This is a genomic window from Streptomyces sp. NPDC002730 (assembly GCF_042888805.1).
GTDB lineage: Bacteria > Actinomycetota > Actinomycetes > Streptomycetales > Streptomycetaceae > Streptomyces.
This window is the reverse complement of the sequence record NZ_JBIAQG010000019.1, coordinates 55,101-108,219: the sequence shown is the minus strand read 5'-3', so window position 1 is coordinate 108,219 and position 53,119 is coordinate 55,101. Positions and strand designations below refer to the sequence as shown.

General features: G+C 70.2%; 48 protein-coding genes (1 of these 48 running past the window's edge). 23 read left to right on the top strand and 25 right to left on the bottom strand.

Annotated features, from left to right (window positions below):
• Positions 1–158: 158 nt before the first annotated feature.
• Genes ACFYXH_RS37745 through ACFYXH_RS37730 form a run of 4 tightly spaced genes read left to right on the top strand, consistent with a single transcriptional unit; the run spans position 159 to position 3,645 of the window.
• Positions 159–1,142, top strand: a complete 984-nt coding sequence (locus tag ACFYXH_RS37745) for a Bug family tripartite tricarboxylate transporter substrate binding protein (RefSeq protein ID WP_389573087.1) — start codon at positions 159–161, stop codon at positions 1,140–1,142.
• The gene (locus tag ACFYXH_RS37740; RefSeq protein WP_389573085.1) at positions 1,139–1,684 is read left to right on the top strand and encodes a tripartite tricarboxylate transporter TctB family protein; all 546 of its coding nucleotides are present in this window, start codon (positions 1,139–1,141) and stop codon (positions 1,682–1,684) included. The genes ACFYXH_RS37745 and ACFYXH_RS37740 overlap by 4 nt, the downstream gene beginning before the upstream one ends.
• 3 nt (positions 1,685–1,687) lie before the next feature.
• Positions 1,688–3,187 carry a tripartite tricarboxylate transporter permease gene (locus tag ACFYXH_RS37735; RefSeq protein ID WP_389573082.1) on the top strand — a complete coding sequence of 500 codons (1,500 nt, stop codon included), beginning with the start codon at positions 1,688–1,690 and terminating at the stop codon, positions 3,185–3,187.
• Positions 3,184–3,645 carry a GNAT family N-acetyltransferase gene (locus ACFYXH_RS37730; RefSeq protein WP_389573080.1) on the top strand — a complete coding sequence of 154 codons (462 nt, stop codon included), beginning with the start codon at positions 3,184–3,186 and terminating at the stop codon, positions 3,643–3,645. The genes ACFYXH_RS37735 and ACFYXH_RS37730 overlap by 4 nt, the downstream gene beginning before the upstream one ends.
• 19 nt (positions 3,646–3,664) lie before the next feature.
• On the opposite strand, the gene ACFYXH_RS37725 is transcribed toward ACFYXH_RS37730, so the two are convergent.
• Positions 3,665–4,159 carry a DUF402 domain-containing protein gene (locus ACFYXH_RS37725; protein ID WP_389573078.1) on the bottom strand — a complete coding sequence of 165 codons (495 nt, stop codon included), beginning with the start codon at positions 4,157–4,159 and terminating at the stop codon, positions 3,665–3,667.
• A complete protein-coding gene (locus tag ACFYXH_RS37720; protein WP_389573075.1) occupies positions 4,140–5,060 on the bottom strand; it encodes a GNAT family N-acetyltransferase in 921 nt (306 codons plus the stop codon). The genes ACFYXH_RS37725 and ACFYXH_RS37720 overlap by 20 nt, the downstream gene beginning before the upstream one ends.
• 70 nt (positions 5,061–5,130) lie before the next feature.
• On the opposite strand from ACFYXH_RS37720, the gene ACFYXH_RS37715 reads away from it, so the two are divergent.
• Positions 5,131–5,505: a GntR family transcriptional regulator gene (locus tag ACFYXH_RS37715; protein ID WP_389573073.1), complete on the top strand. Its 375-nt coding sequence runs from the start codon at positions 5,131–5,133 to the stop codon at positions 5,503–5,505.
• Between the two features lie 443 nt (positions 5,506–5,948).
• On the opposite strand, the gene ACFYXH_RS37710 is transcribed toward ACFYXH_RS37715, so the two are convergent.
• From ACFYXH_RS37710 to ACFYXH_RS37690, 5 genes are all read right to left on the bottom strand, one after another.
• Positions 5,949–7,043, bottom strand: coding sequence for a DUF5925 domain-containing protein (locus ACFYXH_RS37710; RefSeq protein WP_362689689.1), 1,095 nt, complete (start codon positions 7,041–7,043; stop codon positions 5,949–5,951).
• 93 nt (positions 7,044–7,136) lie between these two features.
• Complete coding sequence (locus tag ACFYXH_RS37705) at positions 7,137–7,934, bottom strand: polysaccharide deacetylase family protein (protein ID WP_389573094.1); 798 nt, start codon at positions 7,932–7,934, stop codon at positions 7,137–7,139.
• A 20-nt stretch (positions 7,935–7,954) separates the two neighbouring features.
• Positions 7,955–8,962 (bottom strand): glycosyltransferase family 2 protein, encoded by a 1,008-nt coding sequence (locus ACFYXH_RS37700; protein WP_389573071.1) that lies wholly within the window; start codon positions 8,960–8,962, stop codon positions 7,955–7,957.
• Positions 8,959–9,870 carry a glycosyltransferase family 2 protein gene (locus tag ACFYXH_RS37695; protein WP_389573068.1) on the bottom strand — a complete coding sequence of 304 codons (912 nt, stop codon included), beginning with the start codon at positions 9,868–9,870 and terminating at the stop codon, positions 8,959–8,961. Before ACFYXH_RS37695 ends, ACFYXH_RS37700 begins: the two co-directional genes overlap by 4 nt.
• Before the next feature lie 359 nt (positions 9,871–10,229).
• A complete protein-coding gene (locus tag ACFYXH_RS37690) occupies positions 10,230–10,673 on the bottom strand; it encodes a hypothetical protein (RefSeq protein WP_389573066.1) in 444 nt (147 codons plus the stop codon).
• A gap of 164 nt (positions 10,674–10,837) precedes the next feature.
• On the opposite strand from ACFYXH_RS37690, the gene ACFYXH_RS37685 reads away from it, so the two are divergent.
• Positions 10,838–11,647 (top strand): SGNH/GDSL hydrolase family protein, encoded by an 810-nt coding sequence (locus ACFYXH_RS37685; RefSeq protein ID WP_389573063.1) that lies wholly within the window; start codon positions 10,838–10,840, stop codon positions 11,645–11,647.
• 9 nt (positions 11,648–11,656) lie between these two features.
• On the opposite strand, the gene ACFYXH_RS37680 is transcribed toward ACFYXH_RS37685, so the two are convergent.
• From ACFYXH_RS37680 to ACFYXH_RS37665, 4 genes are read right to left on the bottom strand one after another with little or no spacing between them, the layout of a single operon-like run.
• Positions 11,657–13,345: a serine/threonine-protein kinase gene (locus ACFYXH_RS37680; protein ID WP_389573060.1), complete on the bottom strand. Its 1,689-nt coding sequence runs from the start codon at positions 13,343–13,345 to the stop codon at positions 11,657–11,659.
• A gap of 42 nt (positions 13,346–13,387) precedes the next feature.
• Positions 13,388–14,950 carry a nickel transporter gene (locus ACFYXH_RS37675; protein ID WP_389573057.1) on the bottom strand — a complete coding sequence of 521 codons (1,563 nt, stop codon included), beginning with the start codon at positions 14,948–14,950 and terminating at the stop codon, positions 13,388–13,390.
• Positions 14,947–16,677: a hypothetical protein gene (locus tag ACFYXH_RS37670; protein WP_389573054.1), complete on the bottom strand. Its 1,731-nt coding sequence runs from the start codon at positions 16,675–16,677 to the stop codon at positions 14,947–14,949. Before ACFYXH_RS37670 ends, ACFYXH_RS37675 begins: the two co-directional genes overlap by 4 nt.
• Before the next feature lie 57 nt (positions 16,678–16,734).
• Positions 16,735–18,264 carry a DUF4331 domain-containing protein gene (locus ACFYXH_RS37665; protein WP_389573051.1) on the bottom strand — a complete coding sequence of 510 codons (1,530 nt, stop codon included), beginning with the start codon at positions 18,262–18,264 and terminating at the stop codon, positions 16,735–16,737.
• Positions 18,265–18,523: 259 nt separating this feature from the next.
• Between ACFYXH_RS37665 and ACFYXH_RS37660 the strand changes: the two genes are divergently transcribed.
• The gene (locus ACFYXH_RS37660) at positions 18,524–18,787 is read left to right on the top strand and encodes a hypothetical protein (protein WP_389573047.1); all 264 of its coding nucleotides are present in this window, start codon (positions 18,524–18,526) and stop codon (positions 18,785–18,787) included.
• A gap of 37 nt (positions 18,788–18,824) precedes the next feature.
• On the opposite strand, the gene ACFYXH_RS37655 is transcribed toward ACFYXH_RS37660, so the two are convergent.
• From ACFYXH_RS37655 to ACFYXH_RS37645, 3 genes are read right to left on the bottom strand one after another with little or no spacing between them, the layout of a single operon-like run.
• Entirely contained in the window at positions 18,825–20,021 is a 1,197-nt protein-coding gene (locus ACFYXH_RS37655; protein WP_389573044.1) for a CaiB/BaiF CoA transferase family protein, read from the bottom strand.
• 49 nt (positions 20,022–20,070) lie between these two features.
• Positions 20,071–20,853, bottom strand: coding sequence for an ABC transporter permease (locus ACFYXH_RS37650; RefSeq protein WP_389573041.1), 783 nt, complete (start codon positions 20,851–20,853; stop codon positions 20,071–20,073).
• A complete protein-coding gene (locus ACFYXH_RS37645) occupies positions 20,850–21,788 on the bottom strand; it encodes an ATP-binding cassette domain-containing protein (protein WP_389573037.1) in 939 nt (312 codons plus the stop codon). The genes ACFYXH_RS37650 and ACFYXH_RS37645 overlap by 4 nt, the downstream gene beginning before the upstream one ends.
• 63 nt (positions 21,789–21,851) lie before the next feature.
• Between ACFYXH_RS37645 and ACFYXH_RS37640 the strand changes: the two genes are divergently transcribed.
• Entirely contained in the window at positions 21,852–22,577 is a 726-nt protein-coding gene (locus ACFYXH_RS37640) for a TetR/AcrR family transcriptional regulator (protein WP_389573034.1), read from the top strand.
• Here the strand turns inward: ACFYXH_RS37640 and ACFYXH_RS37635 are convergent.
• The 3 genes from ACFYXH_RS37635 to hmgA form a co-directional block, all read right to left on the bottom strand.
• Positions 22,559–23,728: a type ISP restriction/modification enzyme gene (locus ACFYXH_RS37635; RefSeq protein WP_389573030.1), complete on the bottom strand. Its 1,170-nt coding sequence runs from the start codon at positions 23,726–23,728 to the stop codon at positions 22,559–22,561. The genes ACFYXH_RS37640 and ACFYXH_RS37635 overlap by 19 nt on opposite strands.
• Before the next feature lie 291 nt (positions 23,729–24,019).
• On the bottom strand, positions 24,020–24,772 hold the full coding sequence (locus ACFYXH_RS37630) for a GntR family transcriptional regulator (RefSeq protein WP_389573027.1): 753 nt from the start codon (positions 24,770–24,772) through the stop codon (positions 24,020–24,022).
• A gap of 12 nt (positions 24,773–24,784) precedes the next feature.
• Complete coding sequence (gene hmgA / locus ACFYXH_RS37625; RefSeq protein ID WP_389573024.1) at positions 24,785–26,137, bottom strand: homogentisate 1,2-dioxygenase; 1,353 nt, start codon at positions 26,135–26,137, stop codon at positions 24,785–24,787.
• Positions 26,138–26,221: 84 nt separating this feature from the next.
• Here hmgA and ACFYXH_RS37620 point away from each other — a divergent pair, with 84 nt between their 5' ends.
• The 8 genes from ACFYXH_RS37620 to ACFYXH_RS37585 all read left to right on the top strand — a co-directional run bounded on the left by ACFYXH_RS37620 (position 26,222) and on the right by ACFYXH_RS37585 (position 37,693).
• Complete coding sequence (locus ACFYXH_RS37620; RefSeq protein ID WP_362689838.1) at positions 26,222–26,848, top strand: TetR/AcrR family transcriptional regulator; 627 nt, start codon at positions 26,222–26,224, stop codon at positions 26,846–26,848.
• 191 nt (positions 26,849–27,039) lie between these two features.
• Positions 27,040–29,301 carry a molybdopterin oxidoreductase family protein gene (locus tag ACFYXH_RS37615; protein ID WP_389573021.1) on the top strand — a complete coding sequence of 754 codons (2,262 nt, stop codon included), beginning with the start codon at positions 27,040–27,042 and terminating at the stop codon, positions 29,299–29,301.
• 120 nt (positions 29,302–29,421) lie between these two features.
• Positions 29,422–30,879: a CitMHS family transporter gene (locus ACFYXH_RS37610; RefSeq protein WP_389573019.1), complete on the top strand. Its 1,458-nt coding sequence runs from the start codon at positions 29,422–29,424 to the stop codon at positions 30,877–30,879.
• On the top strand, positions 30,879–32,180 hold the full coding sequence (locus ACFYXH_RS37605) for an MFS transporter (protein ID WP_389573017.1): 1,302 nt from the start codon (positions 30,879–30,881) through the stop codon (positions 32,178–32,180). Before ACFYXH_RS37610 ends, ACFYXH_RS37605 begins: the two co-directional genes overlap by 1 nt.
• 53 nt (positions 32,181–32,233) lie before the next feature.
• On the top strand, positions 32,234–33,589 hold the full coding sequence (locus tag ACFYXH_RS37600) for an ABC transporter ATP-binding protein (protein ID WP_389573013.1): 1,356 nt from the start codon (positions 32,234–32,236) through the stop codon (positions 33,587–33,589).
• Between the two features lie 100 nt (positions 33,590–33,689).
• On the top strand, positions 33,690–35,084 hold the full coding sequence (locus tag ACFYXH_RS37595; RefSeq protein ID WP_362689747.1) for an aldehyde dehydrogenase family protein: 1,395 nt from the start codon (positions 33,690–33,692) through the stop codon (positions 35,082–35,084).
• Between the two features lie 19 nt (positions 35,085–35,103).
• Positions 35,104–36,183 carry a Zn-dependent alcohol dehydrogenase gene (locus ACFYXH_RS37590; protein ID WP_389573010.1) on the top strand — a complete coding sequence of 360 codons (1,080 nt, stop codon included), beginning with the start codon at positions 35,104–35,106 and terminating at the stop codon, positions 36,181–36,183.
• A 184-nt stretch (positions 36,184–36,367) separates the two neighbouring features.
• The gene (locus ACFYXH_RS37585) at positions 36,368–37,693 is read left to right on the top strand and encodes an MFS transporter (RefSeq protein WP_389573008.1); all 1,326 of its coding nucleotides are present in this window, start codon (positions 36,368–36,370) and stop codon (positions 37,691–37,693) included.
• On the opposite strand, the gene ACFYXH_RS37580 is transcribed toward ACFYXH_RS37585, so the two are convergent.
• From ACFYXH_RS37580 to ACFYXH_RS37570, 3 genes are all read right to left on the bottom strand, one after another.
• Complete coding sequence (locus tag ACFYXH_RS37580; RefSeq protein ID WP_389573005.1) at positions 37,656–38,630, bottom strand: DMT family transporter; 975 nt, start codon at positions 38,628–38,630, stop codon at positions 37,656–37,658. The genes ACFYXH_RS37585 and ACFYXH_RS37580 overlap by 38 nt on opposite strands.
• A gap of 32 nt (positions 38,631–38,662) precedes the next feature.
• The gene (locus ACFYXH_RS37575) at positions 38,663–39,358 is read right to left on the bottom strand and encodes an ArsR/SmtB family transcription factor (protein ID WP_389573003.1); all 696 of its coding nucleotides are present in this window, start codon (positions 39,356–39,358) and stop codon (positions 38,663–38,665) included.
• Positions 39,359–39,454: 96 nt separating this feature from the next.
• On the bottom strand, positions 39,455–40,099 hold the full coding sequence (locus tag ACFYXH_RS37570; protein ID WP_362689762.1) for a TetR/AcrR family transcriptional regulator: 645 nt from the start codon (positions 40,097–40,099) through the stop codon (positions 39,455–39,457).
• Between the two features lie 65 nt (positions 40,100–40,164).
• On the opposite strand from ACFYXH_RS37570, the gene ACFYXH_RS37565 reads away from it, so the two are divergent.
• From ACFYXH_RS37565 to ACFYXH_RS37555, 3 genes are all read left to right on the top strand, one after another.
• Entirely contained in the window at positions 40,165–41,316 is a 1,152-nt protein-coding gene (locus ACFYXH_RS37565; protein WP_389573000.1) for an acyl-CoA dehydrogenase family protein, read from the top strand.
• A gap of 113 nt (positions 41,317–41,429) precedes the next feature.
• The gene (locus ACFYXH_RS37560) at positions 41,430–41,717 is read left to right on the top strand and encodes a YiaA/YiaB family inner membrane protein (protein ID WP_327322503.1); all 288 of its coding nucleotides are present in this window, start codon (positions 41,430–41,432) and stop codon (positions 41,715–41,717) included.
• Positions 41,718–41,787: 70 nt separating this feature from the next.
• Positions 41,788–42,411 carry a TetR/AcrR family transcriptional regulator gene (locus tag ACFYXH_RS37555; protein WP_389572997.1) on the top strand — a complete coding sequence of 208 codons (624 nt, stop codon included), beginning with the start codon at positions 41,788–41,790 and terminating at the stop codon, positions 42,409–42,411.
• A gap of 44 nt (positions 42,412–42,455) precedes the next feature.
• Here the strand turns inward: ACFYXH_RS37555 and ACFYXH_RS37550 are convergent, their stop codons facing one another.
• Positions 42,456–42,917 carry a MaoC family dehydratase gene (locus ACFYXH_RS37550; RefSeq protein ID WP_385306943.1) on the bottom strand — a complete coding sequence of 154 codons (462 nt, stop codon included), beginning with the start codon at positions 42,915–42,917 and terminating at the stop codon, positions 42,456–42,458.
• A 122-nt stretch (positions 42,918–43,039) separates the two neighbouring features.
• Here ACFYXH_RS37550 and soxR point away from each other — a divergent pair, with 122 nt between their 5' ends.
• Positions 43,040–43,519 carry a redox-sensitive transcriptional activator SoxR gene (soxR, locus tag ACFYXH_RS37545; RefSeq protein WP_327322500.1) on the top strand — a complete coding sequence of 160 codons (480 nt, stop codon included), beginning with the start codon at positions 43,040–43,042 and terminating at the stop codon, positions 43,517–43,519.
• Between the two features lie 120 nt (positions 43,520–43,639).
• Here soxR and ACFYXH_RS37540 read toward each other — a convergent pair whose 3' ends face one another.
• Entirely contained in the window at positions 43,640–44,746 is a 1,107-nt protein-coding gene (locus tag ACFYXH_RS37540; RefSeq protein ID WP_389572994.1) for an RNA ligase (ATP), read from the bottom strand.
• A gap of 388 nt (positions 44,747–45,134) precedes the next feature.
• Entirely contained in the window at positions 45,135–45,746 is a 612-nt protein-coding gene (locus ACFYXH_RS37535; RefSeq protein WP_389572992.1) for a hypothetical protein, read from the bottom strand.
• Positions 45,747–45,952: 206 nt separating this feature from the next.
• Between ACFYXH_RS37535 and ACFYXH_RS37530 the strand changes: the two genes are divergently transcribed.
• A complete protein-coding gene (locus ACFYXH_RS37530) occupies positions 45,953–48,769 on the top strand; it encodes a penicillin acylase family protein (protein WP_389572990.1) in 2,817 nt (938 codons plus the stop codon).
• A 129-nt stretch (positions 48,770–48,898) separates the two neighbouring features.
• Here the strand turns inward: ACFYXH_RS37530 and ACFYXH_RS37525 are convergent, their stop codons facing one another.
• Entirely contained in the window at positions 48,899–50,194 is a 1,296-nt protein-coding gene (locus ACFYXH_RS37525; RefSeq protein ID WP_389573091.1) for a serine-threonine protein kinase, read from the bottom strand.
• Between the two features lie 154 nt (positions 50,195–50,348).
• Positions 50,349–51,632 carry an exo-beta-N-acetylmuramidase NamZ domain-containing protein gene (locus ACFYXH_RS37520; protein WP_389572989.1) on the bottom strand — a complete coding sequence of 428 codons (1,284 nt, stop codon included), beginning with the start codon at positions 51,630–51,632 and terminating at the stop codon, positions 50,349–50,351.
• Positions 51,633–51,832: 200 nt separating this feature from the next.
• Here ACFYXH_RS37520 and ACFYXH_RS37515 point away from each other — a divergent pair, with 200 nt between their 5' ends.
• Both ACFYXH_RS37515 and ACFYXH_RS37510 read left to right on the top strand, forming a co-directional pair.
• The gene (locus ACFYXH_RS37515; RefSeq protein ID WP_389572987.1) at positions 51,833–52,597 is read left to right on the top strand and encodes an SDR family oxidoreductase; all 765 of its coding nucleotides are present in this window, start codon (positions 51,833–51,835) and stop codon (positions 52,595–52,597) included.
• Positions 52,594–53,119: the beginning of an AMP-binding protein gene (locus tag ACFYXH_RS37510; RefSeq protein WP_389572985.1), read on the top strand. Its footprint extends 1,127 nt past the window's final position; the window shows 526 of its 1,653 coding nt (coding positions 1–526); its start codon is at positions 52,594–52,596; its stop codon lies off the right edge, out of view. The genes ACFYXH_RS37515 and ACFYXH_RS37510 overlap by 4 nt, the downstream gene beginning before the upstream one ends.

Sequence of the window (53,119 nt, the reverse complement as noted above, 5' to 3'; positions counted from 1 at the left end):
GCACCCCGCTATGACGTGGGCAAGACCGTCAAACGCCCCGAGACCCTCAAGGCCATCGGCAGACCCGGTAGGTCCTGGTAGATAAAGAACAAGCTTAACGCGCAGGCAACATGTGGGCCACGTCACACCTCTCCCCATCTCCCGGAAAGGCGGCACACGTGCGATTGCGCACTCCCCTCGCCCTGCTCGGGGCGGCGTTGCTGGTGCTCGTGGGGCCGCCGCTGCTCACCGCAGGCAGCGGCTCCGACACCGGTACGCAGATCCCCGGCCTGCGCTTCATGGTCCCCAACACGCCCGGCGGCGGCTACGACATCACCGCGCGTACGGCCGCCAAGAATGCCGAGGACGCCGAACTCACCCACAACATCGAGGTGTTCAACCTGCCGGGCGCCGGCGGCACCGTCGGTCTGACCCGGCTCGTCGGCGAGCACGGCAACGGCAAGCTCGCCATGTCCATGGGCCTCGGTGTCGTCGGCGCCGTACACACCAACAAGTCGCCGAAGACCCTCGCCGACACCACCCCGATCGCCCGGCTCACCGAGGAGCAGGACATCGTGGTGGTGAGCAAGGACTCGCCGTACAAGACCATTCAGGATCTCCTCGCGGCCTGGAAGAAGAACCCCGGAAAGCTGCCGGTCGGCGGCGGATCCTCGCCCGGCGGCCCGGACCATCTCGCGCCGATGCTGATGGCACAGGCCGCCGGGATAGCCCCGAAGACCGTCAACTACATCCCCTTCGACGGCGGCGGGGAGCTCCTCGCATCCATCCTGGGCAACAAGGTCGCCTTCGGTGTCTCGGGCGTCGGCGAGTACCTCGACCAGATCAAGGCGGGCGAGCTGCGGCTGCTCGCCGTCACCGGACCCGAGCGCGTCCCCGGCCTTGAAGCCCCCACCCTGCGCGAGGCCGGACTCGACACCGACTTCACCAACTGGCGCGGCATCGTCGCCCCGCCCGGCCTCTCCGGCGCCGAACGCGACAAGCTCGTCGGCCTCGTCGAGAAGCTGCACGACTCCCCGCAGTGGAAGGAGTCGATGAAGAAGAACGGCTGGGACGACGCCTATCTCGCCGGTGACAAGTTCGGTGACTTCCTGGATGAACAGGACAAGAGCGTGGACTCGGTGCTGAAGGAGCTCGGGCTGTGACGACAGATACCGGAACAGAGAACGAAGCCCCGGCCGTGCACCGCTCCTGGCGGGACTGGCTGCGCGAATACTCCGAACTCGGCGTCAGCGCCCTGCTGTTCGTCATCGGCGCGCTCGTCCTCACCGACGCGCTGACGATGGATGTCGACATGGCGCAGCGCGGGCCCGTCGGTCCCAAGACCGTCCCCGTCGTCGTCGGCATCGGCCTGCTGGTCGTCGCCGCACTGCTCGCCGTCGACGTACTGCGCGGCGGCCGCGGCGAGGCCGAGGGCGGCGAGGACATCGACCTGAGTGAACCGAGCGACTGGCGTACGGTGCTGCTCCTCGCGGGCGTCTTCCTCGCCTTCGCCGTACTCGTCGGCCCGGTCGGCTTCCCCATCGCCGGAGCCCTGCTCTTCTGGGGCGCCGCCTTCGCCCTCGGCAGCCGCCACGTCGACCGCGATCCGCTGATCGCCGCGGCCCTCTCCCTGGTCACCTACCTCGTCTTCAACAACCTGCTCGGTGTTCCGCTGCCGGGTGGCCCGCTGATGGGAGTGCTTTAGCCGATGGACTCTCTCAACTCCCTCATCGACGGTTTCGGCACGGCGCTGACCCCCGTCAATCTGCTCTGGGCGGCGATAGGCGTGCTGCTCGGCACGGCAATCGGCGTACTGCCCGGAATCGGCCCGGCGATGGCGGTGGCGCTGCTGCTGCCGGTGACGTACGGACTCGAACCGACCGGCGCGTTCATCATGTTCGCCGGCATCTACTACGGCGCGATGTTCGGCGGTTCCACGACGTCGATCCTGCTCAACACGCCCGGTGAGAGCGCCGCCGTGGTCGCCGCCCTCGAAGGCAATCCCATGGCGAAGGCCGGACGCGGCGCACAGGCCCTCGCGGCCGCTGCCGTCGGACACTTCGCCGGCGGCATGATCGGCACCATCCTTCTGGTTGTACTCGCCCCGACCGTCGCCGAACTGGCCGTGGACATCGGCGCACCCGACTACTTCGCGATCATGGTGCTGGCCTTTATCGCGGTGACGTCGGTACTGGGCTCGTCCCGTATTCGCGGGCTCGCGTCGCTGCTCATCGGTCTGACCCTGGGCCTCGTCGGCCTGGACCAGATGACCGGCCAGCAGCGGCTCACCTTCGGCTCGCTCCAGCTCGCCGACGGCATCGACGTCGTGATTGTCGCGGTCGGTCTCTTCGCGATCGGCGAGGCACTGTGGGTCGCGGCCCATCTGCGGCGCAGCAGCGGAGAAGCCATCCCGGTCGGCCGGCCCTGGCTCGCCAAGTCCGATGTCAGGCGCACCTGGAAGTCCTGGCTGCGCGGTCCGGTCATCGGCTTCCCGTTCGGCGCGATCCCGGCCGGCGGCGCGGAGATCCCCACCTTCCTCTCGTACGTCACCGAGAAGCGGCTCTCCAGGCACAAGGAGGAGTTCGGCAAGGGCGCCATCGAGGGTGTGGCAGGACCGGAGTCGGCGGCCTCGGCCTCGGCGGCGGGCACCCTGGTGTCGATGCTGACGCTGGGCCTGCCCACGACCGCCGTCGCGGCCGTGATGCTGGCCGCCTTCCAGCAGTACGGAATCCAGCCGGGACCGCTGCTCTTCGAGCGCGAGCCAGACCTGGTGTGGGGTCTGATCGCCTCTCTCTTCGTCGGCATGGTGCTGCTGCTTGCGCTGAACCTGCCGCTGGCGCCGGTCTGGGCGAAGCTGCTGCGCATCCCGCGCCCGTACCTCTACGCGGGAATCATGTTCTTCGCGGCGGTCGGCGCGTACGCGGTCGGTGGCGAGGCGCTCGACCTGGTCATCCTGCTGATCATCGGTCTGATCGGCTTCGGTATGCGGCGGTACGGACTTCCCGTGCTGCCGGCGGTGATCGGTGTCATTCTCGGCCCGGCCGCGGAGCAGCAGCTGCGCCGTGCGCTGCAGATCAGCGACGGCAGCGTCAGCGGACTTGTCAACACGCCGTTCTCGGTGACGGTGTACGCCGTGATCCTGCTCCTGGTGGCGTGGCCCTGGCTGAAGAAGTTGATCGTACGGAGCCGCCGTAACGTGTCGGCATGACCGATGACATCCGTCCCGCCGCCCTGGACGACGTACCGCTGGTGAAGGCCGTGACCGATGCGGCCTACCACCACTACATCGAACGGATCGGCGTCGTGCCCGCCCCGATGGAGGCGGACCACGCGGCCGAGGTGGCGGCGGGGCGGGTGTTCGTGGTCGGCGATCCGGTTCGAGGAGTCATCGTCCTGGTCCCGGAGGCCGGCCATCTGCTCCTGGAGTCGATCGCCGTCCATCCGGGCGCCCATGGCACGGGACTCGGCCGCAGGCTGCTGATCTTTGCCGAGGAGTACGCGGTTGAGCTGGGCCTGAGCGAGATCCGGCTGTATACGAACGCGCTGATGTGGGAGAACCAGCAGCTCTATCCGCGGTACGGGTACGAGGTGGTGGAGCGGCGCGTGGACGGACCGTACGACCGGATTCACTATCGCAAGTCGCCGGTCCGGCCATCGGACCACTGAGTGAGCCCGCGAGTGCGGCCTACGAGCCGGTGTGACCGAGCAGTCCGGTCAACTCGCCGTCACGGGCGAGGAGTTCGAGCTCGTCAAGTGCCCGGACGGCGCGGTCCGCCGCCTCGGGGTCACGGGTGGCGAGGCCGCTTTCCTCGAACTCGTCCTCGTCCAGGCGCAGTACGGACGCCAAGTCCGCCGACACCCACAGATCGAGGTCCAGGTCCTCGACGACCAGCTCGCCGCCGTCGAGGACGGCAGGGCGGGTGATGTCGCAGTACCAGCCCTTCAGCGTGCCGTCCCCGGCGCGGACCTCCTTCACCGCGTACCAGCGGTCCCGCCAGTAGTACTCGGTGAAGACATCGCCCGGCTCGAACCGTACGAAGCCGAAGTCGCGCGTCCCCGCACCCGCCCACGGCGCGCGGACCGTGACGCGGTCGCCGTTGTCCTCGACCAGCTCGGCGGGATAGCGGATCTTGGTCCGGCCGGCCTTGACCAGCCGCACCTCAACCGAGGGTGCGGACATGACGTACCTCCGTCGCGCAGATCTCGTAGCCGAACCATTTGTTGATCGCCAACATGGGGCCATTGCCCGCGTCATTGCTGGTGAACGCCTCCGTGTAGCCAGCGGCGCGGGCGCGGCGCAGCGAGTCCGTCTTGGCGAGCTTCGCGAATCCCCGCCCGCGGTGGGCGCGCAGCGTGCCCGTCATGCCGGACATATAGCGGGTGCTGCCGTCCGAGTGGGCCGCTGTGAAGGCAGCGACGTCGCCGTCCACGAGCACGACCGTGCTCAGATCGCGGTCGAGCAGCGGGTTGTTCCAGGTGTGGGTGATCCAGTCGTCGTAGTCGTCGAAGTCCGCGCCGATGTCGCTGGGCTCGTCCGACGTGGCCTCGGCATCGGCCCTGAACATCGGCCGCGGATCGGCCTCGAAGTCCGCGGCGGTACCCAGCTCGACGCCCGCGGGCAGCTCGGGCAGCGGCGGCAGCGTGCCGTTCGTCAGGTCAAGACGCTGGAAGTGGGCCGGACGGGTCGGCCGGTAGCCGTGCTTCTCCGCGAAGGCGCGGGACTCCGGCTCGTCCATCACCCAGGCGTAGACGGTCCTCGCGCCCTCGGCCGTCAGATGCTCCTCGGCGGCGCGCAGAATCAGCGCCCCCGCGCCTTGGCCGCGGTGCTCCGGGTGGACATGCGGAGTGACGAACGACTGACCCGGCTCACCGGAGTCGTACGCGATGCCGACATGGGCCGTGCCGATGATCTCCCCGTCCTTCTCGGCGATCAACAGCCGGTACTTCTTGGCCGGGTTGGCGGACTGCACACCGAAGGCGACGGCCTCGGGTGTCGTCACCATGTAAGGGAGCGCGGCACGCCTGACGCGGGACACCGATGCGGCGTCATCGAGGCTGAAATCGCGGACGATCAAGGTCATGGGAAGGGACGGTACGTGCCCGCCGGGTGGCGTCGCCTCTCATTTTCCGGCGGTGAGAGAGAATCGGCGGGTGACTTTGAAGATCGCCATTGATGCCGATGCGGATGTCGCTCCGTACGAACAGCTGCGTACCCAGGTATCCGAGCAGGCGCGGTCGGGCGCACTGCCGGTGGGCTACAAACTGCCGACTGTGCGCGGGCTTGCCGAGGACCTCGGGCTCGCCCCCAACACCGTTGCCAAGGCGTACCGCGCGCTGGAGACCGACGGAGTGATCGAGACCCGAGGCCGCAACGGCACGTTCATCGCGGCTGCGGGCGACGCGGCCGAGCGCCGGACGGCCGCGGCCGCGGCGGCGTACGCCGAGCAGGCGCATCGGCTGGGCCTGACCCGCGCCGCCGCGCAGTCGGCGGTGGAGGACGCGCTGCGCGCGGCGTACGGGCAGTAGGAGGAGTCCGCCGCCGCTTGCGGGCCCCGGGCTTACGCGTCCGGGCCCACGCCGAGCGGTGGCGCGGCTGTGGGCTCGCGCCGACGGGGCTCTCGCCATACGAAGCGCGGCGGCGTACCCGCGCCGTCCGTGCTCGCGCTGTACGACGGCGGGGCGCCAGGTGAACGCTGCGCGACGGCGGGTGCTGTGTTCGCGGCGTCCGTGCTCGCGGTCCGTGCTCGCGGTGTTCGTACTCCCGTTGTCCGTGCTCGCGCTGTACGACGGCGGGGCGCCAGGTGAACGCTGCGCGACGGCGGGCGCCGTGCTCGCGCCGTCCGTGCTCGCGCCGTCCGTGCTCGCGCCGTCCGTGCTCGTGCTGTACGCCGACGGCGGCACCGTACTCGCGCCGTCCCGCTCACGCCGTACGACAGCGGTGCGTCGCGCTCACGACGCACCGCCCCTGCTCACAGATACAAGCCCGCGTCCGCGCCGTCGTTCTGGGCCGGGACCGAGGCCGGGCTGCTGCCGCGCCGCAGTGCGTACAGCTCGGCCAGCGTCGCGCCCTCGCGGCCCACGCCCTCCTCCGTGCCCAGCCAGTTCACCGACTCCTTGCGGGTCAGCGAGCCCACCTCGATCCGGGCCAGACAGCGCCCCGGGCGGACCACCGCCGGGTGGAGGCGTTCCAGGTCCTCGTTGGTCGTCACGCCCACCAGGACGTTACGGCCCTGGCCCAGCAGGCCGTCCGTGAGATTCAGCAGCCGGGACAGCGCCTGGCCCGCGGTGTGCTTGGCCTCGCCGCGGATCAGCTCGTCGCAGTCCTCGAGCAGCAGCAGCCGCCAGCGGCCCTTCGACGTGCCCTCGTCCTCGCCGATCGCGATGTCCATCAGATAGCCGACGTCGTTGAAGAGCCGCTCCGGGTCCAGTACGCAGTCGACCTGGCACCAGTCACGCCAGGAGCGGGCCAGGGTCCGCAGCGCCGAGGTCTTGCCGGTGCCCGGCGGGCCGTGGAGCAGGAGCAGCCGGCCGGAGATGTCGTCCGGCGTGACCTTCATCAGCTGGTCCATCGCATCGGCCACCGGCGCCGTGTAGTTGGGCCGGACCTCCTCCCAGGTGCCCGCGGCGATCTGGCGCGTGGTGCGGTGCGGACCGCGCCGCGGCGAGACGTACCAGAACCCCATGGTGACGTTCTCCGGCTGCGGTTCCGGCTCGTCGTGGGCGCCGTCCGTCGCCTGGCCCAGGACCTTCTCGGCCAGCTCGGAGCTGACCGCCGTGACGGTGACGTCGGCGCCGCGGTTCCAGCGGGATACCAGCAGCGTCCAGCCGTCCCCCTCGGCGAGAGTGGCGCTGCGGTCGTCGTCGCGCGCGGAGCGCAGTACGGAGGCGGCCGGCGGCAGCAGTGTGGCGCCGGGCTTGACGCGGTCGATGGTGGAGCTGTGGGAGTACGGCTGCTCGCCCGTCGCGAAGCGGCCGAGGAACAGCGCGTCGACGACATCCGAAGGCGAATCGCTGTCGTCGACGTTGAGCCGGATCGGCAGAGCGTCCTGAGGCTTGGCAGACATGCGCCCATGATCCGGCACGGGGCCGCTGAGCGCACGGTGTTTTGACCGGTGGCGCGCCCGGGGCTGGCCGGCGGCCGGCGGCCGGTTCCGGCATCAGCCACCGGCCCGGCGGAGCTGCCCACCGGCCCGGCGGAGCAGCCCGCCTGTCCTGCGGGCCCCGCGCACCAGCGCGTAACCCTTGGTCATCGCACGGTCCTTGGCGAAGTTCCGGGCGATGGATCTGCCGACGACGAGCCGCTCGAACTCCTCGATGTCCGTGCCGCGCCGCACGGTCACCCGCTCCAGGGCGTACGGCCCCTGCCGGCGCACGGCGAGAGCGTTGCCCACGGCGAGCGACTGCGCGAAACCGGCCGCGCGGACCGTACGCCGTACCCGGCGGCTGGAGTAGCCGTACGGATAGGCGAAGGAGACCGGCCCGGTGCCCAGTTCGTCGGCGATGATGTCCCGGCAGCGGACCGTCTCGTACCAGAGGCGGCCGTCGTCGAGCTGGTCGAGCTGCGGATGGGTGTGGGTGTGGCCGCCGATCTCCGTGCCGGCGGCGGCCAGTTCGCGCACCTGGTCCCAGTCGAGCATGGTGTCGAGCGCACCGCCCTCGTCGTAGGCGCCGCGCAGCCACCCGGTCGAGATGAACAGCGTCGACACGAAGCCGTGTTTGGCGAGGGCGGGGAGGGCGTGCCGGTGCACACCCTCGTATCCGTCGTCGAAGGTGATCAGCACGGGGCGGCGCGGCAACGGGCCGCCGCCCGACCGCCAGGCAGCGCCCAGCTGAGCGGTGGTGACCGGTGTGAACCCGCGCTCGCCGAGCAGCTCCATCTGCTCGGCGAAGGAGTCGGGCGAGACGGAGAGACCGTACGCGGCCTTCGCCGGCCGGTGTCCGACCGCGTGGTACATCAGAATGGGCACCGGCTGGTTCACTCGGGTTCACCTCGCGATGCAGCAAGGGGACCGGACGAGAACGTGGCGCCGCCCCGGCGGGCCCGCACGCTCCCCACCACATAGCCGCCCGCCGCCGCCGCGACCCCGGTGACGATCGCGCCCGCCCGGCCCGCACCGCCCCGCCGCCCCAGCACCATGTCGCGCAGCCCGCGCACGACTCCGGCCGGCAGGACCCGCGTGGTGTAGCGGCGCTCGGACTCGAGTCCCTTGGCCGCGCCCACACTCCGGGCCACGAGCGCCTTGGAGAGGCCCTCGGCGTAGGCACGGGTGCGGAAGTAGCCGAACCGCTCCCGGACGGCAGGCACCTTGTGGTGGATCACCGCGCGGTCGTCGATCAGGAGCACCGCGTCCGGCAGCGCCTTGGCGAGCCGGATGCACAGCTCGGTCTCCTCGCAGCCCAGCGGCCGTTTGTCGCCGTCCCGTCCGATCCCTGTGGCGAAGCCGCCCGAGGCGTCGAAGGCGCTGCGCCGGAAGGAGGCGTTGCCGCCCAGGACGTTACGGACGCGCACCTTGCCGGGCGGCAGCCCCCGGTAGGTACAGCCGACGACCCAGTCGAACTCCTCGGGGAACCAGACCGGTCGGCGGCCCGATGCCCAGGCGGCCATCGTCCGCCCGCCGACGGCCATCACCTGCCGGTCGTCGTACCCCTCGGCGAAGTACCGCAGCCAGTCACGCTCGGCCACGGCATCGTCGTCGAGGAAGGCGACAAACTCGCCGCGGGCGGCGGCGATCCCCGTGTTGCGGCCGGCGGAGAGGCCGCGGGGGCCCGCGTTGGCGAGCACCCGCACCTCCTCACCGTCTGCCGCGCTTTCCTTGTACTCCTTGCCGAGCCGTTCGAGCAGCGCCGCGTTGTGGTCGACCACGAGCAGCGTCTCGAGAGCCGGCAGTGACTGGGCCCGTACCGAGTCGACGGCCGCCAGGATGTCCTCCCAGCGGTCCTCGGTGTAGACGCAGATCACCACGGAGAAGGCGCGGTCGCTCAAGACGCCTCTCCCCGCGGAATCCTGAGGCTGAGCGTCGCCGACGCACGTCGGCGGGCTGCTCTTCCTACGCCTTTCTCCTTGAGTATCACCCTGAGGACCCGCAGTCCGTCCCGTACGGCGCTGAGGTTGCTGACGCCGTGGATGCGGAGGTACTCGTGGCTGGGGACCTCCTGGACCCGCAGCCCGGCCTTGACGACCCGGATGTTCATCAGGGTCTCGATCTCGAAGCCGGTGCAGTCCAGCGTGATGCTGTCCAGGCAGTGCTTCCAGAAGGCGTTGTAGCCGTAGCAGAGATCGGTGTAGCGGGCCCCGAACTTGGCGTTGACGACCGCGCACAGCACCCAGTTGCCGAGCTTGCGGATCGGAGTCATGTCGTCGGTGCCACCGCCGTTGGCGAAACGCGAGCCCTTGGCGAAATCGGCGCCGGAGACCAGTGCGGAGACATACGAGACGATCTCCTGGCCGTCCGCCGAACCGTCGGCGTCGACCATCACGATGATGTCGCCGGTGCAGGCGGCAAATCCGCTGATGAGGGCATCCCCTTTGCCCTTGCCGACCTGCTTCACGACCTTGACGTCCGGCCACAGTTCGCGGGCGACCTGGACGGTGTTGTCGCTGGAATTCCCGTCGACCAGAACGACTTCATGAATCCAGTCGGGAAGGGTCTTGAAGACGTACGGAAGATTCTCCGCCTCATTCATGGCGGGGATCACGACGCTCACGGGCGGAGTGATCGCGAGATGCGAGGAGATCGGGCGGTAGTTGGCGGATATTCGGCCGACTCCGCGCACCGGCCCTTCCGGATCAATGGCTGTTTCGGCGCTGTCCTCATGGTGCGACGGTGCGTGGTGCGACGGTTCGGTGAACGGATCTTGCCCCGGAGCGGCCGGGCGCAGGACTGAGCTCATGAGTCTGTTTCCCTCTCCACCGGTGGACCGCCCGCCCCCGGGCAGTCCGGATGAGTTTCCGGTTTGAAAGGGGGGTACTTCTCACCCCGGCCATGACGGCATAACGCTCCCTACCTGGTTGGGTGAGCTGGCAAAACAGGCCGCGCGGTGTACGGCTCGGAATGAGCGCGAAAACCGAGCACGGCACCCCCCTACCGCGCCCCGCTCCGGATCCATCGCGACGCTTGAGCCCTCCCCTAGAGCCGCTTTGCATGATGAACCGTTGCGGGTGGATGTACGACGGTATTGATGATTAGGACTGTATGGCAAGACCTGGGACATGACCCCGCTTTTTTACTTTTTTGGTACCACTTCGGTGGTCAGATGTGGAACCGTCCCGATCGGATCTTCTTGATCCCTTTCGTCAATCGATCCGCCGGGTTGATGAGTTCCGGCTGCCGCATTCGCCGGCCCAGTGCCCAGAGGAAGAGCAGAGCGGTGATCGCGGCCACCGCGATGATCCCTCCGCCGACCGTCAGGGTGTGCGGGGACGACCTGGTCTGAGCCACCAGCAGATCGATGACGAGCGCCCCGGCCGCTGCAGTGGTGGCGCGGGCCGCCGGGGCCGGCCGTGGCAGCGCCGCGGCGATGCCGCAGGCCGGTCCGGCGAACAGGAAGAAGAGGATGAACGGCGCGCGCAGCGGCGACTGGACGTCGGCGAGCGCCAGCGCGACGCCCACCCCCGAGATGGCGACCGCGATGCCCGCGAGCACCGGCAGCAGGTCTGTCCGGACAGCTGTCGGCTTGTCTCTGAAGTTCTGCATGACCGACTTGCCCCCCAAGGCGTCGGATGCCAGGTCTCAATGCTGCGCAGTCGCCGACGCTCCGTCAAGAAGTTCTCACGGAAAAGTCTTGGCATGGACACTTCCGGTGAAGTATGGGGCCTGCTACGAAAGTTGTGGCAGAGATCCTGCTAAAGGGAGGTTCCATGAAACTGTCCCGAATCGCGGCATTCTCATCCTCACTCCTCCTCGGCGCCGTCCTCGCTCTCACCGGAGCCGGCCAGGCGCAAGCGTCGGACACCGCCCTGGCGCTCGACTATGTGGCCCTCGGCGACTCCTACTCATCGGGTCTCGGGGCCGGCAGCTACGACAGCGCAAGCGGCAACTGCAAGCGCAGCAGCCGTGCCTATCCCAAGCTCTGGGCGGCCGCGCATTCACCCTCGTCGTTCGGGTTCACCGCTTGCTCGGGCGCTCGTACGGGTGATGTCACGGCCGGTCAGCTCGGCCCCCTCAACTCCGCGACCGACCTCGTCTCGATCACCATCGGCGGCAATGACGCCGGCTTCGCCGACGTCATGACCACCTGCGTCCTGCAGTCCGAGTCCAGCTGCATCAACCGGATCAACCAGGCGAAGAGCTACGTCGACTCGACCCTGCCCGGCAAGCTCGACTCGGTCTACTCGGCGATCAGATCCAAGGCCCCGGCGGCCCAGGTCGTCGTCCTCGGCTACCCCCGCTTCTACAAGCTCGGCGGCAGCTGCATCGCCGGACTGAGCGAGAACGAACGGTCCGCGATCAACGGGGCCGCGAACTACCTCAACGCCGCCATCGCGAAGCGCGCCGCCGACCACGGCTACGACTTCGCGGATGTCGCACCCGCCTTCAACGGACACGAGATCTGCTCCGGGTCGGCCTGGCTGCACAGCCTCAACTGGCTCAACATCAGCGAGTCCTACCACCCCACCTCGTCCGGACAGTCCGGCGGCTACCTGCCCGTCTTCACCTCCCACGCCTGACCGTCACGGTCAGCCCGACCCTGTCGTTCCGTATGTGTTGGCCGTGTAGGAGCCCCCGTCCGTCGGGGTCTCCTGCGCACACGTGACCGAGAAGTCGATCCAGTTGGAGCGCACCTCGACCGGACTCCGGATTTCCACCCGGATCTGGTCGTGGTGTGTCCCGTTCGGCTCGTAGGTCAGCTCGATGTGGTTGACCTGCTGCTGCCTGCCGCCGCCCGCCCCGAAGTCCAGCGTCTTCCAGCCGGAGTCGGAGCTCTCCCCGCTCCTGGTCGCCCAGCGGTACTCGACAGCCGCCGGAGTGCGGCCGACCGTGATCGTCGCCCTGAAGGCCGGAGCCTCCGCCTCGGGCGGCGGACAACTGCCCGAGTAACTTCCGTGCACGGTCCGGGCGTAGACCTTCACGCTCTGCGGCGGCGTGTGCGCGCCGCCGTTGCCGCCAGTGACCCCGTTGGACCCATTGCCTGCGTTGGCCGACCCGCCGTCCGTACCGCCGTCCGTACCGGCGCCCGTGCCGCCGTTCGTGGTGCCGCCGTCCGGTCCGCTGCTGCTCGGGGGCGTGCTGCCTGGACTGGCGGTGCCGGCACTCCCGCCCGCGGGTGCCGTGCTGCTGCTGTTGTCCGATCCACCCGGGTCCTTGCCCTTGTTGACCAGAGCCCAGGCGAGGCCGCCGACCGCGAGAAGCAGTACCGCCACACCGGCGACCAGCGCCGTGGCCGCCTGCCGCGAGCGGTCCTGCGGCACTCCCGTCGTCGCCGTTGTCGCGGGCGTCGGCGGCGGACCGAACGACGAAGGCCCCGGGGCCGGTGCGGCCGGCGAGGCCGCCACCGTAGGGCTGTACGGACCGGGGGAGGGAGGTGCGGTACGCGCGCCGCCACCCGCGCCCACCACCCGCAGCTGATGCTCGGCCTCCGCCGCCGACAGCCGGTCCGCCGGATCCTTGCGCAGCAGCCCCGCGATGACCGGCTCCAGCGCACCGGCCCTGCGAGGCGGCGGCAGCTCCTCGTCGACGACGGCGCGCAGCGTGCTGAGCGGAGTGTTCTGCCGGAACGGGGAGTTGCCCTCGACCGCGGCGTACAGCAGCACCCCGAGCGACCACAGATCCGACTCGGGCCCCGGAGTGCGCCCCAGCGCGCGCTCGGGCGCGAGGAATTCGGGAGAGCCGATCAGCTCGCCCGTCATCGTGAGATTGGAGGTCCCCTCGACCATGGCGATCCCGAAGTCCGAGAGCACCACCCGGCCGTCATTGGCGATGAGTACGTTCCCCGGCTTCACATCGCGGTGCAGCACACCCGCCTCGTGCGCGGCGCGCAGGGCCGCGAGAATCTCGGCGCCGATGTGGGCCGCGCGCTGAGGGGCGATCGGCCCCTCCGTGTCGAGCACATCGGAGAGCGCGAGCCCGCGCACCAGCTCCATCACGATCCAGGGCCGGCCGTCCTCGGTCGCCACGTCGTAGACGGTCACCACATTGCGGTGCGAGATCCGGCCCGCCGCCCATGCCTCCCGCTCCAGGCGTGCGTAGAGCCGCTGCTCGTCGGCACCGCCGAGTCCGGCGGGGGCGCGGACCTCCTTGACGGCGACCTCGCGTATCAGCACTTCGTCGCGGGCCCGCCACACGACGCCCATCCCGCCCTCGCCCAGCGGGCTCAGCAGTCGGTAGCGCCCCGCGACCAGCCGCTCATCGCCCGGCACTTCGCTCACAGCGAGCCCCCATCCGTAGCAGAGCAACTACCCCAAGTTAGCTCACGCAAGGGCTGTTGCCGCCCCCTTGAGCGCCAATCCGCATCCGAGGGCGAGTACCACGCACGCCGTGCCGAGCGGCAGTACGCGCTGCACGGCGGAGAACGTCCTTCCCTTGCGGAGGCTCCTTTCGCGGAGAAGGCGGGAGGCGCGGTCGCCGAGCCGGACGGCTGCGAAGCCGGCGGCGGTGAGGGTGAGGGCGAGGCCGGCGCCGTACGCGAGCACGAGCAGCAGACCGAACCAGGCGCGGCCCAGGGCGGCGGCGCCGACGAGCACGACGACGGCGGAGGGACTGGGGACGAGTCCGCCGGCGAAGCCGAGCAGGAGGGTGGAGCGGAGACTCAGCGTGCGGTGGTCGTGGGTGTGGCCATGCCCGTGTCCGTGTCCGTGCGTGTGCCCATGGCCGTGTCCGTGCTCGGCTGAGTGCGCATGCCCGTCGCCGTGCTCGTGCGCGTGGTCGTGCCCGTGACTGTGCCCGTGACCATGTCCGTGGCTGTGTCCGTGCGCATGACCGCGGTTCCGCCAGGCTCTGCGCACCAGTACCGCTCCCGCCACGGCCACCAGCACGCCGCTCGCGACGCCCAGCCACGCCACCACCGACGGCGCAGCCGCCGAGCCCGCGGCGATCAGCGCGCCGAGCGCGAACACTCCGAGCGTGTGCGTGACCGTCACCGACGCACCCAGCGACAGGACGTCGCGCAGCGAGTTCCGTCCGCCGGCCGCCGCGGCGGCCGCCATCACGGTCTTGCCGTGGCCCGGCGCGAGCGCGTGCAGTGCACCGAGCAGCAACGCGGTCGCCAGGGCCAGCGCGGCGAATCCCGCGGTCAGTTCGCGCCGGGACACCAGCCCGGTCAGCGCCTGCGTCCAGCGATCCGCGCCGCGCGGCAGTACGGAGGCCGGGACCACCGCCTCCCCGGGTCGGTCCGCCGCCGCCGGGGCGCCGCCCGGAGTGACCGAGAGCTCGGCCGCCCTCTGGTCCGGCGCCGAGGAGAGCTGGCCGTTCGGGTACACCGTCAGCCGCCGTGACGTCGTTGCCTTCGGTACGTCGGAGGAGGCGAGCGTCATCCGGTCCCCGCGGGCCGTGATCTCCCGCCAGCCCGGACCCTTGTCGCCGCCCGGCGCTCGGAAGGCGATCGTCTGCCGCCCTTCCGGCAGTGCGGCCGTCAGTCTGCACTCGACGCGGAGCGTCGGCAGCCCGGCCTGTCCGGGGCGTACTTCGGCGCGGCTCGCGCCGGATGTGAGCGCAGTCGCCTGTCGCTCGACGGTGACCTGGCTGTCCTGCGCCGCTTCCCGGCAGCGGCCCTGGGCCCACGCCGACAGTTCATCGGTGGACATCTTCCGGTCGCCGTCCCGGTCGATCTTGGAACGCGCCTGGGCGGCGGGTATCTCCGCGAGGTCCTCGACATGATCGACGCTCAGCAGCTTCGGGGCGACGAGGAGCCCGTCGTACCGGTTGACCGTGAAGTTGCCCAGAGGGTGCGCGGCGGCAGTCCCGGCGGGCAGCAGCGCGAGCGCCGCCCCGGCGACGAGCACCGCCGCGCCGGTGACGGTGGTACGCCTCCTCATGACGCCTCCAGTGCCTTCAGTGCGGCACGAGCCGCACGCGAACCGGTCGGTGAGAAGCCCGGGTTGATCTTCAGGGCGGCTGTGAGGGAGGTCCGGGCCGCCGCGGTCTTGCCCGCGGCGCGTTCGATCATGCCGCGGTGGTACAGGAACACCGCGTTGCGGCAGCCGGGCGGTGCGGACTTCCCGACATACGAAAGGGCCTCGGTGGAGCGGCCGTTCACTTGCAGTGCCCAGGCCAGGGCGTCCGCGGTGTGCACGGTCTGTCGCTGCTTCCACTCGGCGCGTGCGGCGCGCAGCGCCTCGGGCCGGTCGCCGTGGTCCGCGAGAGCCAGGGCGGTGTCCAGATCGGTGTCCACGCCGTTGGCGCGGGCCAACTCCGTCCAGGTGCGGATCAGTTCGTACTGAGCACGGGCCTCGGTCGTACGTCCGCGGGCCTCGTACACCTCACCGAGCGCCACCAGCTGACCCGGCAGGGGCAGCCGCTCCACCACGTCTTCGAGCCCGCGCTCGGCGCTCTTTGTGTCGCCCTGCGCGGCCTGGATGCGGGCCCGGCCCTCCTGGGCGGGCAGATACGCGGGATCGGCGGCCAGTGCGGTGGCGAACCGGCGCAGCGCCGGAGCGTATGCGCCCTGGGTCCACTCCAGTTGGCCGAGAGCGGTGGCCACATACGCGGTGTCGCCGGGGGAGACGGCCGAGTCCAGTGCGCGGCCGAGCACCCGGCGCGCGCCGGCGATGTCGCCGCGCAGCTCCAGCACGTACGCATAGCGCGTGAAGACGGGGATGCCGGGGCGGCGGCCGTCGGCCTCTTCGGCTGCCGCCAACGCCTTTGGGTAGTTGCCCAGTTCGACGAGAGCGTCGATCCGGGAGGCGAGAGCCCGCTCGCTGAACGGATTGACCTTCAGCGCCGCTTCCGCGTCCCGCAGCGCGCCGTGGAAGTCGTGCCGCGCCGCCGCGAGCGCGGCGCGCCCGGCAAGCGCCGCGTCGTTGTCCTGCGGCTGGAGAGCCAGGGAGCGGTCCAGCGCCTTGCCGGCCTGCGGATACCGGGTCGGGTCGCCGCCGGTCCTGGCCTGCTCCACATACGCGGTGCCGAGGGTCGCCCACCCCCGGGCGTCCTTGGGCTGGGCCCGCAGATGCGCCTGGAGGCCGGTGACCCCGTGCGCGAGGTCACCGGTGGCGATCCGGTCGAACGGCGCGTCTGCCGCGGGCGCGGCGGTGGGGGCGGTCGGGGGCGCCTCGTCCGCCCGCCCGAAGGCGAGAGCGCCCGCGGTGAGCACGAGCGCGAGCGCCCCGGCGGGCAGGAGAACCCCCCGGACCCGCCCGGCCCCGGCCGCCCTGGGGCTGGCCCCCGGCCCGGCGGAGGCGCCGGTTTCGCGGCTCCCGCCGGAGCCGTCGGCGAGCGCCGCCTCGGCATGCCCGCTCGACGTCTTTGGGCCGGGCCCGGCCGGGCCGCTCGCTTCGCGGTTTCCGCCGGAGCGGTGCGCGAGCCTCGCTCCGGCGCGGGCGAGTATCGACGGCCGACTCCCCGGCGCCGACGCCGGGTCGTCGTCATGTCCGCCCGGCACCACGGGGTCGAGCCCGGCCGGTGTCGCCGCGTCGAGCCCGCCCGGCGTGCCCGCCTCGCCGTGCCGGGTGGCCCGGCCGGCGAGCCGGGGACCTACGCGCCCCGACGGAGCAGGATTGCCGGGGAGCGGCGGTGCCGCTCCTGCTCGCGCCCTTCGCAGGGACATCTGTCTGCCCTTTCCGTTCGTAGATGCGTCGAGGCGGCCTGGTGGGTGTCGGCCGGCTCAGCTGTACTGGTTGCGTCGCCGCATCCGCCACCAGCTGAGGCCCAGGGCGATCAGCAGCACTCCCGCACCCGCGGTGACCGCCGTGGCGATCAGCGTCGTGCTGGTGTCGTCACTGCTGGAGGCGGCCCCTCCGGTGAGCAGGTTGCCCGCGGCGTCCTTGGTCCCGGCGCCCTTGGCCAGCGGGCCACGGGAGCCGGACGTCGGCAGTGCCAGGTACGGGAACGAGTGGCCGAACTTCTGGTCGTTCTCGTTGACCGCGTCGCCCAAGTCGTTCTTCTGGCCGAGCAGTTCGCCCTCGACAGCCTGGAGCGCGATGTCCAGAACGTCGTCCGTCAGCCGCCGCCCGTTGGGGAATCCGGCGTTGTCGCCGTCCAGTACGCCAAGCCTCTTGGGTTCGGCAGTGGGCGCGATGGAGGTGTTGAGCCGCAGTGCCTCCGCCGGGCGGACGTGCGGCGGCTTGTTGAGCTTGTCGACGCCGGTCAGGAACACCGAGACCAGGTCGTTGCGCGGTTCGGCCGGGGCCTTGATCTTGTAGATGCCCTCGATCAGCTTCGGCAGCTCGGGCTCGGTGACGAACTTGAGGAAGTCACCGTCGTTCCACGGGTGGGACGCGTTGAACTTGTCCTTGTCCTTCACGGGGATGACGACCTCGTTGACCAGCGGCATACCGAGGCGGGACACCTGGGTCCAGTGACCGCTCGCACTCTTGCGCTGGGTGGTCGACCAGATGCCGACGATCGGCTGCTTCTCCGACTGCTGGATGTACGCGGTCGGCACCTGCAGCGCTATGGAGTTGACGCTGTAGCCCTTGAGCGTGTCGTTGCCGACCTCGGAGAGGTTGGCGCCGTAGAGCAGGTCGAAGACGCGCAGGTCGGCGAAGAAGGGATCGTCCGCCTGACCCGCGAACGCCGTGGATCCGCCGGGGATTTGGCGCACGGCGTGGTCGCGCAGTTTCTGGTAGTCCGGCATGGAGGCCTTGCCCACGTTCGACGGTGCCACCGGCAGATCGTCGGCGATCTTCGTGGTGTGTATCACACGCTGGTTCTTCAACCTCAGCAGTTCGATGTCGTACGTCTGCGTGATGTTGAGGTCCGGGTCGTCGAGCGACGTGACGGGACCGGTGTTGTAGAGGAACGTATTGCCGTTCTTGACGTGGTCCTTGAAGGTCCACCGGTAGATCAGGTCACCCTGGGCGTCGCCGTCACTGTCGATGTGGATGTCGTACTGGGCGTCGTCGGCGAACTTGAAGAAGTTCGGGCCGCCGGCCGGTTCCTGGAACGGCAGCACGTTGGCGACGAGCGTGGTGGTGTCCGGCTTGTCGGGGCTGACGAACGCGTACACGTCGGTGTTGTCGTACTGGGGCTGTCCGGAGATCAGCGGGGCCTCGCGGTGGCTGGAGGCCCGGGCCGTCCCGGGCTCGGCGCCGGTCAATCCGGAGGCCACCAGGGCCCCGGAGGCCAGCGCCACGCAGGTGAGTGCGGCGAGCCTGTTGAACCCCCGCCGCCCGCTGCTGCTGATTGCGGTCATCGAACCGTCCTTCGCGAGTGCTGGTCGTGCTTCGATGCCAGCCATTCGGTGCGGAGGGCCGTTCGGATTGGTCGACGGGGCAGGAATTTTTCTGCTGACGGAACTGTCCAACTCGCCCTGGAATCAGATGCATTCGGTGACTATTCGTCAACCTTCGTACAGGTGTGGTGAATTCCGTGGCCGGAATACACGAGTGTCACGATGGAGCGATAGGGTTAACCTGCCCGGGCCGGGTGCCCTCGTACGGGTGGGGAGTGACATGGAACAGATAACGGTGCGCAGCAGGCCACGAGTGCCTGCGATCACGTGTGGGAGCAGTGCGACCAGCACGCGTCTCGACCGCCATCTCGCTGTGCTCGGCGGCCCTGCCGTCCCGCAGCACGAGGCAGCCGAGGCGACGTCGCTGATGCGCGAGCTCACCTCGCGTGATGTCGCGCACACCCGCAAGAGCAAGAGCGCGCGGGTGTCGCTCTTCGCACCGCTCCGGCGGCTGCGTCGCTCGCTCTTCGGCAGCCGCGGCTGACCCGACCACCAGGACGTCAGCTCGTACGCGAACGCGCTCAGGCGATCACACCGTCCCGGCGCAGCGCCGCTGTAGCCTCATCCGTCATCCCCAGGGCCTTCAGCAGCGCGTCGGTGTGCTCGCCGAGTGCGGGAACCGCGCCCATCCGTGCCTCCGCTCCACCCGGCAGGGTGATCGGTGGCAGCAGAGCCCGCAGCGGTCCGACAGGTGAGTCCACTACCCGCCACCGGTCCCGCGCCGCGAGCTGTGGATGTCCGGCCACATCCGCCACGCTGTTGAGCCGGGCACATGCGATGCCCGCCGCCTCCAGCCGGCCGATCGCCTCCTGAGTGCTCAGCCCCGCCAGCGCCTCGGCCACCACCGCATCCGTCTTCGCGCGGTTCGCCGTACGGGCGGTGTTGGTCGCGAAGACCGGATCCTCGCCCAACTCGGGCCGTCCGAGGACCTGTTCGGCCAGCCGCCGCCACTCCCGGTCGTTCTGCACCGACAGCAGCACCTGTCCGCCGTCGGCTGTCGCATAGGCGTCGTACGGCGAAATGACGGCGTGCGCGACCCCGGTGCGCGCCGGGGCCTCACCTCCGTGCATCCCGTAGTTCAGCGGATGCCCCATCCACTCGGCCAGTGACTCCAGCATGGAGATCTCTACCGGACCGCCGCGGCCCGTGGTGGCCCGCCGCAGCAGTGCCGCGAGCACACCGGAGAACGCGTACATCGCCGCCGCGATATCGGCCGCGGGAATGCCCGCCTTGACCGGCTGATGCGCGGTCCCGGTCACCGACACCAGGCCCGCTTCGCACTGCACGAGCATGTCGTACGCCCGCTTGTGCGCGTAGGGCCCCTCCGCGCCGTAGCCGGAGATGTCCACGGCGATCAGCCGCGGGTGCGCCGCGCACAGCGTGGCAGCGTCCAGGCCGAGCCGCGCGGCCGCCCCCTGGGCGAGGTTCTGCACAAACACATCGGCGTCCGCGACGAGTTGCCGCACGATGTCGATGCCGCGCGGGTCCTTGAGATCGACGGCAAGGGACTCCTTGCCGCGGTTGCACCAGACGAAGTGCGAAGCGAGCCCGCGGGCGGCGGTGTCGTAGCCGCGCGCAAAGTCACCGCCGTCCGGACGCTCGATCTTGATGACGCGGGCGCCGAGATCCGCGAGCTGGCGGGTGGCGAAGGGCGCCGAGACGGCCTGTTCGACGGCGACGACCGTGATCCCGTCGAGCGGAAGGGGCTGATGGTTCATGACAGCCGTACCTATCGTGTACGGGCCACCTTTGTCACCCCCGGACCCTTCACCGGTCGTTCTGCGCGAAACGGCGTACGGCGAGCGGCAGGAACAGCGCCAGCAGCGCCAGCGACCAGCACAGCGCCCCGGCGACCGGATGGGCCACCGGCCAGGCCGCGTCCGCCGGCGGCTGGGCGTTGCCGAACAGGTCCCGTACCGCCGCCGTCACCGCGGAGATCGGGTTCCACTCGGCGACCGTACGCAGCCAGGCCGGCAGATTGTCCGTCGGGAGGTACGCGTTCGACAGCAGCGGCAGCATGAACGTCGCGCCGCCCAGCTGGCCGGCCGCCTCCTCGCTCCGCGAGGCCAGGCCGAGAAGGATCCCGATCCAGGTGGTCGCGAAGCGGAACAGCAGCAGCAGCCCGAAGGCGCCCAACGCTTCGAGCGGGCTCCCCTCGATCCGCCAGCCCATCGCGAGGCCGACGAGCAGCAGCGGAACCATCCCGACGGCGGTGGCCGGCAGATCGGCGAGGGCCTGCCCGAGGGGGATCGCGGTCCGGCTCATCGGCAGGGTGCGGAAGCGGTCCATGACTCCGCGGTGGGAGTCCTGGGCGGCGGTGAACATCCCCGTCATGATGCCGTTCGCCGCGGTCGCCACCAGCAGTCCGGGCACCAGGAACGCGCGGTACTCCGCGCCCGGCATCGCCATCGCGCTGCCGAAGACATAGCCGAAGAACAGCAGGAACACGATCGGCATCGTCTGCGTCATCACCATGATGGCGGGCGCGTGCCGGATCCGCCGGAGATGGCGGCCGAGTACGGCAGTGCTGTCGTAGACGATCGCGCTCATGCGACGAGCTCCTTGCGGTCGGTGAGGCGGAGGAAGACCTCATCCAGCGTGGGCGGGCGCAGACTGGCGTCGATGACCAGGACACCGGCCGCGTCCAGCTCGCGGACGATGCGCGGCAGGGTCAGCGTCGGTTCGGTCGTGACCGCCCCCACGGTGTGCTTCTCCGCGTCGAGGACCGGCTCCGAGCCGGTCAGCTGGTCGAGCACGGCCGCGGCGGCGGGCAGCCCCGAGGCATGTCCGACGACAACCTCCGCGTAACTGCCGATCCTGGCCTTGAGCTCGGCGGGCGTGCCGTGGTGGGCGGCCCGGCCCTCGTCGATCAGCACGATGTCGTCGGCCAGCCGGTCGGCCTCCTCGAGGTACTGCGTGGTGAGCAGCACGGTGGTGCCCTCGTGCGCCAACTCCCTTACGGCGTCCCAGATTCCGCCTCTGCTGTGCGGGTCGAGACCGGTGGTCGGCTCGTCCAGGAACAGCACCTGCGGCCGGACAATCAGGCTTGCCGCGAGATCCAGCCGGCGCCGCATGCCACCCGAGTACGTGCGGGCGGGACGGTCCGCGGCATCCGCCAGCTCGAACTGCTCCAGCAATTCGGCCGCACGAGAGCTGGGCGCGCGCAGCAGCCGCGCGAACAGCCGCAGATTCTCCGCGCCGGTGAGATCGCCGTCGACCGAGGTGTTCTGCCCGGTGACGCCGATCCGGCGACGCACGGCCGCCGGATCGTGCCGCAGATCGTGCCCGGCGACCCGCGCGGTGCCCGAATCAGGCGTGAGCAGGGTCGTCAGCACCCGTACGGCAGTGGTCTTTCCGGCGCCATTGGGCCCCAGCACCCCGCAGACCGTGCCCTCCGGCACAGCGAGATCCAGCCCGCGCAGCGCGTGGACCTCACCGAACCGCTTCTCCAGACCTTCACTAAGTACAGCGTACGTAGTCGTCATGGTGCGACCATACCCCACTACGTACGCTGTACGTAACTAGGATGGTGGGCGAGGTGATGATCCATGGCAGGCCGAGCGGCCGAACCGCAAGTGATCTGGGCGCGCCCCGAGCGCACGGGCCGCGGTCCGAAACCGGCGTACAGCCGCGCCGACATCGCGACGGCGGCCGTGCGCATCGCCGATGCGGACGGCATCGACGCGGTCTCCATGCGGAAGGTGGCGGGCGAGCTGGGCTGCGGCACCATGTCGCTCTACAACTATGTGCCGCGCAAGGAAGACCTGTACGAGCTGATGGTCGACGCGGTCAGCGGTGAGTACGAACTGCCCGACGAGCCCAGCGGCGACTGGCGCGCGGACATGCTGGCCCTCGCCCGCCAGACCCGGGCGATCATGCAGCGCCACCCCTGGCTGCCCCGGCTCATGTCGACGGTCTACGGCTTCAGCCCCAACGCCCTGCGCTATCTCGAGTCCTGCCTCCGCTGCCTGGACGGTCTGGACGCGCCGTACGGCACCAAGATGGAGCTGATCGCGACGGTCAACGGCTCGGTCATGACGTCGGTGGCCAACGAACTGGCCATCGCCGAGCGCAGTCGCGGGCTCCCGTGGTCAGAGGAACAGGAGCAGGCGGTGCGCGGCGCGTATCTGTCCCGTGAGGTCGCGAGCGGCGCGTATCCGCGGCTGGCGGCCGTACTCGGCGAGGGCGTCGGCCCGATCGACCCGGACGAGATCTTCGACCGCGTGCTGACCCGGGTCCTGGACTCATTCGACCCTCACAGCAAGGCGAACTGACCCTCCGGCCCTTCTTCGTGATGATCGAGCACGGAGGCGGGCCGCCGGGCCGCGGCGGACGGCGGCAGCACACTCCCGAGCTCCTCACGGGTGATCTCCGCCCCCACCTTCAACTCCCGTTGCTGTTCCCGCAGTTCGCCCAGCAGTGCCAGCACGGTGATCAGCTCCAGCAGCTCGGAGGTCCACTCCTGCGGCCACGAGGAGGGCCGTATCGCGTCCAGCGTGCCGGCCTCGGCCTCGCCGGTCCGGCGCTCGAACCAGAGCTCCAGCACGCGTACGCCGGAGACCTCGAAATCCCAGGCTTCACGTGGCACGGGTGAGATGCGCCCGTCGCCGAGACTGAGCACCTCCTCCTCCGCGTCGTAGCCGATCGCACCGGGCCGGGCGGGCACCGCGGCGCGGACATACGGCCTACGTCCCCCGGGCAGCCGCGGCCGCGCTCCACCACGGGCCCCGCGCAGCTGGATCTCCATGATCCGCCGCCCCAGCTCCACGCCGGTCAGCCACACCTGGGGGTCGGCAGGCAGGGGCACCACACATCCGGCGGGCGACGATTCGGCGACGGCGAGAACCCAGGCGACCACCTCGTCGGCGTCGACCCCGCGCCCGTACGCGGACCTCAGCGCGGGCAGCAGCCCCGGCGCGAGATTGGGCTCGAGCCCACCCGGCCGCCGGTAGAGCGGCCGGATCCGCCCGGGCCTCCCGGCAGGCGAGCGCCCGTCCGGCAGCAAGGCGGACACCACCACCGCGGCCCCCGGCGCACCTGTCACGTACCCCTGCTCGACGACGAACACCTGCTGCTGGTCCGCGACGCGCCACAACTCGGGGCGAGCCACGTCGATCAGCCGGTGGTCGGGTATGAGCCACTGCTCGTCGAAGGCCCCGTGCAACACCCGAACCGGCGCGGGACACCGCCCGTCCTCCCGGACCAACCTGCCGGTGCCGGTGGACTGGCCGGGCAACTGACTGACGGCACTCCGTGGCGTACGCGCCCGAGTGCACCCGAACAACGCGTCACGCTCGCCGGCCTCGGCCCCCACAAGAACATCCCACCGCGCCCTGAGGGAGGAAGCATCCGGGGCCATCACCCACTCGCGCCCCAGCCGCAACGGGGGCGCGCTCCAGGGCATCAGCTCATCGAGCATCGGCATGCGGACATCCTCCCCCTCACCATGGGCCCGTACCGCGGGGAATGGTAGTCGCGCCCACAGGGGACGCGCAGGGGTCGTGTTCTGGACGTAAAGCGTCGCAACTCGCGCGAAGCGCGTGAGGAAAGCAGTCCAGGACACGAGCCTCGGAGCGGCCCGCACCCGTGACCGGCGACCGGGCTGCCCCCAGGGACCAAAGACCCGCACCCCGAGACCCCGCACCCCGAGACCCCGCACCCCGAGACCCCGCATCCCGCACCCCGGGCGCCCCGCACCGACCGACCCCCGTGAGGATCAATCCGCGTCCACCGTCACCGAGAACGAGAACCTGTCCCCCCGGTACCGGATCCGCGCCACATCCACCACCCGCCCGCCCTCGTCGTACGTCACCCCCGTGTAATGCAGGATCGGGCTCAGCAACGGCACCCTCAGCAGCTCCGCCGTCGGCGGATCCGCCAGCCGTGCCTCCACCGTGTCCGTGATCCTGCTGATCCGCACGCCCCGTACGTCCCGCAGCACCTTCGTCATCGGCCAGCGCTCCAGGTCGGCGGGGTCGAGCCCCGCCGCCACATCCGAGCGGACGGCGTTCTCCGCCCAGTTCGTCGGCTCACCGCTCTCCCCGTCGTAGCGCAGCCGCTTGTACATCACGACCTCCGCCGCCTGTGGGAAGTACTCCGCGAGCTCGCCCGGCACCGGCTCCGGCCCGTGCCCCAGGATCGTCGTCCGCTCGCCCGACTGCTGGGCCACGATCGCGTCGATCGAGCCCAGCAGCCGCCTCGGCGCACCCCGCCACGCCCCCGGTTCGATGAATGTGCCACGCCGCCGGTGCCTGCTGATCAGGCCCTCCTCCTCCAGCTCCTTGAGGGCCTGGCGCATGGTCAGCACGCTGACGCCGTAGTGCGCGGCGAGCTGCTCCTCGGTGGGCAGCCGCAGCGACGCCTCGGGCGCTCGGCCGAGTATCGAGGCACGGAGCGACTGCGAGACCTGGTACCACAGCGGCAGCTTGCGGTTCAGGACCAGCGAGTCAGGGGCGAAGGAGGAGGTCACAGGGACTCCGTATCAGGACCGGCTGTCATTTCTGGGGGAGTATCCCTCAGATCCCCAATGGCGCTGGAGACCCTGCCACACGTCGTCGTACCCCTTCTGCAGATGCCCCGCGCTCATCGCCTGCCCGGTCGCCGTCACCGGCCACCGTGTCTCGAACATGAACGCAAGCCCGTCGTCGATCTTCTGCGGCTTCAGCTCGGCAGCACTGGCCCGGTCGAAGGTCTCACGATCCGGCCCGTGGGCGGACATCATGTTGTGCAGCGACCCGCCTCCCGGAACAAAGCCCTCCGCCTTGGCGTCGTACGCGCCCTCGATGAGCCCCATGTACTCGCTCATCACATTGCGGTGGAAGTACGGCGGCCGGAAGGTGTCCTCGCCGACCAGCCAGCGCGGCGCGAAGACCACGAAGTCGACACCCGCGAGCCCAGGCGTGTCCGAAGGCGACGTCAGCACGGTGAAGATCGACGGATCCGGGTGGTCGTAGCTGATGGTGCCGAGCACATTGAAGCGCCGCAGATCGTAGACGTACGGAACGTGGTTGCCGTGCCAGGCGACGACATCGAGCGGCGAGTGGTCGTACGTCGCGGCCCAGAGGTTCCCGCAGAACTTGTTGACGACCTCCACCGGCCGCTCCTCGTCCTCGTACGCCGCCACCGGCGCGAGGAAGTCCCGGGCGTTGGCGAGTCCGTTCGCACCGATCGGCCCCAGATCCGGCAGCTGGAACGGCTGCCCGTAGTTCTCGCAGACATATCCGCGCGCGCTCTCGTCCAGGAGCTCCACCCGGAAGCGGACCCCGCGCGGAATCAGCGCGACCTCGCCGGGCCGGGCGGCGATGAGCCCGAGCTCCGTACGGAGCAGCAGTCCACCCCGCTCGGGCACGATCAGCAGCTCGCCGTCCGCGTCGCTGAACACCCGGTCCGTCATGGAGGAGTTGGCGTGGTAGAGGTGCACGGCCATGCCGGCGCGCTGAGTCGCGTCGCCGTTGCCGCCGAGCGTCCACAGACCGGCCAGCCAGTCCGTTCCCGGCGCGGGTTCCGGCAGCGGATTCCAGCGCAGCCGGTTCGGGTCGGGCACGGACTCGGTGAAGGGTGCGCTGCGCAGCCCGCCGTTGTCGATGCGTACGAACGGCGGATGCGCCGCGGAGGGGCGGATCCGGTACAGCCATGAGCGGCGGTTGTGGGCGCGCGGCTCGGTGAACGCCGAGCCGCTCAGCTGCTCCGCGTACAGCCCGAGGGGCGCGCGCTGCGGCGAATTGCGTCCGTGCGGCAGTGCGCCCGGCACAGCCTCGGAAGTGTGTTCATTGCCGAAGCCGGGGGAATGGCCAAGACTCTCGGCCGTCTTCCGCGCCTGCTCGATGCCGCTCATCGTCCGCTCCCCGGTGCTGAAGGATTCCTATGCATCACCGTAGGATTGCAGGACCGCCCCCGTCAACGGGAACAGGGCGGCATGATGGACCGCGTGTCCCACGCCGGCCCCGCCCCGCATCTCCGCCGTACGCCCGTGCAGCAGCGCAGCGCCGATCGGCTCGCCCGGATACTGGACGCCTGCGCCGAACTCCTCGACGAGACCGGCTACGAGGACCTCTCCACCCGCGCGGTGGCTGCCAGAGCCGGTGTCCCCATCGGTTCCGTCTACCGTTTCTTCGGCAATAAACGCGCCCTCGCCGATGCCCTCGCGCACCGCAATCTGGACAGCTACGCCGAGCGCATCGGCGGCCGTCTCACCTCGCTCCCGGCGGCCGACTGGCGCGGTGTCCTTGATGTCGTACTTGACGAGTACCTGGAGATGAAGCGGACCGTCCCCGGGTTCGCGCTGATCGACTTCGGCTCCCAGATCCCGGTCGGCACGCCCGCGGCCGGGGCGAACCACCAGGTCGCCGACCGTCTCGCCGAGCTGCTCGCCGGCCATCTGGGCCGCGGTGCCGACGACGAGCTGCGCCGGACGGTCCTGGTCTCCGTCGAGGCTGCGGACGCGCTTCTGCAACTCGCCTTCCGGGTGGACCCGGCGGGGGACGAGGAGATCGTGGGGGAGACGCGGGAGCTGTTGCGCGCGTATCTGGCGAGGCTGCTGGACTGACGGCTGCTGTCCAGGGGCTCCGCCCCGGACCCGCTCCTCAATCTTCGGAGGGGCTGGGGAAAATCCAGCCCGTCCGGCGATTGAGGACACGCCCGGAGGGCGTACAGAGCTCGACCCCTCCCGCTCATGCATACCGGTCGGTATGCTCGGTCCTGAACCGCGCGCCACCGCCGTCGCCCCGGGGAGGGCCCATGTCCCGCACCAATGCCGCCCAGACCGCACCGACGGACAGCACCCCTGCCGCACCGCCCGAGGCGGCCCGAACCGCATTGCGCATCTGTCCCCTCTGCGAAGCCACCTGCGGGCTGACCCTCACCATCGAGGGCACCCGTGTCACCGGTGCCCGCGGAGACCGCGACGACATTTTCAGCCATGGCTTCATCTGCCCCAAGGGCGCGTCCTTCGGGGAGCTCGACGGCGACCCCGACCGGCTGCGCACCCCTCTCGTGCGCAAGGACGGCGAGCTGAGGGAGGCGAGTTGGGAGGAGGCGTTCGACGAGGTCGCGGCCCGGATCAGGCCGCTGATCGAGGAGTACGGGCCGAACGCCGTGGGCGTCGTCCTCGGCAACCCGAACGTCCACACCATGGCCGGCGCCCTCTATCCCCCCGTACTGCTCTCCTTGCTGCGCACCCGCAATCTCTTCACCGCCAGCACCCTGGACCAGATGCCCAAGCATGTCTCCAGCGGACTGCTCTTCGGCAACGCCATCGCCATCCCCGTCCCGGACCTGGACCGCACCGACCATCTGCTGCTCCTCGGCGCCAACCCCTTCGACTCCAACGGCAGCCTCTGCACCGCGGCCGACTTCCCCGGCAAGCTCAAGGCACTCCGCAAGCGCGGCGGCACGCTCACCGTCGTCGACCCGCGCCGCACCCGCACCGCTCAGCTCGCCGACCGGCACGTCCCGATCCGGCCCGGAGCTGACGCCCTGCTGCTCGCCGCTCTCGCCCAAGTCCTCTTCGAGGAGAAGCTCACCGACCTCGGGACGCTGGAGTCGCAGGTCGAGGGCCTCGATGAACTCCGGGAAGCCATAGCGGAGTTCACACCGGAAGCGGTCGCCGCCGCTTGCGACATGGACGCGGAGGAGATCCGTACGATCGCCCGCGAGCTCGCCGCCGCACCCACCGCCGCCGTATACGGCCGCGTCGGCAGCAGCACCGTCGAGTTCGGCACCCTCGCCAACTGGCTCGTCGACGTACTCAATGTGCTGACCGGCAACCTCGACCGCCCCGGCGGCGCGCTCTTCCCGCTCGCCGCCACCGACCGCGCCCCCCGCCCCGCCGCCCCCGGCAAGGGCTTCGCGCTCGGCCGCTGGGCCAGCAGGGTCAGCGGCCACCCCGAGGCCAAGGGTGAACTGCCGATGGCAGCGCTCGCCGAGGAGATCGACACCCCCGGCGACGGACGGATCCGCGCGGTCATCTCCATCGCCGCCAACCCGGTGCTCTCCGCCCCCGACGGCGACCGCCTCGACCGCGCGCTGGCCGAACTCGACTTCATGGTCAGCGTCGACCCGTATCTCAATGAGACGTCCCGGCACGCGGATGTGGTGCTGCCCCCGCCGCCGCCCTCCCAGAGCGCGCACTTCGACTTCTCCTTCAACAACTTCGCCGTACGCAACCAGGCGCGCTACAGCCCGGCGGTCGTTCCTCTGGAGGAGGGCAGGCTCGGCGAGTGCGAGATCCAGGCCCGGCTGGTGCTCGCCGTGGCCGGCATGCACGGCGCCGACCCGTCGGCCGTCGACGACATGGTCATCGAGAGCTCGCTCGCCAAGGCCGTCGCCGATCCGCACTCCCCGCTCCACGGCGGAGACCCCGAGAACCTGGCCCGTCTGCTCATCGGCAGCACCGGACCCGAGCGACGCCTCGACCTGATGCTGCGCATGGGCCCGTACGACCTCATCCTCGAGGATCTCCTCCAGAACCCGCACGGCGTCGACCTCGGCCCGCTGCAGCCCCGCCTCCCGCAGATCCTCAAGACCCGCAGCGGGCGCGTCGAGCTGCTGCCGGAACCCATCGCAGGCGATCTGCCGAGGCTGCGGTGTGCCCTGGACGAGCGGCCCGGCACACTCGTCCTCGTCGGCCGCCGCCATCTGCGCTCCAACAACAGCTGGATGCACAACGTCGCCACGCTCAACGGCGGCTCCAACCGGTGCACCCTCCAGATCCATCCCACCGACGCGGCGCGGCTGGGTCTCGAGGACGGCGCCCCGGTCCGTATCGGTGCGGACGGAGGAGAACTCGAGGCGCCGGTGGAGATCACCGACACGGTACGGACCGGAGTCGTGAGCCTGCCGCACGGCTGGGGACACGACCGGCCCGGCACCCGGATGTCGGTGGCTGCCGCGCGTCCCGGAGTCAATGTCAATCAGCTGCTCGACGGCTCGCGGCTCGACCCGCTGTCCGGCACCGCTGTGCTCAACGGCTTCCCGGTCGAGCTATCACCTCTGCGATGACCTGGGGTTTTGCTCGTATTGCTCACGCGTCAACATCTTGTTAACGGCAATTGGCGCCACCTAACGTCATCCGAACCGCCGCTCCGGTGGGAGTTCAAGGATGAACGTTAGGTGTCCCCAATGCTGACAATCCTCGGCTTTGCCATGATTGCGACCTTCCTGGTCCTGATCATGATGAAGAAGATGTCGCCGATCGCGTCGTTGGTCCTCATCCCCGCACTCTTCTGCGTACTCGTCGGGAAGGGCGCGCACCTCGGGGACTACGTCATCGAAGGCGTCGGCAATCTCGCCCCCACCGCGGCGATGCTGATGTTCGCGATCGTCTATTTCGGCGTCATGATCGACGTCGGCCTCTTCGACCCGATCGTCCGCGGCATCCTGCGCTTCTGCAAGGCGGACCCGCTGCGCATCGTGGTCGGTACGGCGGTGCTCGCCGCCATCGTCTCGCTGGACGGCGACGGCTCCACCACCTTCATGATCACCGTCTCGGCGATGTATCCGCTCTACAAGCGCCTCAAGATGAGCCTGGTCGTGATGACCGGTGTCGCCGCCACGGCGAACGGCGTGATGAACACCCTGCCCTGGGGCGGCCCCACCGCCCGTGCGGCGACCGCGCTGAAGGTGGACGCGGCCGACATCTTCGTCCCGATGATCCCGGCGCTCGGCGTCGGACTGCTCTTCGTCTTCGTCCTCGCCTATGTGCTGGGCCGGCGCGAGCGCAAGCGCCTCGGTGTGCTCACCCTCGACGACGTGCTGGGGACCGAGACCGCCACCGAGACCGAGACCGTGCTGGTCAAGTCGGGCGGCGGCGCCGGCAACGGTACGAAGAAGAGCCTCACCGGTGGCACCGGTACGGGCGCCGACGCCGAACCCGCGAAGGCTGACGGAGACGACCGCAAGGACGGGACCGACGGCAACGACGGGGACGACGAGGGCTTCCGGGGACTCGACCCGAACCGCGTCACCCTCCGCCCCAAGCTCTACTGGTTCAACGCCGGGCTCACCGTCGCCCTCCTGGCCGCCATGATCATGGAGTACCTCCCCATCCCGGTGCTCTTCCTCCTCGGCGCGGCTCTCGCCCTCACGGTCAACTTCCCGAATATGGCCGATCAGAAGGCCCGCGTCGCCGCCCACGCCGAGAACGTCCTCAACGTCGCCGGCATGGTCTTCGCCGCCGCCGTCTTCACCGGCGTCCTCACCGGCACCGGCATGGTCAAGCACATGGCCGACTGGCTGGTCGGCGCCATCCCCGAGGGCATGGGCCCGCACATGGGCATCGTCACCGGCCTGCTGAGCCTCCCGCTCACGTACTTCATGTCGAACGACGGCTTCTACTTCGGTGTCCTGCCGGTCCTCGCCGAAGCGGGCTCCGCCCACGGCGTCTCCTCGCTGGAGATCGCCCGCGCATCGCTGGTCGGCCAGGCCCTGCACATGTCGAGCCCGCTGGTCCCCGCCGTGTACGTCCTCGTCGGCATGGCCAAGGTCGAGTTCGGCGACCACACCAGGTTCACGGTCAAATGGGCCGCGCTCACCTCACTGGTGGTGCTCGGTGCCGGAGTCCTCTTCGGCATCATCTGATGGTGCCTGCTTCTCAAGAGCCCGGCAGGAGCTGGCTGCTGCGCCTCGTCATCGCCTTCGCTTTCGCGCAGGGCGCGGTGTCGATGGCACGGCCGGCCGTCTCCTACCGGGCTCTTGCCCTGGGCGCCGACGAGCGCGCGATCGGTGTGATCGCGGGCGTGTACGCGCTGCTTCCCCTGTTCGCCGCCGTACCGCTGGGACGCAGGACGGACCACGGGCGGTGTGCACCCCTGCTGCCCATCGGTGTCGTCCTGATCTCCGGCGGGTGTGCCCTCAGCGGTACGGCGGTCTCACTTGCCGCCATGGCGGCCTGGAGCGGAGTGATGGGCCTCGGCCATCTCTGCTTCGTCATCGGCGCCCAGTCGATCGTCGCCCGCCAGTCGGCCCCGGACGAACAGGACCGCAACTTCGGCCACTTCACCATCGGCGCCTCGCTCGGCCAGCTCGTCGGACCGATCGCCGCCGGGTTCCTGGTCTCCGAGCAGGACGGCGCCATGGGCCGTACGAGCGCACTCGCCCTGGTCGTCTCGGCGGCCGTGGCGGCCGTCTCCTTCACCTCGCTCTGGCGCATCGAGCACCGCAGGACCGGCCGCCCGGCCCGCGAACCGCGGTCCAAGGTCCCCGTACACCGCATACTGCGCACCCGCGGCGTACCTGCCGGGATCTTCATCAGCCTCGCGGTGCTCTCGGCCACCGACATCCTCACGGCCTATCTGCCGGTGATCGGCGAGCACCGCGGTATCGCCCCCGCCACCATCGGTCTGCTGCTGAGCCTGCGCGCGGCCGCGACCGTCGCCTGCCGCCTTGTGATGACGCCGATGATCCGGCTGCTGGGCCGTACGGTGCTGATGACCGTGACCTGTCTGCTCGGCGGTCTCCTGTGCGCGGGCATCGCGCTGCCCGTCCCGGTCTGGGCGCTCGCCGTGATGCTCGCTGTCCTCGGCTTCTGCCTGGGCGTCGGTCAGCCGCTGTCGATGACGACGGTCGTCCAGGCTGCCCCGGAGGAGGCGCGCTCAACCGCACTCGCCCTGAGGCTGACCGGAAACCGCCTCGGCCAGGTCGCCGCTCCCGCTTCCGCCGGACTGGTCGCGGGTATCGCGGGCACGGCCGCGCCGTTCGTCATGCTGGGCACGCTTCTGCTGGTCGCGGCCGGATTGGGCGCCCGGCAGTCAACCCGCCCGGCGGAGTCCGGGGTTCGCGACGGACGAGACCACGGCCGAGGTCGTCTCCTGGTGACGGACGGCTCCGTACAAAGAGCCCACCCCCAACCTTCGCGCGAAACATTCCCCGACGGGGAGTAGTCGGCTAGTTTCAGGCGTCTCAGTCGCTCCTCCTCTTCTCCTGGCGGAACCATATGAGTCGCGCCATTTCACTGCACAGCGTCAGCAAGAGGTACGGACGCGCCACCCGTGCCGTCGAACGCTTCTCCCTCGACATCGAGCCGGGAGAGTTCGTGGTGCTGCTGGGCCCCTCGGGCTGCGGCAAGTCGACCGTGCTGCGCATGATCGCCGGCCTCGAGGACATCACCGAGGGGGAGTTGCTGCTCGACGGCGAGTACGCCAACCACATCCCGCCCCGCGACCGTGCGATGGCCATGGTGTTCCAGAACTTCGCGCTGTATCCGAGCATGACGAACCGCGAGAACATCGGCTTCCCGCTGCGGCTGGAGAACCCCCGCCTGGACAACGGCCCGCAGGTCGAGGCCACCGCCCGGATGCTCGGTATCGAGGACGTCCTCGACCGCTATCCCAGCCAGCTGTCCGGCGGCGAACGCCAGCGGGTCGCGATGGGCCGGGCCATCTCCCGGCGGCCGTCCGTCTTCCTGATGGACGAGCCGCTGTCCAACCTCGACGCCAAGCTGCGCAACCATCTGCGCGCCGAAATCTCGCGACTCACCGCCGAGTTGGGCGTGACGACCGTCTATGTCACGCACGACCAGGCCGAGGCGATGTCGCTCGGCGACCGGGTCGCGGTGATGCGCGGTGGCGTGCTGCAGCAGGTGAGCACTCCGCGCGAGACCTACGCCCTGCCGGAGAATGTCTTCGTCGCCGCGTTCATCGGCACCCCGCGCATCAACCTGCTGCAAGCCGTCGTGTACGCGCCGCTGGACGGCCGTATGTCGATCGACCTGGGCAAGCAGCGGCTGCCGCTGCCCGAGCCCCTCAGCATCGACCACCAGCTGCTCCGTATCCAGCAGGGCCGGCAGATCATCGTCGGCCTGCGTTCCGAGGCGACCCGGATCGCTCCGCCGAGCCAGACGCGCCCCGGCGAGGTCGCGCTGACCGGGATCGTCGAGCACATGGAGTACCAGGGGCACGAAGCGCTGGTGTACTTCAACACCGGATCGCAGCCCGCGGTGGTCGCCGATCTGGAGTCACCCAAGCCGCAGCCCACCGCGCGCCGGCGCCGGGGCAGAAGCGGCGGCGGCCCGAGCGTGCTGACCTGGCTGAAGGAGCGTGCGGCCGCGCATGTCTCGGGTCCTGTCGTGGTGCTCGACGACCCGGAACCGGCACCGGAGCCCGCCGCTCCCGCGTACGAGCCTCAAGCCGGTTCCGTGAGCGACCTGGTCGTCAGGACCGGCCCCGACGTCCGGCTGCGTACCGGCGCACAGGTGCCGCTCCTGGTCGACCTTGCGCATCTCTACGTCTTCGACCACCAAGGACGACGGATCTGTCCCGCTCCCCCCGACCTCCTCGGGCTGGACGCCTGACGCCTGCGGCGGTCTCCTCACCCCGGGTGCCCCTGGCGCCCAAAAACTAACACCGCTAGTTTGGGGTCCGGACGACTACCGCAGGTTCTGGAGGAGTGCGATGAAGGCTCACGACGGCATGTATATCGGCGGCCAGTGGCGGCCGGCCGCCGGACCCGACACGATCGCGGTGGTGAATCCGGCGGACGAGCAGGTCATCGCCCATGTCCCGGCCGGTACGGCGGAGGATGTCGACGCCGCCGTACGCGCCGCCCGCGAGGCCTTCCCGGCCTGGGCCGCCACCCCGCCCGCCGAACGCGCGGCGCGGATCGCAGCGCTGCGCGACGTACTCGTGGCCCGCAAGGACGAGATCGCGGAGACGGTCACCGCCGAGCTCGGCGCACCTCTCGCCCTCTCGCAGATGGTCCACGCGGGAGTGCCGGTCCTGGTCGCCGGCTCGTACGCGGAACTGGCCGCCTCCTACTCATTCGAGGAGAAGATCGGCAACTCCACCGTGCTGCTGGAGCCGGTCGGTGTGGTCGGCGCCATCACGCCCTGGAACTACCCGCTGCACCAGGTCGTCGCCAAGGTGGCCCCGGCCCTGGCTGCGGGCTGCACGGTCGTACTCAAGCCGGCCGAGGACACCCCGCTGACCGCGCAGCTCTTCGCCGAGGCCGCGCACGAGGCCCGCCTGCCCGCCGGAGTGTTCAACCTGGTGACCGGCCTCGGCCCGGTCGCCGGCCAGGCACTCGCCGCGCACGAGGGTGTCGACCTGGTCTCCTTCACCGGCTCCACCGCGGTCGGCAAGCAGATCGGCGCGACGGCCGGGGCCGCCGTCAAGCGGGTCGCCCTGGAACTCGGCGGCAAGTCGGCCAATGTCATCCTGCCGAGCGCCGACCTGGCCAAGGCCGTCAGTGTCGGCATCGCCAACGTCATGTCCAACTCCGGCCAGACATGCAGCGCCTGGACCCGGATGCTGGTGCACAAGGACCAGTACGACGAGGCGGTCTCACTCGCGGCCGCCGCGGTCGCCAAGTATGTGCCGGGCGAGCGGGTCGGCCCGCTGGTCAACGCCAAGCAGCAGCAGCGCGTACGCGGCTATATCGAGAAGGGCGTCGCCGAGGGCGCCCGCCTGGTCGCGGGCGGCCCCGACGCCCCCCACGAGACGGGCTACTACGTCAGCCCGACCGTCTTCGCCGATGTCACCGAGGACATGACCATCGCGCAGGAGGAGATCTTCGGCCCGGTGGTCTCCGTACTCAAGTACGAGGACGAGGAGGACGCGCTCCGTATCGCCAACGGCACCGTCTACGGTCTCGCGGGCGCGGTCTGGGCCGGCGACGAGGCGGAGGCCGTCGCCTTCGCGCGCCGGATGGACACAGGACAGGTCGACATCAACGGCGGCCGCTTCAACCCCCTTGCACCGTTCGGCGGCTACAAGCAGTCCGGCGTCGGCCGCGAGCTCGGCCCGCACGGTCTGTCCGAGTACCTCCAGACCAAGTCCCTCCAGTTCTGAGCCGGGAGCCTCACGCATCATGGTCCGCGCCGCCGTACTGCCCGCCGTCGGCTCTCCGCTGGAGATCACCGACATCGAACTGCCCGTGCCGGGCCCCGGCAGGGTGAGGGTCCGCCTCGCCGCCGCCGGGGTCTGCCACTCCGATCTGTCCCTGTCCAACGGCACCATGCGCGTCCCCGTCCCGGCCGTCCTCGGGCATGAGGGTGCCGGCACGGTCGTCTCCGTCGGAGAAGGCGTCACCCATGTCGCTCCCGGCGACGGTGTCGTCCTCAACTGGGCGCCGTCGTGCGGGAGTTGCCACCACTGCGGGATCGGCGAGGTGTGGCTGTGCGCCAACGCGCTCACCGGCGCCGCAAGCGTCTACGCCCGTACCGCCGACGGCACCGAACTCCACCCCGGCCTGAACGTCGCGGCCTTCGCCGAGGAGACCGTCGTCGCCGCGAACTGTGTTCTGCCGGTCCCGGACGGCGTTCCGCTCGCCGATGCCGCCCTGCTCGGCTGCGCGGTCCTCACCGGCTACGGCGCCGTCCATCACTCCGCCCGCGTCCGTCAGGGAGAGTCGGTGGCGGTCTTCGGCGTCGGCGGCGTCGGCCTCGCCACCCTCCAGTCCGCCCGTATCGCAGGCGCGGCGACGATCATCGCCGTCGATGTCTCCCCGGAGAAGGAGTCACTCGCCCGCCGGGCGGGCGCCACCGACTACGTCATCGCCTCCGACACCACCGCCAAGGAGATCCGTAAGCTCACCGGCGGCCAGGGCGCTGACGTCGCCATCGAGTGCGTCGGCCGGGCCGCCACCATCCGCACCGCCTGGGACTCCACCCGCCGCGGCGGCCGCACCACGGTGGTCGGCATCGGAGGCAAGGACCAGCAGGTCAGCTTTAACGCACTGGAGATCTTCCACTGGGGCCGTACGCTCTCCGGCTGCGTCTACGGCAACAGCGACCCGGCCCGTGACCTGCCCGTCCTCGCCGCACACATCCGCGCCGGACGCCTCGACCTGAGCTCCATGGTCACCGAGCGGATCGCGCTCGACGGCATCCCCGCCGCCTTCGACAACATGCTCGCGGGCAAGGGGGGTCGAGCCCTGGTCGTCTTCTAGATCCCGCTCCCGCAGCACCCCGGCCGCCCGTGCGCGGCCGGGGTGTCAGTGCTGCCCTTTCGCCCCTCGCTCACGGGTCATGATCAAGTAAAAACTCCTGGTGTGCGAACCGTTGACCTACATACCACCCGGTCGGTACGTTCCCCGCACTCCTCGTCCCCGCACCCATCGGAGTGTGCACAGCATGGACACGGCCGCACAGCTCACCGGCGCCACCCCGCCCGCCCCCGCCGACCCGAACCGACGCAGGGTGGCCACCGCCGCCGCCCTCGCCTCCGCCGTCGAGTGGTACGACTACTTCGTCTTCGGTATCGCCGCGGCTCTCGTCCTCGGCGACCTCTACTTCCCCTCCGGCAGCTCCTCGGCCGGCGTGCTCGCCGCCTTCGCCACCTTCGCGGTCGGCTTCCTCGCCCGGCCCATCGGCGGGATCATCGCGGGCCAGCTCGGCGACAAGCACGGCCGGAAGCCGATGCTCGTCCTCGCTCTGACCCTGATGGGCGTCGCCACCACCGGAATCGGCCTCCTCCCGACGTACGAGACGATCGGCATCGCAGCGCCTGTGCTGCTCGTGCTGCTCCGCGTGGTCCAGGGCATCGCGGTAGGCGCCCAGTGGGGCGGCGCGATGCTGATGGCCACCGAGTACGCCCCCGAGGGCAAGCGCGGGCTGTACGGCAGCCTGGTCCAACTCGGCGTCCCCATCGGAGTGGTGACCGCCAACACGGTCTTCCTGGTCGCCGGTGCCGTCACCAGCGACTCGACCTTCGCCGCCTGGGGATGGCGGGTCCCGTTCTTCGTCGGCTTCCTCGTCCTCGCCCTCGCCTGGTTCATCCACACCCGGGTCGAGGAGACGCCCGCATTCCGCGAGGCCGAACAGGCACTGGCCGCACAGGAGAAGAAGGAGTCCCGCTCACCGCTCCGTACGATCCTGCGCAAGCACCTCGGCACGGTCTTCCTGGCCGGCGGTTCCTTCGCGGTCAACACCGCGACCTTCTACATCATCATCACCGGCGTGCTCGACTACGCGACCCGCGAACTCGAGATGAAGCGCAGCGCCGTGCTCACCGTCTCGCTCTGCGTCAGCCTCACCCAGCTGGCGCTGATCCCCGCGGCCGCAGCCCTCTCGGACCGCATCGGACGGCTGCGCATCTACGCCGCGGGCGCGGTCGGCCTGCTGGTCTGGGCGATCCCGATGTTCCTGCTGATCGACACCAAGTCGCTGCTCTGGCTGGGCGTCGGCACCTTTGTCACCAGCTGTTTCCTCAGCATCATGTACGGGCCGCAGGCGGCGCTGTTCGCCGAACTCTTCACCGCCGAGATGCGCTACACCGGAGCCTCGCTCGGCTACCAGATCGCCGCGGTCTTCGGCGGCGGCCTGGCCCCGTTCATGATGGTCCTGCTGCTGGAGGCGACCGGCACCTCGATGGCCGTCGCCGGCTACATCATCGGCCTCGCGGTGATCGCCCTCGTCTCGATCAAGATCCTGGCTTCACGGGCCGCCGCCCGGGACTGAGCCGACCCTCCTTCCCGTCCGCTCCCGCTCCCGCCGTCGGCTTCTGCGCCCGGCCGCGGGAGCGGGAGACCGCCACACCGGCCAGGCACAGCGCGCCTCCTGCCAGCGTCAGCCCGGCCGGCACCTCGTCCAGCGCCAGCCAGGACATCAGGACGACCAGTGCGGGGACGGCGTACGTCGTCGCGCCCATCCGTCCCGCTGTCGTACGTGCCAGGGCGTAGGCCCACGTCGTGAAGGCCAGCGCGGTCGGGAACACGCCGAGGTAGACCATGTTGAGCGTCGCCGACAGGGGCGCCCGGCTCGCCTCGTCGACCAGCTGCCCGACGAACGGCAGACAGGCCACCGCCCCGACCAGACAGCCGAACGTCGTCACCTGCAGTGCGCTCGCCCGGGCCAGCGCCGGCTTCTGCCCGACCACCCCGGCCGCGTACCCCACCGCCGCCAGCAGACACAGCAGCACTCCCAGCGTCGAGGCGCTGCCCTCGCCCGACATCGAGAGCCCCACGGTCACCGCTCCCGCGAACGACACCGCCATCCCGGCCAGCAGCCGCGGCGGCAGCGCCTCGCCCAGCAGCCGCGCGCCGAGCAGCGCGATGAGGATCGGCCCGATGTTCACCACCATCGCGGCCGTGCCCGCGTCGACCTCCTGCTCACCCCAGTTGAGTACCACCATGTAGACGCCGAACCAGAGCAGCCCCGAGACGGCGATCCCGGGCCAGGCGGCGCGCGGCGGCAGCCCCTCGCGCCGTATCAGCAGAAAGATGCCGAGTACGAGGGACCCGGCGAGCAGCCGTCCGAGGGCGAGTGCGCCGGGAGAGTACGCCGCGCCTGCGCTGCGGATCGACACAAAGGCCGAGGCCCACAGCAGGACGGTGACGCCGGCCGCGGCCAGCGCGGGCCACTGCGGGCGGGGGGCGGGGTGCGCGGGGTTCGTCATGGGGCGACCGTACGTCCCCGACCCTTCGGCGCTCACCGCAATATCTCCGGCTCGATGCCGAGCAGTTCGCCCAGCGCCCGCTCGCCGTCCGCGGTCACCTTCACCGCACGCTCGGACCCGATCCGTACACACCAGCCCGTATCCAGCGCATGCCGGCACAGCTCCGCCCCGGCGATCCCCGCGAGATGGGGTTTGCGCTCGGTCCAGTCCAGGCATCCTCGTACGAGAGGGCGTCGTCCCTTCAGCTGCAGCTCGATACCCAACTTCCCGAACCAGGCCGTTCCTTGATCGGTCAGCGCGAACCCGGTGTCCTGGCGGAGCAGCCCGCGTACGGTCATGGCCTGGGTGATCGCGATTCCGAGCCGCCCGGCGAGATGGTCGTAGCAGGTCCGCCCGCGCGCCATGGCGCTACGCGCACTTGCCACCCGCAGTGACCGCGGCGCCGGATCGGCTGCCGGCGCGGCATACGAGGCGAGCTCCTCGACGATATGCGCGACGTGTTCGTCGGCGAGGCGCACATACCGGTGCCGGCCCTGCCGCTCCTCGGCCAGCAGCCCGCCCGTGACGAGCTTGCCGAGATGCTCACTGGCCGTCGACGCCGCGACTCCCGCATGCCGTGCGAGCTCGCCGGCGGTCCAGGCCCGCCCGTCGAGCAGTACAAGACAGAAGGAGGCGCGGGTCTCATCGGCGAGCAGCGCGGCGAGTGCGGCCAGGTCTCTGGATTGCATGACTCCAGGATCGGCCATTCCTCCTTCGGCAGCGGCCGAACTGTCCCGGTGCATCCGGTATGGGGGGCGCCTGGATGGGGGCGGGCGTGCCGCCCGCTATGCGCGCACCAGGGCTGCGTACTGGACGGCGAGGCCGTCGATGAGCGCCCGCAGTCCTGTCTCGAATGCGCCTTCGTCCACCTTCTGCTGCCGGTCGGCGAGCAGATGGGCCTGGCCGAGATGCGGATAGTCGGCCGGGTCGTACGCCGTCTCGTCGTCGACGAATCCGCGGGCGAAGGAGCCGAGCGCCGAGCCGGTGATGAAGTACCGCATCAGGGCGCCGATATGGGTCGCCTGGGCCGGGGGCCAGCCGGCGCGGACCATCGCGCCGAAGACGGCGTCGGCCACCCGCAGACCGGCCGGGCGGCGGCCGGGGCCGCGGGCGAGGACAGGGACCGTGTTGGGGTGGGCGGTCAGGGCGGCGCGGTAGGAGACGGCCCAGTCGTGGAGCGCGGTGCGCCAGTCGCGGCCGTCGTCCTCCTCGAACATCGATAGATCGACCTGGGCGCTGACCGCGTCGGCGACCGCTTCGAGGATCTCGTCCTTATTGCGGAAGTGGTTGTACAGGGAGGGCCCGCTGACGCCCAGCTCGGCGGCGAGCCGTCGAGTGGAGACGGCGTCCAGACCCTCCGCGTCCACGAGTGCGCTCGCCGTTTCGACGATGCGTTCTCTGCTGAGGAGGGGCTTGCGCGGTCGGGCCATGCGGCACATAGTAGGGCCTGCCGACAAGAAACTAGCAGTGTTAGTTAAAAGTGGGGTGGTCGCATATGGACCTGGAGCTCAGCGAGGAACAGGCAGCCGTCCGGCAGCTGGCCAAGGACTTCGTCGACCGTGAGATCACCCCGCATGTCGTCGTATGGGACCGCGCCGAGAACATCGACAAGTCGATCGTGAAGAAGCTGGGTGCGCTGGGCTTCCTCGGGCTCACCATCGACGAGCAGTACGGCGGCTCCGGCGGTGACCACCTGGCGTACTGCCTGGTCACGGAGGAGCTCGGGCGAGGCGATTCCTCGGTGCGCGGCATCGTCTCCGTATCCCTCGGCCTGGTCACCAAGACGATCGCCGCCTGGGGTGACGAGTCGCAGAAGCGCGAGTGGCTGCCCCGGCTCACCGCCGGCGAGTCGGTCGGCTGCTTCGGGCTCACCGAGCCGGGCACCGGCTCCGACGCGGGAAATCTGACCACCAGGGCCGTGCGCGACGGCGATGACTACGTCATCAACGGCTCCAAGATGTTCATCACCAACGGCACCTGGGCCGATGTGGTGCTCCTCTTCGCCCGTACCAACGACACGCCCGGCCACAAGGGCGTCTCCGCCTTTCTGGTGCCGGCCGACACCCCCGGGCTGAGCCGTCGCACCATCCACGGAAAGCTCGGCCTGCGCGGCCAGGCCACCGCCGAGCTCGTTCTCGAGGACGTCCGTGTCCCCGCCGCCACCCTGCTCGGCCCCGAGGGCAAGGGCTTCTCCATCGCCATGTCCGCGCTCGCCAAGGGGCGGATGTCGGTCGCCGCGGGCTGCGTGGGCATCGCGCAGGCCGCCCTCGATGCGGCCGTCGGCTATGCGGGCGAGCGCGAGCAGTTCGGCAAGTCCATCGCCTCGTACCAGCTGGTCCAGGAGCTGATCAGCGACATCTCGGTGGACGTGGACGCGGCCCGGTTGCTGACCTGGCGGGTCGCCGATCTCGTCGACCGCGGCGAGGAGTTCGCCACCGCCGCGTCCCAGGCCAAGCTCTTCGCCTCCGAGGCCGCCGTGCGATGCGCCAACAACGCTCTGCAGGTCTTCGGCGGCTACGGCTACATCGACGAGTACCCGGTCGGCAAACTGCTGCGCGACGCCCGGGTGATGACCCTCTACGAAGGCACCAGTCAGATCCAGAAGCTGATCATCGGTCGCGCGCTCACCGGAGTCTCCGCGTTCTGAGCCGGCGGTTTCCGGGTTTCTGCGTTGTGGGCTGGTGGTTTCCGGGCTTCTGAGTACGCGGGTGAGTACGGGAGCGGATGTCGCACCGGCCACAGCGGCCGATGCTGACCGGCATGAGTGAAACACCGGTCAAGCAGCAGAACACAGCGGCCTTCTACGGACAGGCCGTCGCCTCCTTCGCCGTCGCCCTGGCGGCCGTCGGCCTCGGCATCCTCTATCTCGACGCGGACGCCTGGGTGCGTGGCTTCCTCGCCATCGCCGTCCTCTACCTCACGACCTCGGCGTTCACCCTGGCCAAGGTGATCAGGGACCGTCAGGAGGCCGGGCAGATCGTCAGCCGCGTCGACCAGGCACGGCTGGAGAAGATGCTCGCCGAGCACGACCCCTTCCAGAAGCTCTGACCAGAAGTCCTAAGCGCTTGCTCACCGGCGGGGTATGGTGTTCGTTCTGGTGAACGGAAGGGGCGAGTGGATGAGTACGGCGCAGGACACGGCCGACGAGGACATGCCGTGGGGCGAGGTTACGCCCGAGGCGGCCAGAAAGCTGCTCGTCGCCGCCGTCGAGGCCTTCGCCGAACGCGGCTACCACGCGACGACGACCCGGGACATCGCCGGCCGCGCCGGGATGAGCCCGGCCGCGCTCTACATCCACTACAAGACCAAGGAAGAGCTGCTCCACCGGATCAGCCGGATCGGGCACGACAAGGCACTGGAGATCCTTTCGGCGGCGGCCGCCGGCGACGGCACACCGTCCGAGCGGCTCGCCGACGCGGTGCGCTCCTTCGTACGCTGGCACGCCGGGCGGCACGACACCGCGCACGTGGTGCAGTACGAAATCGACGCGCTCTCCGACGGCCACCGCACCGAGATCGTGGAGCTGCGGCGCCGCAGCGACGCCGTCGTGCGGGGCATTCTGCGCGACGGCGTGGAGACGGGGGAGTTCGACGTCCCCGACGTGCCCGGCACCACGGTCGCCGTGCTGTCGCTCTGCATCGATGTGGCGCGCTGGTTCAACGTGCGGGGGAGCAGGACGCCCGACGAGGTCGGCGCGCTCTACGCCGACCTCGTCCTGCGTATGGTCGCTGCTCAGAAGTAGTTCAGCAGCGGCCTCGGTAGTTCAGCAGCGGCCTCGGCCGATGCTCAGAAGTAGTAGCGGGACACCGACTCGGCCACGCACACCGGCTTGTCGCCGCCCTCGCGCTCCACCGTGACGAGGGCGGTCACCTGCACACCGCCGCCCGCCTCCTCGACGTTCTGCAGGACCGCCGACGCGCGCAGCCGCGAGCCCACCGGCACGGGGGAGGGGAAGCGGACCTTGTTGGCCCCGTAGTTGATGCCCATCTTCATGCCCTCGACCCGCAGGATCTGCGGTACGAAGGTCGGCAGCAGCGACAGTGTGAGATAGCCGTGCGCGATCGTCGTGCCGAAGGGGCCGCTCGCGGCCCGCTCCGGGTCCACATGGATCCACTGGTGGTCCCCGGTGGCGTCGGCGAAGAGATCGATCCGCTTCTGCTCGATTTCCAGCCATTCGCTGTGCCCCAGCTGCTCGCCGACTCCGGCGCGCAGCTCATCGGCGGAGGTGAAGATCCTCGGCTCGGCCATGTCCCTGGTCCCTGCCTCTCAAGCGTTCACAAGCTTCTGTCTAAGCGCTTGCTCAGCATGGTTGCGCAGGCGCGCTCCTGTCAACGGGCGACCGTGAACACACGACCAGTAGGGTTCGAGGAGTGCCACAGATTCCCGAGAAGATCCACGAGCTCACGGTCGGCCAGCTGTCCGCGCGCAGTGGCGCGGCCGTGTCCGCCCTGCACTTCTACGAGTCCAAGGGCCTGATCAGCAGCCGCAGGACCACCGGCAACCAGCGCCGCTACAGCAGGGACGCCCTGCGCCGCGTCGCATTCGTGCGCGCCGCGCAGCGCGTCGGTATTCCGCTTGCCACCATCCGGGACGCGCTCGCCGAGCTGCCCGAGGAGCGCACGCCCGACCGTGAGGACTGGGCGCGGCTGTCCGCGGCCTGGCGGACCGAACTCGACGAGCGCATCAAGCAGCTCGGCCGGCTCCGTGACCATCTCACCGACTGCATCGGCTGCGGCTGTCTCTCGCTGGAGACCTGTGTGCTGTCCAACCCGGACGACATCTCCGGCGAGCGGATGACCGGCTCGCGGCTGCTGCCGGAGCGCCGCCGACCCGCGGAGGACTGCTGCTGACGATCGCCGGACGGGCTTGAAAATCAAGCCCGTCCGGCGATTTGAGGACACGGCCGAGGGACGGTGGGCCCGCACCCCCGTGACGGGCCCGCCTCTTCCCCTCGGCCGTGCAGGGCCGCCCTACTCGTACTCCGTGCCGCCCTTGCGCGTCAGATACGCGGGGCTGACCGCCTTGGCGATCGCCCGGCCGCCCACCACCGGGCTGTAGCGCTCGGTGGCCGGACGGATCACGACCCCCTCGCGCAGATGCAGCTCGCGCCCGGACACGGTCTCCCGCCCGCTCGCCAGCTCCAGCACCTTCTCGATGTCGTACGGGCCCTCGTACAGCCGTGGCACGAGCGGCAGTTCACCCTCGAGCAGCTCGGCCGGGTCCAGCCAGCGGACCTGGCCGTCGATCTCCGCCGATACGTCGAAGACGGCGTAACCCAGCGCCTCGGAGCGTGCGTTGGCACCGTAGGCGAGGTCCTGCACCCCGGCGCCGTACACCTCGCCGAAGAGGCCGATCCGGCTCGCCCCCAGCTTCTCGGCGAGGCGCGCCGCGACCGCGGGGGCGTCATGGCCGAGCACCGCGCGCCAGTACAGATTCCGCGGATCCTCTTTGAGCGCCAGGCCCTTGGAGCCGAAGCCCTTCGACGACACCTGGACCCTCCCGCCTTCGGCCGGCGGGACTCCCGTCCCACTTCGCTCGCCGTCCGCCACGCTGTACGTCAGGAGGCAGGCCGAGCCGTGCAGCTTCTCGGTCAGCACCACAGGCTCGCCCGGCTCGAATATCTCCGGGTAGCGCTGGATGTTCTCGATGTCGACCCACGGCAGCAGCTCCGGCGCCCGCTCCACCTCCCCGTCCATCGTGGGCGGGATGGGCGGCGACCACTTGGTGATCGAGAGCAGTTCCGCGAAGTCCGTGCCGTCGGCGGCCGCCTGCGCCAGATCGAGGTCCGCGAGCGCCCGCGGCCGGCACACGATGCCCTGCGACAGCTCGCCGCGCAGCCGCACCGCCTTGACCCGGTCGGACGCCCTGCCGGCAAGACGCCCGGTCAGTCCCAGCTCCTCGATCAACTCCGCGGGCAGCACGGCCTGTTCCGGGATGTACACGGCGGCGTCGCCACTGCGGTACGCGCCCTTGGCGACGACCGCGCGGTAAAGACCCACCTGGGCCAGCTCGAGCGCATCGGCGTTCGGGTGCTCATGGACGGTGAGCAGTTCTGCGGTGACTCGCAGCGTCGACATCGGCGCCTCCTCGGTTACGGATTGCGGTCACCACTCTGAGGGCTGTCGTCGGTGGGGGCCACCGAATATCGGCGATACCCGGGGCGGCGCAGACCAGTTGGGCACGGGACGCGGCACGTCGGCCGTCCGGCGGGAAGGGCGGATGGTCCAGCCTCGTCCCCGGCACGGCGCCTCGGGTTGCACACGCACAGCGGCGGCGCCGGCCGCGACAGCCGCGGCTGCGGCCCTCGCCCGGGGGCAGCGGCACGGCGACGCCGTCACCGGCCGAACGGGCCCGTTCAGACAGACCTGGATCATGCCCTCGATGGTGCCAGTCGCCACTGACAACGCCACCGTCCCCGGGCCGGCAACGCGGGGGCGCAACGCCGCCGTGGCGCCCCCGCCTTCCTCATGCCACCGACGCCAGTTCCCTGCGCCCGGCCCTCTTGGCCGCCGCCACGGCCTCGGACGTCAGAACGGGCTGCGGCACGACGATGCCGCAGCCCGTGCAGACCGGCCCGAACCACGGTTCATGGGCAAGGTCCTGCCGCCAAATGATGTTCGTTCCCTCGCACACCGGACAGGCCGCACCGGGATCGGTCTCCAGCGCGGATATCAGCCGGCGCAGTACCTCACCGAGCGGCGCCGCCGGATGGGCGGCCGGGATGTCGCAGCGCGCGACCCCGTTCCCGCCCCAGGTCCGGCGGTGCCAGTCGTCGATGAATCCGGGCCGCCGCAGCCCGTCGTGCTTCTCGCGCTTCCGACGGTCGGCGAAACTCTCCTCGTACGCGAGCCAGACGGCCCGCGCCTCCTCCAACTCCTCGAGCGCGGCCACCAGCCGCGCCGGATCGGGAGCCCTGTCCTCGGGCTCGATTCTGTGCTTCCCGCACAGATGATCCCAGGTCGCCCGGTGCCCATAAGGGGCAAACCGCTCCAGGCACTTGCGCAGTGAATAGCGCCGAAGCGCCAGATCACACCGTGGGTCGCGCACCTGTCTCGCGAGACTCCGGAAACCGGCCATCGCACTGCCACCTCCGTCGCTGGTACATCGGCGTCAAAGAGTGGACGTACGAGTACCCGATCCGGCTCCATCGAAAATTCGATGGCGGCCATCAGCGGGACAGCGCCTCGCCTTGCGGCGATTCGGAAAAGGTGACGCATGTTCACCTTACTCGTGAGTCATACCGTCGGTAACCTCCGGCGCATCGGCCTCCCTGAGGAGCATCCATGCGACGACGCACCGGAAGACTCAGAACTGCCACCACTGCCGCCGTGTTCGCGCTCGCCGCGGGGCTGTCGGCCCCGCTGCCGCAGGCCGCGGCCGAAGCCGCGGCCCCCACCGCATCCGCCGACGGCGACCGCTGCCAGAGCCAGTGCGCCGACATCCTGCCGCCCGGCGAGAACGGCAACGCCACCCTCGCCGATATCCTCGCCCACCGCGTCTTCGGTACCCGCCCCGCCCACAGCTCCGACCAACTCGGCCGCTACGACTCCCTGGTGGGCGGTTACGGCGGACTCACCGACGCCAAGCTCACCGACTTCTTCAACGACTCCTCCTTCGGTGTCCCCGCAGGCCAGGCCGAGTCCGTCAGCGCCCCCCGCCCCGACGTCACGATCACCCGCGACAAGAAGACCGGCGTCCCGCACATCAAGGGCACCACCCGCTACGGCACCGAGTTCGGCGCCGGATTCGCCGCCGGCCAGGACCGGCTGTGGATGATGGACCTCTTCCGGCACATCGGCCGCGGCGAACTCACCCCGTTCGCCGGCGGTGCACTCGCCAACCAGGGCCTGGAGCAGCAGTTCTGGCCCTCCGCCCCGTACACCGAGGCCGACTACGAGGCGCAGATCGAACGGATCCGCACCACCGAGGGCGCCCGTGGCGAGCAGGCCATGGCTGACGCCCAGGCGTATGTCGACGGCATCAACGCCTACCGGGTGCAGTCCAAGAACGGACGGTACTTCCCCGGCGAGTACGTCCTGACCGGCCATATCGACTCGATCACCAACGTCGGTGAGATCCAGCCCTTCAAGCTCACCGACCTGATCTCCATCGCCTCGGTGGTCGGCGGCCAGTTCGGCGGCGGAGGCGGCGGCGAGGTGCAGGCCGCTCTCTCCCTGCTCGCCGCCCAGCAGAAGTACGGCCTGGTGGAAGGCACCAGGGTCTGGGAGTCCTTCCGGCAGCGCGAGGACCCCGAGGCCGTGCTCACCGTCCACGACGGCACCAGTTTCCCGTACGCCAACAAGCCCGCGAACCCGCGCGGCACCGCACTGCCCGACACCGGATCCGTCGTCCCCGAGCAGCTCGTCCATGACAGAACCGGCGCCGCGGGCACCGATGCCAAGTCCCCGCTGCGGGTCCCGAAGAGACTCAGGCCCGCACAGGGCATGTACGACGACGGAGTCATCGCGCCCGGCTCGATCGGCGGTGGGCGCGGGATGTCCAATGCGCTCGTCGTCTCCGGCAGGAACACCGCGAGCGGCAACCCGATCGCCGTCTTCGGCCCGCAAACCGGCTATTTCGCGCCACAGCTGATGATGCTCCAGGAGCTCCAGGGCCCCGGCATCTCCGCTCGCGGGGTCTCTTTCGCCGGCGTCGGCATGTACGTCCAGATGGGCCGCGGCCAGGACTACGCCTGGTCCGCCACCTCCGCCGCCCAGGACATCACCGACACCTATGCGATCGAGCTGTGCGTACCGGGCGGCGGCACCCCGGGCAAGGATGCCGACCACTACCTCTACCGAGGCGTCTGCACCCCCATGGAGAAACTGGAGCGTCGCAACGCGTGGAAGCCGACGGTGGCCGACCCCACCGCCGCCGGCTCCTACCGGATGCAGGTCTGGCGCACCAAGTACGGCATGGTCACCCATCGCGCCACGGTGGGCGGCAAGCCCGTCGCGTACACCTCGCTGCGCACCACCTACCGCCACGAGGCCGACTCGATCATCGGCTTCCAGATGCTCAACGACCCGTCGTACGTGACGGACGCCAAGTCCTTCCAGCAGGCTGCCCACAACATCGACTACGCCTTCAACTGGTTCTACGCCGACTCGCGCACCGCCGCCTATTTCAACAGCGGTATGAACCCGGTGCGGGCGGCCGACGTCGACCCGGCGCTGCCGGTCAAGGCGGAGCAGTCGTACGAGTGGCAGGGCTTCGACCCGGCGGTCAACACCGCCTCGTACACGCCCTTCGCCCAGCACCCCCAGTCCATCGGCCAGGACTACTACATCTCCTGGAACAACCGGCAGGCCAAGGGATACGCCACCGCGGCCTTCGGCTTCGGCGCCGTGCACCGTGGCGATCTGCTCGACGACCGGGTGGCGACACTCGTCGCGGACGGCGGAGTGACCCGCGCCTCGCTCACCCGGGCGATGGCGGACGCGGCCGTCGCCGATCTGCGCGGCGAGCAGCTGCTGCCCGAGCTGTTGAAGGTGCTGCGCTCCCAGCCCGTGACCGACCCCCAACTGGATGCGGCTGTCCAGAAGTTGGAGACCTGGCGGGCGGCAGGCTCGCAGCGCAGGGAGTCCGCGCCCGGCTCGCACAGCTACACCCATGCCGACGCGGTGCGCATCATGGACGCCTGGTGGCCGCTGCTGATCGAGGCCGAGTTCAAACCGGGGCTCGGCGACGGTCTCTACCAGGCTCTGGCCGGGAACCTCGCGATCGACGAGTCCCCGGCGGCCAGCCACGGCGCGACCGGCGCGCACAGCGGCTCCGCCTTTCAGTACGGCTGGTGGGCCTTCGCCGACAAGGATCTGCGTCAGGTACTGGGCGAGCCGGTCCAGGGCCCGCTGGCGAAGACGTACTGCGGCAACGGTGACCTCGCCGCCTGCCGTGACGCACTCCTCGCCACGCTGAAGCAGGCCACGGCCAAGCCCGCGACCGAGGTCTACCCCGGCGACGGCAGCTGCGGTGCGGGCAACCAGTGGTGCACGGACTCGATCATCCACCGTGCGCTGGGCGGCATCACCCACCCGGCGGTCAACTGGCAGAACCGGCCGACGTATCAGCAGGTCGTGGAGTTCCCGTCACACCGGTGACCACGCATCGGCGACCACGCATCGGTGACGATTCACCGGTGACCACTCGTCGTGACGCTCACCGATGGCGGTCGGTCGGTGCCGACCGGGCGAGGAAACTTCCGTGTGTCGCACGGGCGTTGAGGAGACTCAGCGCCCGATGCGGCCGGCGGCAACCACCACCCGCGCCAGCTCCTCATGACAGATGTCGCTGTGCGCACCCGCCGGCGGCCCGCCGCGCCGCACCACCGACGCCGTGTCCACACTGACGCAGCCCGAGCCCGGAATCCCGTCGCGCAGCGCCTGCTCCAGCGTCAGCCGCGAGGTCTGCCCGACGGCCTGTATGCCGTCGTGTCCCATCGCCCACCACCGCTTGTCCAGCCCGACCGCGCTGGCGTCGTCCCCGGCCAGGCTCGACGCCAGCGGATAGATCACCCCGAGCGCGATGTCGTGCCGTGAATAGCAGGCGACCACAGGACCGTCGACCCGGTGCTCCATACTGCGCAGAGCCCCGCCGCTGTGCGTCGAGTGCGGCAGGCTCGGCGCGAACGCATAGTGCGAGAAGGCTCCCTGAAGGAGCGTCAGCGATTTCACGTTCTGTACGCCGTCGGGCAGTCCGCGCAGCGCGAAGGAGACCAGCCGTGCCCCCTGGCTGTGTCCGACCAGGTGGATGCGCACCTCGGGGGAGGACCGGGCCAGCTGCCCGAGCAGCGGGCCGAGGCCCAGCTCGCCGACCGTCCCGGCGCGCCGCTTCATCGCGTAGTACGTCGTCTGCCGCAGCAGCTCCTTCGCGCCCTTCCATGCCTTCTTCAGTCCGCCGCCGAGCGAGAAGGACTGAACGGCGGGCTTCTCCGTCACGGCGCCGGTCTCCTCAAGCGCCAGGGTGAACTTCCGGCACATCGTGAGCGCGTCCTCGTACAGCACAGCCGGCGGGCCCTGCTCCGCCTGCGGCAGATCGTCCGTGAAGCCGGACTCGAGACCGCCGGCCGGCACTTCGGCCAACTGCCGTGCCAGCACGCCGAACTCCGCGAACGCGGCCTCCGACTCGGGCCGCTCGTCGAGGAGCCGGGCCAGCCGTTCCACCGTCGCCCGGTGTCCGGGGAACAGCTCGACCAGGGCGTCCTGCGTCGCCTTGTCCAGCCCGGGTTCCGTCGGCGGGCCGAAGACGGACGGACTGAAGTCGGGGACCGGCTCGTCCGTGAACTTCATCGACGGCCACACGACACCCGCGTAGCCGAGCCGTACACCGGGAGAGGCCGCCAGCAGCCCCGGAAACGGCGCGAAGAAGGCCGAGTACAACTGGGCGGCAATGGATGGCGAGTTGTTCCAGCCGTGCGCGAACATCACCAGATCGGTGACATCCAGCTCCGCCAGCCGGTCGCGTTGCCGGGCATCGACATCGCCGTCCTTGTCGAAGGTGATTTCCCGATACGGCTCCACACTCATATCCGGCATGACCGGCCCTCCCCGTTTTTGTCACCTGATGACACAGCATCCTGCGGGAAGGGAGGGACGGCCATACCCGCTACATATGTCGGCCGCGGTCGGTCGAAGACGGTCAGGGTCGGTCGGAGCCGGTCGTACGGCGGGGCCGGCCCCGTCAGTACCGCAGATACCTCTTCCGTACCGCCCGGAACGCGGCCAGCTCGCCCCGCCACGCCCCGACCACCTCGTCCGTCCCGGCGCCCGCGTCGATCATCGTGCGTACCTTCGCCGAGCCCGTCAGCTTGTCGATCCAGTTGTCCGGGCGCCAGGCGAAACCGCTCCAGGTCCGCTTGGCCGTCACCAGCAGCGCGATCCCTGTGCGGACCGGGTCGTACGACTTCCGGTCGTGGACGTGGAGTTGGACCCCGCCGATCGTCTTGCCCTGGAACTTGGAGAACGTCGGAGCGAAGTACGCCTCGCGGAAGCGGACGCCGGGCAGCCCCAGCGCGTTCGCGGCCTCCGCCCACTTGCGGTCGATGCCCTCGGCGCCCAGCAGCTCGAACGGCCGTGTCGTCCCGCGCCCCTCCGACAAATTCGTGCCCTCGAAGAGGCAGGTCCCCGAGTAGACGAGCGCGGTGTCCGGCGTCGGCATATTGGGGCTCGGCGGCACCCACGGCAGGCCCGTCCCGTCGAAGAAGTCCGAGCGCCGCCAGCCCGACATCCGTACCGTCTCCAGCTCCACCGGCTCTGTCAGGAACTCACCGTTGAACAGCCCCGCCAGCTCGGTCACGGTCATGCCGTGCGCCTGCGAGATCGGCTCGCGGCCCACGAAGGTCGCGAAGGCCTTGTCGAGCACGGGACCGAGGGCGGCCCGGCCCGTCACCGGGTTCGGCCGGTCGAGCACCACGAAGCGCTTGCCCGCCAGCGCCGCCGCCTGCATGCAGTCGTAGAGCGTCCAGATGTACGTGTAGAAACGGGCGCCGGCGTCCTGGATGTCGAAGACGAGCGTCTCCGCGCCCGAAGCGGTGAAGATGTCGGCGAGCGGCTGCCCGCTCTTGCCGAATGTGTCGTAGACGGGCAGCCCGGTCGCCGGGTCGTCGTAGCGGCCCTCGGAACCGCCCGCCTGCGCCGTACCGCGGAAGCCGTGTTCGGGACCGAAGACGGCGACAATGTTCACCCGTTCGTCGGCGTGCATGACATCCACGATGTGGCGTACGTCCTCGGTGATCCCGGTGGGGTTGGTGACCACCCCGACCCGCTGTCCGGACAGCTGCGCGTAACCGTCGGCGGCCAGCCGGTCGAAACCGGTACGGACCCGGCTGCCGTGGCCGGACCGCGCGACCGACGCACCGGACTGCTCGACGGTTGCTCCGGACCGCGCCTCGGCACAACCGGATGTCGCCGCCAGCGCGCCCACCGCGCCGCCCGCGGCCAGCAAGCCTCGTCTGGACAGGCTCATCGGGCTACCTCCGTGACCGCCGTCTGTCATGGCCACGCACGCTAGCGCGCGCACCGGCCGCGGGGAACGACCCCGGCTCCAGGTTCGCGCATCCGGCCTTTCCCGTCCTCCGGCTGCACCGTTGTGCCCAGCCCCTTCCCTCGCTACATACCGACTGGTTAGTCTGCTGTCGTAGTCGGCACGCAGAGAGGCGGAGCTTGATGGGTACGGTGCAGGGCGCTGGGGTTGTGGTCACAGGAGCGGGCGGCGGCATTGGCGCCGCACTCGCCCGCCGGTTCGCGGCGGAGGGCGCCCGCGTCGTGGTCAACGACCTCGATGCCACAAGGACCAAGGCGATCGCCGACGAGATCGGCGCGACCGCGGTACCCGGAGACGCCTCCGAGATCGTGGAAGCGGCCCGCGACGCGCTGGACGGCACCGTGGACGTGTACTGCGCCAACGCCGGCCTCGCCTCGCCCGGCGACGCCTTCGCCGACGAAGAGGTCTGGGCGGCTGCCTGGGACGTCAATCTCATGGCGCATGTCCGCGCGGCCCGCATCCTGCTGCCCGACTGGCTTGAGCGCGGCAGCGGCCGCTTCGTCTCCACCGTCTCCGCCGCCGGGCTGCTCACCATGGTCGGCGCGGCCCCGTACAGCGTCACGAAGCACGGCGCGTACGCCTTCGCCGAGTGGCTCTCGCTCACCTACCGCCACCGCGGCATCAAGGTCCATGCGATCTGCCCCCAGGGCGTGCGTACGGACATGCTGACGGCGGCCGGGTCGGCGGGCGAGCTCGTCCTCGCGCCGACCGCGATCGAGCCCGAGGACGTCGCCGACGCGCTCTTCGAGGGCATGGAGGCCGACCGCTTCCTGATCCTGCCGCACCCCGAGGTCGCCGAGTACTACCAGGCCCGCGCCGCCACGCCCGAACGCTGGCTCAACGGTATGAACCACATCCAGCAGAAGTGGGAAGGGTCGGCGAAGTGACCTCGATCTACGCCGCCAAGCCGTGGCTCTCCCAGCTCACTGACGCCCAGCGCGCCGACATCACCCCGCCGGCGACCGTCGTGCACTCCTTCCGCGCCGCCGTCGACCGGGCCCCCGAGCACACCGCCCTCGCCTACTTCGACGGGCGCCTCAGCTACCGCGAGACCGACGCGCTCTCCGACTCCGTCGCGGGCCATCTCGCCGAGCGCGGCATCCAGCGCGGCGACCGCGTCGCGATCATGCTGCAGAACACTCCGCACTTCGTGATCGCGCTGCTGGGCGCATGGAAGGCCGGCGCCACCGTCGTCCCGCTCAACCCGATGTACAAGTCGGCCGAGGTGTCGCACGTACTGAGCGACGCCGAGGTCACCGCGCTGATCTGCTCGGACCGCGCCTGGGAGACATATCTGCGCGAGAGCGCCGCCGCCTCGTCCGTACGTATCGCGCTCACCGCCTGCGAACTCGATCTGCAGACCAGGAACGACGCCCGCGTCCTCGGCTTCGAGCGGCTGCCGCACGCGG

What these genes read in the sequence shown, in the direction of transcription:
- ACFYXH_RS37635 (WP_389573030.1), bottom strand. Translation starts at nt 23,728, where the DNA reads ATGCCGATGCTCGATGAGCTGATGCCCTGGAGCGCGCCCCCGTTGCGG.
- ACFYXH_RS37655 (WP_389573044.1), bottom strand. Translation starts at nt 20,021, where the DNA reads ATGAACCATCAGCCCCTTCCGCTCGACGGGATCACGGTCGTCGCCGTC.
- ACFYXH_RS37515 (WP_389572987.1), top strand. Translation starts at nt 51,833, where the DNA reads ATGGGTACGGTGCAGGGCGCTGGGGTTGTGGTCACAGGAGCGGGCGGC.
- ACFYXH_RS37685 (WP_389573063.1), top strand. Translation starts at nt 10,838, where the DNA reads ATGAAACTGTCCCGAATCGCGGCATTCTCATCCTCACTCCTCCTCGGC.
- ACFYXH_RS37605 (WP_389573017.1), top strand. Translation starts at nt 30,879, where the DNA reads ATGGTGCCTGCTTCTCAAGAGCCCGGCAGGAGCTGGCTGCTGCGCCTC.
- ACFYXH_RS37590 (WP_389573010.1), top strand. Translation starts at nt 35,104, where the DNA reads ATGGTCCGCGCCGCCGTACTGCCCGCCGTCGGCTCTCCGCTGGAGATC.
- ACFYXH_RS37735 (WP_389573082.1), top strand. Translation starts at nt 1,688, where the DNA reads ATGGACTCTCTCAACTCCCTCATCGACGGTTTCGGCACGGCGCTGACC.
- ACFYXH_RS37600 (WP_389573013.1), top strand. Translation starts at nt 32,234, where the DNA reads ATGAGTCGCGCCATTTCACTGCACAGCGTCAGCAAGAGGTACGGACGC.
- ACFYXH_RS37560 (WP_327322503.1), top strand. Translation starts at nt 41,430, where the DNA reads ATGAGTGAAACACCGGTCAAGCAGCAGAACACAGCGGCCTTCTACGGA.
- ACFYXH_RS37595 (WP_362689747.1), top strand. Translation starts at nt 33,690, where the DNA reads ATGAAGGCTCACGACGGCATGTATATCGGCGGCCAGTGGCGGCCGGCC.
- ACFYXH_RS37520 (WP_389572989.1), bottom strand. Translation starts at nt 51,632, where the DNA reads ATGAGCCTGTCCAGACGAGGCTTGCTGGCCGCGGGCGGCGCGGTGGGC.
- ACFYXH_RS37640 (WP_389573034.1), top strand. Translation starts at nt 21,852, where the DNA reads ATGGCAGGCCGAGCGGCCGAACCGCAAGTGATCTGGGCGCGCCCCGAG.
- ACFYXH_RS37610 (WP_389573019.1), top strand. Translation starts at nt 29,422, where the DNA reads ATGCTGACAATCCTCGGCTTTGCCATGATTGCGACCTTCCTGGTCCTG.
- ACFYXH_RS37570 (WP_362689762.1), bottom strand. Translation starts at nt 40,099, where the DNA reads ATGGCCCGACCGCGCAAGCCCCTCCTCAGCAGAGAACGCATCGTCGAA.
- ACFYXH_RS37720 (WP_389573075.1), bottom strand. Translation starts at nt 5,060, where the DNA reads ATGACCTTGATCGTCCGCGATTTCAGCCTCGATGACGCCGCATCGGTG.
- ACFYXH_RS37540 (WP_389572994.1), bottom strand. Translation starts at nt 44,746, where the DNA reads ATGTCGACGCTGCGAGTCACCGCAGAACTGCTCACCGTCCATGAGCAC.
- hmgA (WP_389573024.1), bottom strand. Translation starts at nt 26,137, where the DNA reads ATGAGCGGCATCGAGCAGGCGCGGAAGACGGCCGAGAGTCTTGGCCAT.
- ACFYXH_RS37525 (WP_389573091.1), bottom strand. Translation starts at nt 50,194, where the DNA reads ATGAGTGTGGAGCCGTATCGGGAAATCACCTTCGACAAGGACGGCGAT.
- ACFYXH_RS37530 (WP_389572990.1), top strand. Translation starts at nt 45,953, where the DNA reads ATGCGACGACGCACCGGAAGACTCAGAACTGCCACCACTGCCGCCGTG.
- ACFYXH_RS37535 (WP_389572992.1), bottom strand. Translation starts at nt 45,746, where the DNA reads ATGGCCGGTTTCCGGAGTCTCGCGAGACAGGTGCGCGACCCACGGTGT.
- ACFYXH_RS37665 (WP_389573051.1), bottom strand. Translation starts at nt 18,264, where the DNA reads ATGACCGCAATCAGCAGCAGCGGGCGGCGGGGGTTCAACAGGCTCGCC.
- ACFYXH_RS37550 (WP_385306943.1), bottom strand. Translation starts at nt 42,917, where the DNA reads ATGGCCGAGCCGAGGATCTTCACCTCCGCCGATGAGCTGCGCGCCGGA.
- ACFYXH_RS37705 (WP_389573094.1), bottom strand. Translation starts at nt 7,934, where the DNA reads ATGTACCACGCGGTCGGACACCGGCCGGCGAAGGCCGCGTACGGTCTC.
- ACFYXH_RS37615 (WP_389573021.1), top strand. Translation starts at nt 27,040, where the DNA reads ATGTCCCGCACCAATGCCGCCCAGACCGCACCGACGGACAGCACCCCT.
- ACFYXH_RS37710 (WP_362689689.1), bottom strand. Translation starts at nt 7,043, where the DNA reads ATGTCTGCCAAGCCTCAGGACGCTCTGCCGATCCGGCTCAACGTCGAC.
- ACFYXH_RS37650 (WP_389573041.1), bottom strand. Translation starts at nt 20,853, where the DNA reads ATGAGCGCGATCGTCTACGACAGCACTGCCGTACTCGGCCGCCATCTC.
- ACFYXH_RS37670 (WP_389573054.1), bottom strand. Translation starts at nt 16,677, where the DNA reads ATGTCCCTGCGAAGGGCGCGAGCAGGAGCGGCACCGCCGCTCCCCGGC.
- ACFYXH_RS37725 (WP_389573078.1), bottom strand. Translation starts at nt 4,159, where the DNA reads ATGTCCGCACCCTCGGTTGAGGTGCGGCTGGTCAAGGCCGGCCGGACC.
- ACFYXH_RS37585 (WP_389573008.1), top strand. Translation starts at nt 36,368, where the DNA reads ATGGACACGGCCGCACAGCTCACCGGCGCCACCCCGCCCGCCCCCGCC.
- ACFYXH_RS37555 (WP_389572997.1), top strand. Translation starts at nt 41,788, where the DNA reads ATGAGTACGGCGCAGGACACGGCCGACGAGGACATGCCGTGGGGCGAG.
- ACFYXH_RS37575 (WP_389573003.1), bottom strand. Translation starts at nt 39,358, where the DNA reads ATGCAATCCAGAGACCTGGCCGCACTCGCCGCGCTGCTCGCCGATGAG.
- ACFYXH_RS37660 (WP_389573047.1), top strand. Translation starts at nt 18,524, where the DNA reads ATGGAACAGATAACGGTGCGCAGCAGGCCACGAGTGCCTGCGATCACG.
- ACFYXH_RS37565 (WP_389573000.1), top strand. Translation starts at nt 40,165, where the DNA reads ATGGACCTGGAGCTCAGCGAGGAACAGGCAGCCGTCCGGCAGCTGGCC.
- ACFYXH_RS37580 (WP_389573005.1), bottom strand. Translation starts at nt 38,630, where the DNA reads ATGACGAACCCCGCGCACCCCGCCCCCCGCCCGCAGTGGCCCGCGCTG.
- ACFYXH_RS37675 (WP_389573057.1), bottom strand. Translation starts at nt 14,950, where the DNA reads ATGAGGAGGCGTACCACCGTCACCGGCGCGGCGGTGCTCGTCGCCGGG.
- ACFYXH_RS37645 (WP_389573037.1), bottom strand. Translation starts at nt 21,788, where the DNA reads ATGACGACTACGTACGCTGTACTTAGTGAAGGTCTGGAGAAGCGGTTC.
- ACFYXH_RS37690 (WP_389573066.1), bottom strand. Translation starts at nt 10,673, where the DNA reads ATGCAGAACTTCAGAGACAAGCCGACAGCTGTCCGGACAGACCTGCTG.
- ACFYXH_RS37730 (WP_389573080.1), top strand. Translation starts at nt 3,184, where the DNA reads ATGACCGATGACATCCGTCCCGCCGCCCTGGACGACGTACCGCTGGTG.
- ACFYXH_RS37695 (WP_389573068.1), bottom strand. Translation starts at nt 9,870, where the DNA reads ATGAGCTCAGTCCTGCGCCCGGCCGCTCCGGGGCAAGATCCGTTCACC.
- ACFYXH_RS37620 (WP_362689838.1), top strand. Translation starts at nt 26,222, where the DNA reads ATGGACCGCGTGTCCCACGCCGGCCCCGCCCCGCATCTCCGCCGTACG.